General features: G+C 60.8%; 40 protein-coding genes and 1 pseudogene (1 of these 41 cut by a window edge). 21 read left to right on the top strand and 20 right to left on the bottom strand.

What is annotated here, in order from left to right; genetic code table 11:
• A protein-coding gene (locus NN484_RS09135) for a hypothetical protein (protein ID WP_127652259.1) crosses the window boundary here: on the top strand, positions 1–230 show its 3' portion. 28 nt of this gene lie to the left of the window's left edge; only the last 230 of its 258 coding nucleotides appear in the window; the start codon falls outside the window, past its left edge; the stop codon is at positions 228–230.
• A 174-nt stretch (positions 231–404) separates the two neighbouring features.
• On the opposite strand, the gene NN484_RS09140 is transcribed toward NN484_RS09135, so the two are convergent.
• The 10 genes from NN484_RS09140 to NN484_RS09185 form a co-directional block, all read right to left on the bottom strand.
• Positions 405–1,001 carry a glutathione S-transferase gene (locus NN484_RS09140; RefSeq protein WP_274658938.1) on the bottom strand — a complete coding sequence of 199 codons (597 nt, stop codon included), beginning with the start codon at positions 999–1,001 and terminating at the stop codon, positions 405–407.
• Positions 998–4,639, bottom strand: coding sequence for an AAA family ATPase (locus NN484_RS09145; RefSeq protein ID WP_274658939.1), 3,642 nt, complete (start codon positions 4,637–4,639; stop codon positions 998–1,000). Before NN484_RS09145 ends, NN484_RS09140 begins: the two co-directional genes overlap by 4 nt.
• A complete protein-coding gene (locus NN484_RS09150; protein ID WP_274658940.1) occupies positions 4,636–5,880 on the bottom strand; it encodes an exonuclease SbcCD subunit D C-terminal domain-containing protein in 1,245 nt (414 codons plus the stop codon). The genes NN484_RS09145 and NN484_RS09150 overlap by 4 nt, the downstream gene beginning before the upstream one ends.
• Before the next feature lie 191 nt (positions 5,881–6,071).
• Positions 6,072–7,709: a BatD family protein gene (locus tag NN484_RS09155; RefSeq protein WP_274658941.1), complete on the bottom strand. Its 1,638-nt coding sequence runs from the start codon at positions 7,707–7,709 to the stop codon at positions 6,072–6,074.
• Positions 7,706–9,442, bottom strand: a complete 1,737-nt coding sequence (locus NN484_RS09160; protein ID WP_274658942.1) for a tetratricopeptide repeat protein — start codon at positions 9,440–9,442, stop codon at positions 7,706–7,708. Before NN484_RS09160 ends, NN484_RS09155 begins: the two co-directional genes overlap by 4 nt.
• Positions 9,439–10,518 carry a vWA domain-containing protein gene (locus NN484_RS09165; protein ID WP_127652253.1) on the bottom strand — a complete coding sequence of 360 codons (1,080 nt, stop codon included), beginning with the start codon at positions 10,516–10,518 and terminating at the stop codon, positions 9,439–9,441. The genes NN484_RS09160 and NN484_RS09165 overlap by 4 nt, the downstream gene beginning before the upstream one ends.
• A complete protein-coding gene (locus tag NN484_RS09170) occupies positions 10,511–11,008 on the bottom strand; it encodes a DUF4381 domain-containing protein (protein ID WP_127652252.1) in 498 nt (165 codons plus the stop codon). Before NN484_RS09170 ends, NN484_RS09165 begins: the two co-directional genes overlap by 8 nt.
• Positions 11,005–11,949 (bottom strand): DUF58 domain-containing protein, encoded by a 945-nt coding sequence (locus NN484_RS09175; RefSeq protein ID WP_127652251.1) that lies wholly within the window; start codon positions 11,947–11,949, stop codon positions 11,005–11,007. The genes NN484_RS09170 and NN484_RS09175 overlap by 4 nt, the downstream gene beginning before the upstream one ends.
• Positions 11,950–11,954: 5 nt before the next feature.
• Entirely contained in the window at positions 11,955–12,914 is a 960-nt protein-coding gene (locus NN484_RS09180) for an AAA family ATPase (protein WP_003218556.1), read from the bottom strand.
• Positions 12,915–13,182: 268 nt separating this feature from the next.
• A complete protein-coding gene (locus NN484_RS09185; protein ID WP_007968580.1) occupies positions 13,183–13,536 on the bottom strand; it encodes a hypothetical protein in 354 nt (117 codons plus the stop codon).
• A gap of 506 nt (positions 13,537–14,042) precedes the next feature.
• Between NN484_RS09185 and NN484_RS09190 the strand changes: the two genes are divergently transcribed.
• The gene (locus tag NN484_RS09190) at positions 14,043–18,938 is read left to right on the top strand and encodes an NAD-glutamate dehydrogenase (RefSeq protein ID WP_127652250.1); all 4,896 of its coding nucleotides are present in this window, start codon (positions 14,043–14,045) and stop codon (positions 18,936–18,938) included.
• 217 nt (positions 18,939–19,155) lie between these two features.
• Here NN484_RS09190 and NN484_RS09195 read toward each other — a convergent pair whose 3' ends face one another.
• From NN484_RS09195 to pdxR, 3 genes are all read right to left on the bottom strand, one after another.
• Positions 19,156–19,557, bottom strand: coding sequence for a cupin domain-containing protein (locus tag NN484_RS09195; protein WP_127652249.1), 402 nt, complete (start codon positions 19,555–19,557; stop codon positions 19,156–19,158).
• A gap of 197 nt (positions 19,558–19,754) precedes the next feature.
• On the bottom strand, positions 19,755–20,048 hold the full coding sequence (locus NN484_RS09200; protein WP_127652248.1) for a putative quinol monooxygenase: 294 nt from the start codon (positions 20,046–20,048) through the stop codon (positions 19,755–19,757).
• 123 nt (positions 20,049–20,171) lie between these two features.
• Positions 20,172–21,605, bottom strand: coding sequence for a MocR-like pyridoxine biosynthesis transcription factor PdxR (pdxR, locus tag NN484_RS09205; protein WP_274658943.1), 1,434 nt, complete (start codon positions 21,603–21,605; stop codon positions 20,172–20,174).
• Between the two features lie 315 nt (positions 21,606–21,920).
• Here pdxR and NN484_RS09210 point away from each other — a divergent pair, with 315 nt between their 5' ends.
• On the top strand, positions 21,921–22,361 hold the full coding sequence (locus NN484_RS09210; protein ID WP_127652246.1) for a carboxymuconolactone decarboxylase family protein: 441 nt from the start codon (positions 21,921–21,923) through the stop codon (positions 22,359–22,361).
• A gap of 168 nt (positions 22,362–22,529) precedes the next feature.
• On the opposite strand, the gene NN484_RS09215 is transcribed toward NN484_RS09210, so the two are convergent.
• Positions 22,530–22,844 carry a hypothetical protein gene (locus NN484_RS09215; protein ID WP_215499775.1) on the bottom strand — a complete coding sequence of 105 codons (315 nt, stop codon included), beginning with the start codon at positions 22,842–22,844 and terminating at the stop codon, positions 22,530–22,532.
• Between the two features lie 207 nt (positions 22,845–23,051).
• Between NN484_RS09215 and NN484_RS09220 the strand changes: the two genes are divergently transcribed.
• From NN484_RS09220 to NN484_RS09230, 3 genes are read left to right on the top strand one after another with little or no spacing between them, the layout of a single operon-like run.
• Positions 23,052–23,729 (top strand): secretin and TonB N-terminal domain-containing protein, encoded by a 678-nt coding sequence (locus tag NN484_RS09220; protein WP_215500371.1) that lies wholly within the window; start codon positions 23,052–23,054, stop codon positions 23,727–23,729.
• Positions 23,726–24,277 (top strand): RNA polymerase sigma factor, encoded by a 552-nt coding sequence (locus tag NN484_RS09225; protein ID WP_215499777.1) that lies wholly within the window; start codon positions 23,726–23,728, stop codon positions 24,275–24,277. The genes NN484_RS09220 and NN484_RS09225 overlap by 4 nt, the downstream gene beginning before the upstream one ends.
• Before the next feature lie 44 nt (positions 24,278–24,321).
• Positions 24,322–25,260, top strand: a complete 939-nt coding sequence (locus tag NN484_RS09230) for a FecR family protein (RefSeq protein ID WP_274658944.1) — start codon at positions 24,322–24,324, stop codon at positions 25,258–25,260.
• 282 nt (positions 25,261–25,542) lie between these two features.
• On the opposite strand, the gene NN484_RS09235 is transcribed toward NN484_RS09230, so the two are convergent.
• Together NN484_RS09235 and gspH are read right to left on the bottom strand one after the other, a co-directional pair.
• Positions 25,543–26,151 (bottom strand): prepilin-type N-terminal cleavage/methylation domain-containing protein, encoded by a 609-nt coding sequence (locus NN484_RS09235; protein ID WP_274658945.1) that lies wholly within the window; start codon positions 26,149–26,151, stop codon positions 25,543–25,545.
• Complete coding sequence (gene gspH / locus NN484_RS09240) at positions 26,148–26,600, bottom strand: type II secretion system minor pseudopilin GspH (RefSeq protein ID WP_127652241.1); 453 nt, start codon at positions 26,598–26,600, stop codon at positions 26,148–26,150. Before gspH ends, NN484_RS09235 begins: the two co-directional genes overlap by 4 nt.
• Before the next feature lie 133 nt (positions 26,601–26,733).
• Between gspH and NN484_RS09245 the strand changes: the two genes are divergently transcribed.
• Entirely contained in the window at positions 26,734–27,165 is a 432-nt protein-coding gene (locus tag NN484_RS09245; protein ID WP_274658946.1) for a type II secretion system protein N, read from the top strand.
• A gap of 421 nt (positions 27,166–27,586) precedes the next feature.
• On the opposite strand, the gene NN484_RS09250 is transcribed toward NN484_RS09245, so the two are convergent.
• The gene (locus tag NN484_RS09250) at positions 27,587–28,315 is read right to left on the bottom strand and encodes a hypothetical protein (RefSeq protein ID WP_274658947.1); all 729 of its coding nucleotides are present in this window, start codon (positions 28,313–28,315) and stop codon (positions 27,587–27,589) included.
• A gap of 457 nt (positions 28,316–28,772) precedes the next feature.
• On the opposite strand from NN484_RS09250, the gene NN484_RS09255 reads away from it, so the two are divergent.
• Together NN484_RS09255 and NN484_RS09260 are read left to right on the top strand one after the other, a co-directional pair.
• Entirely contained in the window at positions 28,773–29,153 is a 381-nt protein-coding gene (locus tag NN484_RS09255; protein WP_274658948.1) for a hypothetical protein, read from the top strand.
• Positions 29,154–29,791: 638 nt separating this feature from the next.
• Positions 29,792–30,151: a DUF6124 family protein gene (locus tag NN484_RS09260; RefSeq protein ID WP_127652238.1), complete on the top strand. Its 360-nt coding sequence runs from the start codon at positions 29,792–29,794 to the stop codon at positions 30,149–30,151.
• A gap of 166 nt (positions 30,152–30,317) precedes the next feature.
• On the opposite strand, the gene NN484_RS09265 is transcribed toward NN484_RS09260, so the two are convergent.
• Positions 30,318–30,704 carry a hypothetical protein gene (locus NN484_RS09265; RefSeq protein ID WP_274658949.1) on the bottom strand — a complete coding sequence of 129 codons (387 nt, stop codon included), beginning with the start codon at positions 30,702–30,704 and terminating at the stop codon, positions 30,318–30,320.
• A 42-nt stretch (positions 30,705–30,746) separates the two neighbouring features.
• Positions 30,747–31,025, bottom strand: coding sequence for a hypothetical protein (locus NN484_RS09270; protein ID WP_215499793.1), 279 nt, complete (start codon positions 31,023–31,025; stop codon positions 30,747–30,749).
• Between the two features lie 506 nt (positions 31,026–31,531).
• On the opposite strand from NN484_RS09270, the gene NN484_RS09275 reads away from it, so the two are divergent.
• The 3 genes and pseudogenes from NN484_RS09275 to NN484_RS09285 form a co-directional block, all read left to right on the top strand.
• Positions 31,532–32,443, top strand: a complete 912-nt coding sequence (locus NN484_RS09275) for a DUF2971 domain-containing protein (protein ID WP_215499795.1) — start codon at positions 31,532–31,534, stop codon at positions 32,441–32,443.
• A 427-nt stretch (positions 32,444–32,870) separates the two neighbouring features.
• Complete coding sequence (locus NN484_RS09280; protein ID WP_274658950.1) at positions 32,871–33,959, top strand: hypothetical protein; 1,089 nt, start codon at positions 32,871–32,873, stop codon at positions 33,957–33,959.
• A gap of 246 nt (positions 33,960–34,205) precedes the next feature.
• Positions 34,206–34,391 (top strand): annotated as a pseudogene (locus NN484_RS09285) (DUF6124 family protein); the annotation flags it as partial.
• Between the two features lie 188 nt (positions 34,392–34,579).
• Here NN484_RS09285 and gspI read toward each other — a convergent pair.
• Positions 34,580–34,954: a type II secretion system minor pseudopilin GspI gene (gspI, locus tag NN484_RS09290; RefSeq protein ID WP_274658951.1), complete on the bottom strand. Its 375-nt coding sequence runs from the start codon at positions 34,952–34,954 to the stop codon at positions 34,580–34,582.
• Between the two features lie 148 nt (positions 34,955–35,102).
• On the opposite strand from gspI, the gene gspG reads away from it, so the two are divergent.
• The 9 genes from gspG to NN484_RS09335 all read left to right on the top strand — a co-directional run bounded on the left by gspG (position 35,103) and on the right by NN484_RS09335 (position 57,632).
• A complete protein-coding gene (gspG, locus tag NN484_RS09295) occupies positions 35,103–35,561 on the top strand; it encodes a type II secretion system major pseudopilin GspG (protein ID WP_274658952.1) in 459 nt (152 codons plus the stop codon).
• A gap of 8 nt (positions 35,562–35,569) precedes the next feature.
• Positions 35,570–36,523, top strand: coding sequence for a type II secretion system minor pseudopilin GspK (gspK, locus tag NN484_RS09300; protein ID WP_274658953.1), 954 nt, complete (start codon positions 35,570–35,572; stop codon positions 36,521–36,523).
• The gene (gene gspL / locus NN484_RS09305) at positions 36,520–37,698 is read left to right on the top strand and encodes a type II secretion system protein GspL (RefSeq protein ID WP_274658954.1); all 1,179 of its coding nucleotides are present in this window, start codon (positions 36,520–36,522) and stop codon (positions 37,696–37,698) included. Before gspK ends, gspL begins: the two co-directional genes overlap by 4 nt.
• Positions 37,691–38,239 carry a type II secretion system protein GspM gene (gene gspM / locus NN484_RS09310; protein ID WP_274658955.1) on the top strand — a complete coding sequence of 183 codons (549 nt, stop codon included), beginning with the start codon at positions 37,691–37,693 and terminating at the stop codon, positions 38,237–38,239. Before gspL ends, gspM begins: the two co-directional genes overlap by 8 nt.
• The gene (gspD, locus tag NN484_RS09315; RefSeq protein WP_274658956.1) at positions 38,236–40,617 is read left to right on the top strand and encodes a type II secretion system secretin GspD; all 2,382 of its coding nucleotides are present in this window, start codon (positions 38,236–38,238) and stop codon (positions 40,615–40,617) included. Before gspM ends, gspD begins: the two co-directional genes overlap by 4 nt.
• A gap of 148 nt (positions 40,618–40,765) precedes the next feature.
• Entirely contained in the window at positions 40,766–42,172 is a 1,407-nt protein-coding gene (gene gspE, locus NN484_RS09320) for a type II secretion system ATPase GspE (RefSeq protein ID WP_215499807.1), read from the top strand.
• Positions 42,172–43,383, top strand: coding sequence for a type II secretion system inner membrane protein GspF (gspF, locus tag NN484_RS09325; RefSeq protein ID WP_127652502.1), 1,212 nt, complete (start codon positions 42,172–42,174; stop codon positions 43,381–43,383). Before gspE ends, gspF begins: the two co-directional genes overlap by 1 nt.
• 488 nt (positions 43,384–43,871) lie before the next feature.
• On the top strand, positions 43,872–44,981 hold the full coding sequence (locus NN484_RS09330; RefSeq protein ID WP_274658957.1) for a substrate-binding domain-containing protein: 1,110 nt from the start codon (positions 43,872–43,874) through the stop codon (positions 44,979–44,981).
• Between the two features lie 216 nt (positions 44,982–45,197).
• Positions 45,198–57,632 (top strand): filamentous hemagglutinin family protein, encoded by a 12,435-nt coding sequence (locus NN484_RS09335; protein WP_274658958.1) that lies wholly within the window; start codon positions 45,198–45,200, stop codon positions 57,630–57,632.
• Positions 57,633–57,671 lie beyond the last annotated feature (39 nt).

A 57,671-nucleotide genomic window follows, 5' to 3' on the forward strand; every position in this document is an offset into this window, starting at 1 on the left:
CCGGTTTAGCGTTCTTCACCAACGGTGCTTCATTATTGGGTATCGGCCAAGGCTCGGTGGGTGCGTTGGCCCGAGCCATAGAGGCCAATCACACCATCGCGCACAACATCGAACGGGCAAATACCCTGGGGCTGATGGCCGGCAATCCGCCGGTCAAAGTATCGGCCGATTTTCTCGGCCCCTTCGAAGTGGATTGCATGGCACTCGGCATGTGCAACGCACTCGCCTAGGCAACGCGAACCATTGTGGCGAGGGAGCTTGCTCCCGCTGGGTTGCGAAGCAGCCCTGAATCCTGCAAACCCAGTCTGTCTGATGTACCGAGCCTGAGGGTTTGCGACTGCTGCGCAGCCGAGCGGGAGCAAGCTCCCTCGCCACAAGGGCGTTCTGCAGGCAGAAATTCGGGGTTACTTCTTCATGATCGAGGTGAACAGCTCGGATTCGAGCAAGCGCTGCAACCACGCCTGCAATCGAACGTAAGGCGTCTGCGCAAACCATTCGCGATCCACATGCGCGAACTGCCGCACGAACGGCAGTAACGCCACGTCAGCCAGGCTCAAGTGATCGGCCAACAAGTAATCGCGATCCGTCAGCAACTCCTCCAGTCTCTGCAAAAACAGCGCCCCTTCAGCGCGATAGTCCTCCATTGGCTGTTCGGGATAGCGCTCGGCGTACTTGTAGCGATTCAGGTGCACCTTGAACACTTGATCGTTGCCCTGAATCAACTTGTCCATCCATAACGCCCCGAATGAATCCCCGTCGAGCAACCAGTCATCCGGATCATGCTGCGCCAACGCCCAGCGCATGATCTCCAGGCTCTCGTCGATCACCCGGCCACCGGCATCCAGCACCGGCACCGTGCCCTTGGGCGAGATCGCCAGCATCTCGGCAGGTTTGGCCTTGAGGCTGACTTCGACGATCTCCACTGGTACGCCCGAATAATGCAGGGCCATCCGCGCGCGCATTGCGTACGGGCAGCGGCGGAACGAGTACAGCGTGTTCATTTCACCTCCAGGGTGCTCAGGCCATTACCTTGACGCTGCACCTGAATCTGTACCGGAATCCGTTCGTGCATTTCCTGTACGTGGGATATCACCGCAACCTTGCGCCCCTGTGCCTGCAAGCCGTCGAGAGCGTCCATGGCCAGTTGCAGGGATTCCGGGTCGAGGCTGCCGAAGCCTTCGTCGATGAACAGCGATTCGATCTTCAGCGTGCTCGACGCCATCGATGCCAGGCCCAGTGCCAGGGCCAGCGACACCAGGAACGTCTCGCCGCCGGACAGCGAATGCACCGAGCGCAGTTCGTCGCCCATCTCGGTGTCCATCACCAGCAGGCCGAGCATGCTGCCGCCGCGTTTCAGGCGATAGCGTTTGACCAGCTGGCGCAACTGCACGTTGGCGTGATGCACCAGCAGGTCGAGGTTGTAGGCCTGAGCGATCTTGCGGAACGTGTCGCCGGTGGCCGAACCGATCAACGCATTCAACCGCGCCCAGCGCTGATACTCGGCATAGGCGTCGGCGATCTGCTGCGCCAGCGCCTGATTGGCGTGCTGCCGACGCTGGTCTTCAGCCTGTTCGGCGCGCAATTCGGCGCATTGTTGCTCGCTGAGGTTGAACTGGTTTTGCAGGTCGGCGAGGGCACTGGCGAGTTGTTCGGCATCGAGGTTGCCGTTGTGCTGCGCCTGATGATCAGCCAGACGCTGGTCACGTTCCTGCAGCAGCACCTTGGCCTGTTCGACGGATTTTTCGTTGTGCTGCAAGCGCTGACGCAGTTCGCTGACCTGCGCGTCGTCGACGCGCAGCAGGTCTTCGAGACCGCCGTCATCCAGCTCGGGATGACGCGCGCGCCAGTCGGCGATTTTGCCCGTCAGCTCGCGGTCTTCGCTTTCCAGGGACTGCTGTCGCTCCTGTTGCGCTTTCAACTCCGTAACGATCTGCACCAGTTGCGTGCGCACGTTCTGCAGTTCTTGCGCGGTGCTTGTTTCGGCATTGCGCGCCTGCTCCACGGCCTGTTCCAGTTGCTGCTGCCAGTGCTCGGCGCTGCTGTGTTCGCCCAGCAGTTGCGCGAGTTTCGCCTGGCAGGCCTGTTGCTGCTCGGCCAGTGCGCTGAACTGCTGCTCGGCGCTTTGCAGCTGCTGCACGCGGCTGAGCTGGCGATCCTGTTCCTTCTCCAGCGTCTGCTGGCGTTGCTGCTGTTCGGCCAATTCTTCCTTGTGCTGATCGACTAGCGCCAGGCGCTCGGCAATCTGCCGGTCGAGCTGCATGAAGGTCGCCGCCGGCTCGACGCGCAAGGCTTCGAGGGTGTCGGCCGGCAGCAGGCTGGCGAACGCGCTGAGTTCTTCGTCGAGGCGCTGACGGTCGCTGCTCAATTCGCGTTGTTGATTGCTCAGGTGCTGCGCCGCTTGCTGATGCGCGGTCTCGGCATTGCGCAGTTGCTGGGTCAGGCGTGCGGCATCCTGTTGCAGGGTGAGCAGGGCGCTCTGGCGTTGTTCGTCCTGAGTGATGCTCTGGTTCAACTGATCGGTTTGTCGGGTCAGCCAGGCGTCGCGCTTGTCGGCGTCCTGATTGAACAAGGCCGTTGCCAGCGGATGCGCCTGCAGACTCGGCGCCAATGCCTGGAGCTGGGCGGTCAATTGTTCTTGCTGTTGCAGCAGCTCTTTCTGCCGAGCGATCACGCCACCGACATCGGCGCGCAGCTCGGTGAGTTTTTCCTTGAGCTGATCCACCGCTTGCTGCGCCGCGGCCTGCTCACTTTCATCGTGGCGACCCAGGCTTTGCAGCAACGCTTCAGGCTGGTGATACGGATGCTCATTGCTGCCGCAGACCGGGCACGGCTGATCATCCTGCAACTGCGCGCGCAGCTCTTCGACACTGGCGCTACGGGCCAGACGCTGGCGTTCAAGCAATTCACGGGTGACGTTGAGGGTTTGTTCGGCGACCGTCAGTTCGGCTTTGGTTTTCACCCCGTCCTGGGTCAGGCGCTCGCGTTCCTGTTGCGCGTCGAGCAGGCGCTGGTGCAGCTCGGCGCCGCGTTTTTCCAGCTCTTGCTGACTGGCCCAGAGCCGGGTCATGTCTTCAATGGCGCGCAGCTGTTTACGGTTGTCCTGCAACAGGTTGCCGAGGATACCGATCTGCTCGGCGACCGCATCCGGCTCGGCGCCGGCTTCTTTGAACAGCACTTCCAGTTGTTGTTTTTGCGTGGCCAGCGCCTCGGCGCTTTGCACCGCGTTCTGTTCGAGGCTGGCGAGTTCGGCCTGGCCCTTGTTCAGGCGATTGCCGATCAGCATCAGCTGTTGCAGGCGATCGCGGTAGGCATTCCACGCATCGCTCAGCGGCGCCAGATCGGCACTCTGTTCCAGCTCGGCCGCCATTTTCTGCAGACGTTCAGCGACCTCGGCCTGTTTCGCCTGCAACGCCTGAATGGCGCTCTGGCCTTGCGTGCAGGCCTGTTCGGCGGACTGGCGAGCCTCGGCGCTGAGGGCGGTGTCCTTGGCGAGGCGGGCGAGGGTGCTTTGCTCCTCGAATGCCTGACGCAGCAGCGGGGCGCTTTCGCTGTGTCGCTGCTGCGCTTCACTCAGGGCGACTTTCGCCGACTCGAGGGCCTGTTCCAGTTGCGTCTGGCGCTCGCCGAGTTCGCCGTATTGGCGGGTGTGCGCGGCAATCTGTGTAGCCAACGGGGTCAGTTGCGCATCGAGTTCGGACTTGCGTGCGAACTGGTGACGTTGCGGGGCGAGTTGTTCCAGGCGCGTCAGCTTCAGGCGTTCGCCGGCCAGACCTTCCCACTGCTGTTGCGCACTGTGCAGTTGCTCGGCAGCGGCTTGTTGCGCGTCCTGCAACTGGCGCAAATCCTTGAGCCAGCTGTGCTGTTGTTCCAGTTGCTTGAGCTGCGCCTGCTGCAATTTCAGCTGTTGCTGAGCGGTGTTGAAGCGTTCGTCCAGTTCGGCCCGCGCCTCGGGCGCCAGCGGGGTGACGCCGGTGGCCTGATCCTGCAGCAGCTTGTGCGCTTCGCGGGCCTCCTTGGTCTTGTCGAACGCGCGGCGGCCGAGACGGGTGTAGAGCGCCGTGTCGGTAAGTTTTTCCAGCAGTTCGCTACGGTCGTTGTCGTCGGCCTTGAGGAACGCGCTGAACTCGCTCTGGGCCAGCAGCACGGCGCGGGTGAACTGTTCGAAGTTCAGGCCCAGTGCGGTTTCGAGTTGGGTTTTGTATTCGCCTTTCTGACTGGCGAGCAGTTGATCCTGATCGATGTCGCGCAGGCTCTGGCGGCTGGCCTGCAACTTGCCGCCGGCCTTTTCCCGGGCGCGGTTGGCTTCCCAGCGTGCGCGATAACGACGGCCATCGACGCCGACAAAATCCACTTCGGCATAACCTTCGCCGGTACCGCGGCGCAGCAAGGTGCGCGGGTCGCCAGTGGCGATTTCGCCGTCAGCGTCCGGAACCTTGGCGTCGCGGCCGGTGTTGTTCAGGCGCGGCACGGCGCCGAACAGCGCCAGGCACAGGGCATCGAGCAGGGTACTTTTGCCGGCCCCGGTCGGCCCGGTGATCGCGAACAGGCCGGCGCTGGCCAGCGGTTCGGCGGTGAAATCGATCTCGAACGGGCCGGCCAGCGAGGCGAGGTTCTTCAAGCGAATGGCGAGAATCTTCATGGCTGCTCGCCCTCCATCTGTACGTCTTGCAGCAGTTCGGCGAAGTCCTTGAGGGTCTGTTCATCGACCTCGTTGCCGTAGTTGTCGAGCCAGGCACGGCTGAACAGTTCCTGCGGGGTGAGTTGATCGAGTTCGATCAACGCGCTGCTGTCGTCACTGCCATCGGCACCCCGGTTGCCGGCGTACTCGGCGGCGATCCGCACCAGGCGCACGGCTTTGCCTTGCAGGGCGTTTTCCACTTGATGGCGCAGGTCTGGCTGCGGCTCGTCGAGGGTCACGCGTACTTCCAGCCACGGCTGGCGCTGGGTTTCGGCGAGCAGATCGATGTTCGGCAGATCGGCCAGTTGCAGCAGGATCTCCGCCAGCGGTGCCGGGCCGATCCGTTGCAGGTTGACTGAGCGCGGGATCAGTTTCGGTTCGACGCTGACCAAGGTTTCGCCGTCGAGGGTGATGTCGAGAATCTGGTGTTGATAGCCGATCTCCGAGAACGACAGCGGGATCGGCGAGCCGCTGTAGCGAATGCGTTCTTCACCGTTGACCTTCTGCGGCTTGTGCAAATGGCCGAGGGCGACGTAACTGATGCTCGGCCCGAACAGACTGGCGGGCAGCGCTTCGGCATTGCCGATGATCAAGCTGCGCTCGGAGTCTTCCGAGACCGAGCCGCCGGCCATGTGCGCGTGGCTGATGGCAACCAGCGCCTGACCCGGCTGACGCTTGGCGTTGGCCGCTTCGATCAGCCATTCGTGAACCTGACCGATGCCACGCAAATAGCTGTCGCCCAGATGCGCACCGGTCACTTCCGCCGGGCGCAGGAACGGCAGCGCCAGACACCAGGCAGCGATTTCGCCTTGGGCATTGGGCAGTGGCAGCAGCAGACGCTCGGCGTCGAGCTGGCCGTCATCCAGCCACAACACCCGGCCCAGCGCATGGGTACGCAAACGGCGCATCAACGGCGCCGGCAGTTCGACGCGCGAGCCCGAGTCGTGGTTGCCGGCGATCATCACGATGGTCAGCAATGGTTGTTGTTCGTGGGCGCTGACGATGAAATCGTAGAGGCGTTCCTGGGCTTTGACCGGCGGATTGACCGTGTCAAAGATGTCACCGGCAATCAGCAGCACATCCGGCTGCGCCAGTTGCAGTTGGCGCAGCAGCCATTCGAGAAAGCACGCATGCTCGAAATCGCGCTCCTGGCCGTGCAGGTTTTGCCCAAGGTGCCAGTCGGAGGTGTGGAACAGACGCAAGGTGGACTCCGCTATAGAAACAGGTGATGGCCGCGGGAAAATGAGGGCGGCTAAAGAGGGGGGAGTTTACTGGCAAATGCGCGGGCTTGCCCAAAGGCTTGAAAGATCAAAAGATCGCAGCCTGCGGCAGCTCCTACAGGGTATACGGTTGTCCCGTGCAGGAGCGGCCGCAGGCTGCGATCTTTTGCTTTTTACTTCGGGTAAAGCGGCGGCAGCCCGCTGTCACCCACCGGATCCTGTACTCGTTCGGCCGTCGGAATCGTGCGGATCGCCCGCCACAAATCCTCACCCTGCCAATGCTGGCCGGTCTCGCTGTACAGCGCGCCGTTGAGGCCGTCGAGGGCGTCGGACAACGGCACAAACCGCGCCGCCATGTCCGCCAGGGTTTCCGGCTGTTGACGGGCCCAGGCGTCCAGCGCCTGCCGCGTCGCTTGCGGATCGTTGGCCTGACTTGCGCGTTTGATGTCGTCCAGCAATGTGCGCGGGCTCGGGCCGGTTTGTGCGGCACGCAGGATCGCCGGTTGCCAGCGTGCGCGCCACCACAGGCCGAAGCCGAGCAGGGTGGTGCAAGCGAGGGTCAGGGTGCTGAGTTTCCACCACCACAGGGTGTCGCTGTCGACGCTGGCCGATTGCAGGGTGCCGGCCGGGGTGTCGACCTGCAGGCTCGGGTTGCTCGCCACTTGCAGGGTGCGCGCCGGCAGGCTGGTGTGTTCCAGGTGATCTTCGAAGGTGTTCCACCAGACCACGTCGACCGTCGGCAACTCGATCGAACCGCTACGGCTGGGTACCAGCGCTTCGCGTTCTTCACGGCTGCCGATCAGGCCGCGCTCGCCGCTCTGGTTGCTCAACACCGGTTGATCCGGGTAGCGGCGCAGGCCGTTGGTTTCGGTGGCAGGCAGGGCGGGCAACTGTGAGCTGGCCAGGCCTTCGACTTTCAGGGTCAGGCTGCGGGTCAGCGAGTCACCGACCTGGGTGTGCTCCGGCTCCGGGTTCCAGCTTTCACTCAGGCTCAGGCTGCGTGCGGGCAGCCACGGCGCATCGGCGGGGTAGGTCAGCGGTTTCGGTTTGACCGTCAGCGGAATCTCGGCGGAACTGACGCGCAGCAGCTTGCCCGGTTTCGGGCCTTGTGCGGTCGCATCCTGAGTCGGTTGGGTGTCGACCAGCGTGGCGCTGAACGTCTGCGCGGCGATGCTCAGCAAACCGCTGTGCTGCGGGTAGATCGCATAGCGCATCTCGATCACGCCATGGCGCACGCCGTTGATGTCTTTCTCATAGGTGCGCGTGTCGCCCAGTTGCTCGATCCGCGCATCGGCGATTTGCAGCGGGGACAGGCTGCTGTCGTCGTACAGCGACACTGAGTGGTAAATGCGCAGCGTCAGGATCGCCTGCGCCTGCACATACACGCTGGACTGGTCGAGGCTGGCCTCGATGAACACCGGGGCCGGGTTGTTTTTCTCTTCGCGGGTGTCGCTCTCGACCACTTGCACGGTGATCGGCTGGCTGTGCACGTCACCCAGTTGCAGCGGCGGAATGACCACGCTGCCGTTTTCTTTCGGCAGCAGGGTGATGATCCAGCGCGTGGTGGCGCGGTTGTCGCCACTGAGGGTGTTCAACTGATTGACCTGGCGCGTGCCGCGCACCTCGAACAACGGCTCCAGCGGGGTCAGGTCGGGCTTGCCGAACTGCGTGACATCGCTGGTTTCGAGGGTGAGCTCGACCGTCTCGCCGGAGTTCAGGCGACTGCGATCCACGCTGGCCGTCAGCTCGGCCGCCTGGGCGGTGGCCGTGCAGATCAGCAGGGGCAGCAAGAGAGCGGTGAAGCGGGTCATCGAGTTTTTTCCTGATCCTGATGTTGTTGCTGTTCGTACCAGAATTTGCGTCGCAGCAGTTCGCCCGGGTCGTCGGGGATCTTGCCCAGCCATTGTTCCAGAGCCTGACGTTGCTCGCCTTCGAGGTTGTCCTCGTTCGGGCGCAGCGTCGGCACGCTGTTCGTTTCTTGCGCCTCATCGCTGCCTGGCACTTCATTAGGCCCCGGTTGCGGCGGGCTGGTCGGCGGCGGTTCGCTGGCCGACTCGCCGGGCTGAGCCTCGCTCGGGGTGTCGCCTTTGACTGCCGGTGGCGGTGCGGTCGCCGGTGGTGGTTCATCACCGGGCACGTTCGGTTGGGCCGATGGTGTCTGCGGTTCTGCCGGCGGTGGGGCGTTCTTCTGCTTGAGCAGGTTCTCCACCAGGGCCTTGTTGGTCAGTGCCGGGCGCAAGTCCGGTTGCAGTTCCAGCGCCTGTTCATAGGCATCGATGGCCGCTTCCAGCTCACCACTTTTCGCCAGGGCGTTGCCACGATTGTAGTGGGCGCGGGCATCGCTGCCTTCGGCGAAACGCTGAGCGGCGCCACTGTAATCGCCGGCCTCATACAACGCCACCCCTTGCCACTGATGATCTTCAAAGTGTTCGGCGGCTTCGCCCGGGCGCTTCTGTTTGAGCAGGTGCAGGCCCTGTTGGTCGGGGCGCAGCCACAGGTCTTCGAAGTCGAAAGCGTAGCTTGGCTGCGGCAGGTACAACAGCAGCGGCAGACAGAACAGCCAGCCACGCCGCCCGGCGCAGGCAGCCAGCAGCAACAGCGGCAACAACAGCCAGTAACCCTGATCGGCCCAGGTGTCGAGGCGCACGGTCTGGCCATCGTCACGCAGGCTGCGTGGGCCGTTGAGCAGGCCGAGGGCGCCGAGATCACCTTCGTCCAGGCGGGCAGGGTGGTATTCGCCGCCGACACTGGCGAGGAAGGCGCCGAGGCTCGGGCTGTCGAGTTGCGGCACGCGGATCGCGCCTTGTTCGTCCTTGAGGAAACTGCCGTCTTCCTGGGCAATCGGTGCACCTTCAGCGGTGCCGATGCCGAGCATCAGCAGTGGCGCCGATTGCTGGCTCAGGGCGCGGCGAATGCCTTGGCGTTCTTCTTCCGTCAGCGAGGAGCCGATCAGCAGAATCCGCCCCTGACCGAGCGCACCTTGCTTGAGCAACGCCAGCGCCTTGCTCACGCCGAGATCGGCGCGGTGGCCGCTTTCCGGCATCAGCGACGGTTTGAGCGCGTCGAGCAGATTGCGGCTGGTCGCCAGGTCATCCGACAGCGGCACCAGCGTGTGCGCGCTGCCGGCGTAGACGACGATCGCCGTCTGCGCATCGCTGCGTGCCTGCAACAGATCGAACAGCTTGCGCCGGGCCTGTTCCAGGCGGGTGGGCGGTGAATCGGTGGCGAGCATTTCCGGGGTCAGCTCCAGCACCACCACCAACGGATCGGCGGGTTTCTGGCTGGTCTGTTCGACCCGCTCCCAACTCGGCCCGAGCAGCGCGACGAGGGTCAGCAGCCATGCCACACCGAGGGCAACCCACGGCAGCTTGCTGTCGCGTCCGTTACCACCGCTGAGCAGCGTCGAGTGAAACGCCGGCGGCAGAATCATCTGCCAGCGCCCGGCGCGTTTCTGCCGATGCCAGAGTTGCCAGAGCAGCCAGCCCAGCAGTGGCAGCAACAACAGCCACCAGGGGCGGAACCAGTGCGGCCAGAGCGCGATCATCGGCGCCTCCGCAGACGCAGGCGTTTGAGGCGCTCGCGCCAGTCAGGCAGCGGACTTTGCAGATACAGCTCCTTGGTGAACAGGCGTTGCAGCGGGTTGTCCGGCCACAATTCGCGGGCGACCAGCAACAGGCTCAGCAGCAGAGCAAACGCCAGCGGCCACTGATACAAGGCTTGCGCCGGACGCGCCTGCGTGGGTTGCTGGGTCACCGGCTCCAGTTGATCGAGGGTGTCCTTGATCGCTTGCAGTTCCTTGCCATCGTGGGCGCGGAAGTATTGGCCGCCGGTGGCCTGCGCGATGGCCTTGAGTGCCGGTTCGTCGAGGTCCAGGCTCGGATTGACCCCGAGCAGGCCAGTGCTGCCACTGTCTTGCGGGTTGGCGCCGATGCCGATCGGGTAGATTTTCACCCCTTCGCTGGCGGCCAGTCTGGCGGCGGTCAGTGGATCGATTTCGCCGCCGTTGTTGGCGCCGTCGGTCACCAGAATCAGCACCCGGCTTTGCGCCGGGCGCATGCGCAGGCGTTTCAGCGCCAGGCCGATCGCGTCGCCAATGGCGGTGTTCTTGCCGGCGATGCCGATGCGCGCTTCATCGAGCCAGACGCGCACGGTGTGGCGGTCGAAGGTCAGCGGTGCCTGCAGGTACGCCTGACTGCCGAACAGGATCAGGCCAACCCGGTCGCCGTCGCGGCTTTCAAGGAAATCGCCGAGCAGGTGCTGCACCAGCGACAAGCGGCTGACGTCTTCGTCCTGCCACTGCATGTCGGGGAAATCCATCGAGCCGGACACGTCCACCGCCACCAGCAGATCGCGCCCGCTGGCGGCAATTGGCAACGGCTCACCCAGCCATTGCGGGCGAGCGGCGGCGCTCAGCAGCAACAGCCACAGCAGCATGAACGGCGCTTGCTGGCGCCATGCCGGCAGGTTGGCGCGGGCACGTCGCCGCGCCAGGCCTTCGAGGTCGGCCAGAAAACTCACGCGCAGCGCCGGCTCACCGCTGTCGGCCACCGGCAGCACCAGGCGCATCAGCCACGGCAGCGGCAACAGCAGAAAAATCCACGGCCAGGCGAACTCAAACATGTTTGCGAATCCAGGTTTCGACGGCTTGGGTCAGGCCGGCGATGGCTTTGTCGTCGAGTTTGCATTCGGGTTTGTAGGCGCCTTCGACCAACACCATCCAGCGCGTCAGGCCGGCGGCCGGGCAGCGGTTGTCGAGAAACGCCAGCCATTTGCGGCCATTGAGCGTATGGCTCTGGCTGTAGGGGTAGTGGTTTCGGCACAGACGCTTGAGCAGGCCGTTGAGCTGTTGCAGCCAGGCCCCGGCCGGTGCGCCGTCGTAGGGTTTGGGCATCTGCGCCAGTTCGGCCAGCGCAGCGATGCGCACCGGGTCCAGCGGTTGCTCGGCGCGCACGATCGGGCGCTTTCTGGTCGGTATGAACCGGCGCAAGCGCCACGCGGCGAACCCGAGCAGCGGCAGCAATAAAATCAGCAGCCACCACCCCGGCGCCGGCGGCCAGAAGTCGATCGGCGGTGGGGAAATCAGTGGCTGCAGTTGCTCGAGGCCGTTCATCGACCGCTCCCCGGACGCTGCGGATTGAGGAACTCACGCATCTGCTCGACCATTTCGCTTTGCGTGCTCAGCGGCATCAACAGCACCCGCAGCTTTTGCGCGAGCAGTTCCCAGCGGGCGATGCGTGCTTCGGCCTGCGCGCGATAGGTCTGGCGCAGCTCGAAATTCAGCGTGTCCAGCTCCAGCTGGGCGCCTCTTTCGGCGAATCGCAACAGGCCGGCGGCGGGCAGCGCGTGATCCAGCGGATCGGACAGCGGCAGCAGTAACAGGTCGCAATGGCGCGACAGCAGGCTCAGTTGCTGCTCGGCGCTGTCGGACAGCGCACGCTCATCGCAGATCACGATCACCAGGCTGCCCGGGCGCAACACTTCACGGGCCCGGCGCAGGGCCACACCGAGGGCGTCGCGGTCCGGTTCACGTTCACTGTGCAGCGACTGATTGACCTTCACCAGGCGGTTGAGCAACTGCAACAGGCTCTGCTTGCTGCGGCGCGGCTTGATTTCGTAATGCTCGTTGTCGCCGAACACCAACCCGCCGACCCGGTCGTTATGGCCCAGTGCCGCCCAGCCGATCAGCGCTGCCGCTTGTGCGGCGAGCACTGACTTGAACATCAGCCCGGAGCCGAAAAACAACTGCGTGCTTTGCTCGACCATGATGAAAATCGGCCGTTCGCGTTCTTCATGGAACAGCTTGGTGTGCGGCTCCTGGGTGCGCGCCGTGACGCGCCAGTCGATGGTGCGCACGTCGTCGCCGGCCTGATAGACCCGCACCTGATCGAAGTCGACCCCACGGCCACGGAATTTCGAGTGATGCAGGCCGATCAGCGGGCTGCGCTGGCTCGGCGTGGAAAACAGCTGCACTTCGCGCACACGGTGACGCATCTCGATCAGGTCGGTGAGGCTGATGCGGATGCCCGGTTCGGACGGCAGGGGGGCGTTCATGGGGGTCAAGCGACGGCTACGACGTCGAGAATCCGCTGCACCACCCGATCCTGATCGATGCCGGCGGCTTCGGCTTCAAACGACAGAATGATGCGGTGACGCAACACGTCGAACAGCACCGCCTGAATGTCTTCGGGGCTGACGAAGTCGCGACCGGCCAGCCAGGCGTGGGCACGGGCGCAGCGGTCGAGGGCGATGGAGCCGCGCGGGCTGGCGCCATAGGCGATCCACTCGGCCATTTCAGGGTCGAATTTGGCCGGGGTGCGCGTGGCCATGACCAGTTGCACCAGGTATTCCTCCACTGCGTCGGCCATGTACAGACCGAGGATTTCCTTGCGCGCGGCGAAGATCGCCTGCTGGCTGACCCGGCGTTCGGGTTTGGTTTCGCCATTCAGCGCTTCGCCACGGGCCTGCTGCAGGATCCGGCGTTCGACGGCAGCGTCCGGGAAGCCGATTTTGACGTGCATCAGGAACCGGTCGAGCTGCGCTTCCGGCAGCGGATAGGTGCCTTCCTGCTCGATCGGGTTTTGCGTGGCCATCACCAGGAACAGCGGCGACAGCTCGTACGTGCTGCGCCCGACGCTGACCTGACGTTCGGCCATGGCTTCGAGCAGCGCCGATTGCACCTTGGCCGGGGCACGGTTGATTTCGTCCGCCAGCACCAGGTTGTGGAAGATCGGCCCTTGCTGGAACACGAAACTGCCGGTTTCCGGGCGATAGATCTCGGTGCCGGTGATGTCGGCCGGCAGCAGGTCCGGGGTGAACTGGATGCGATGGAACTGGGCTTCGATGCCCTCGGCGAGTTCTTTGATCGCTTTGGTCTTGGCCAGACCCGGAGCACCCTCGACCAGCATATGGCCGTCGGCGAGCAGGGCGATGAGCAAGCGCTCGATGAGTTTTTCCTGGCCGAGAATCTGCGTTGAAAGAAAGGTTCGCAGCGCCAGCAGCGCTTCACGATGTTCCATCGGTGACTGTTCCTGGAAAGGGTGGCCGCAGGCGTTCGGATAACGCCGGGGCTGGGGGCGTTACTTTAATCCATCGAGGGGGGTGGCGACTAACGGCATTTTGCGCAAAGTGCGGGAAATGACCGGGGGATTTGGTGGATTTTTGTAGAAGGGAAGTGATTGGTTGCCTGTACCGGCCCTATCGCGAGCAGGCTCACTCCTACAATGGGCCGTCATGCACCGTACTGTAGGAGTGAGCCTGCTCGCGATGGGGCCAGTCCAGCCGACATCAAATCTGGCTGATATAGGTCCCGGTGCCATCCAGAATATTCTTCAGGGTTTCTTCAACCTCATCCAGATCAACCATATCCGGGTTGAAGGTGATCTCCAGCACATCATCCCCATTCAGCGCATCGGCATCCGCTGCTGCAATCTCGATCTTCAGCAGCGTCTTGCTCAGGGTGACTTTCACCCCGTCGAGGGTCGAAGGCTCGCCGTCCAGGGTGATCTCCAGTTCATCCTCGTCCGGATAACGGCTCATCAGAAACATATCGCCCTTGTCGCTGTGGCAGCAGAGCATGGCCATGTTGTCTTCTTCGTCATCGCACGGGTTGACGATCAGTAGGGCGGTGGTCATTTGCATGGGGGGAATTCCTGCCTCGGCGGGCGTGTTGGTCGCAATTGGGCGCGATTCTGCCAGCCCTCGGGAATTTCTGCATGTGAGAGTGTCAGAGGATGTGTCGTGAACGCGACGCAGGTCAATGGTCATTTCTGGCACGCCTGTACCGTAAAAACGGGCATTCAAGCCGCCGTTTTCCTCCATGAATGCTAGTGTTTATCGGTGCCAGATCCCTTGTTTACGTGCCAATGACCGAATATGTCGCAGCACCGCAAGCAGACACATTGTCGCACCCATTAAGCTGCGCAACGGATGAGCACCCGTAAAGACATTGTCGGCAGCCCCGACAGTCGTTTTTGCAGATGCCCATTCAATGGAAGGTGAATGTGACCTGAGTGTCTCGTCCAGCTTCACCCACCTGTCCCCCTGTTTCCTCTGCCCGAGAATCAGGAACAGGGCGACACAAGCCCCGAAAGGGGTGTTGCACGCGACGCTTTCCATCAATAACAAGCTTAAGCGGAGTACCACAGATGGCGTTCTTCACCGCAGCCAGCAAAGCCGACTTCCAGCACCAACTGCAAGCGGCACTGGCGCAGCACATCAGTGAACAGGCACTGCCACAAGTGGCGCTGTTCGCTGAACAATTCTTCGGCATCATTTCCCTGGACGAGCTGACCCAACGTCGCCTCTCCGACCTCGCTGGCTGTACTCTTTCCGCGTGGCGCCTGCTTGAGCGCTTCGATCACGCGCAACCGCAAGTGCGCGTCTACAACCCTGATTACGAGCGTCATGGCTGGCAGTCGACCCACACCGCGGTCGAAGTGCTGCACCACGACCTGCCGTTCCTGGTCGACTCGGTCCGCACCGAGCTGAACCGTCGCGGCTACAGTATCCACACCCTGCAAACCACTGTGCTCAGCGTGCGTCGTGGCAGCAAGGGCGAACTGCTGGAAATCCTGCCAAAGGGCAGCACCGGCGAAGGCGTGCTGCACGAGTCGCTGATGTACCTGGAAATCGACCGCTGCGCCAACGCCGCCGAACTGAATGTGCTGAGCAAAGAGCTGGAACAGGTGCTCGGTGAAGTGCGTGTCGCGGTCGCTGATTTCGAGCCGATGAAGGCCAAGGTGCAGGAGATCCTCACCAAGCTCGATAACAGCGCATTCGCCGTCGATGCCGACGAAAAGACCGAAATCAAGAGTTTCCTGGAATGGCTGGTGGGCAACCACTTCACCTTCCTCGGCTACGAAGAGTTCACCGTTGTCGATCAGGCCGATGGCGGCCATATCGAGTACGACCAGAATTCCTTCCTCGGTCTGACCAAACTGCTGCGCACCGGTCTGACCAACGAAGACCGTCACATCGAAGACTACGCGGTGAACTACCTGCGCGAACCGACCCTGCTGTCGTTCGCCAAGGCTGCGCACCCGAGCCGCGTGCACCGTCCTGCCTACCCGGACTACGTGTCGATCCGTGAAATCGACGCCGACGGCAAAGTCATCAAGGAACACCGCTTCATGGGCCTGTACACCTCCTCGGTGTATGGCGAGAGCGTGCGGGTCATCCCGTTCATCCGTCGCAAGGTCGAAGAAATCGAACGCCGCTCTGGCTTCCAGTCCAAGGCTCACCTGGGCAAGGAACTGGCGCAGGTGCTCGAAGTGCTGCCGCGTGACGACCTGTTCCAGACCCCGGTCGACGAACTGTTCAGCACCGTGATGTCGATCGTGCAGATCCAGGAACGCAACAAGATCCGCGTGTTCCTGCGCAAAGACCCGTACGGTCGCTTCTGCTACTGCCTGGCCTACGTGCCGCGCGACATCTATTCCACCGAAGTGCGCCAGAAGATCCAGCAAGTCCTGATGGAGCGCCTGAAGGCCACCGACTGCGAGTTCTGGACGTTCTTCTCCGAGTCCGTGCTGGCCCGCGTGCAACTGATCCTGCGCGTCGATCCGAAGAACCGCCTCGACATCGACCCGCTGCTGCTGGAAAAAGAAGTCGTACAGGCTTGCCGCAGCTGGCAGGACGACTATGCCGCACTGACCGTCGAAAGCTTCGGCGAAGCCCACGGCACCAACGTGCTGGCGGACTTCCCGAAAGGCTTCCCGGCTGGTTACCGCGAGCGTTTCGCGGCGCATTCGGCCGTGGTCGACATGCAGCACCTGCTGAGCCTGAACGAAAAAAATCCGCTGGTGATGAGTTTCTATCAGCCGCTGGGCCAGGCCTCCGGCCAGCGCGAGCTGCATTGCAAGCTGTACCACGCCGACACCCCGCTGGCACTGTCCGACGTGCTGCCGATTCTGGAAAACCTCGGCCTGCGCGTGCTGGGTGAATTCCCGTACCGTCTGCGTCACACCAGCGGCCGCGAGTTCTGGATTCACGACTTCGCGTTCACCGCTGCCGAAGGCCTGGAGCTGGACATCCAGCAGCTCAACGACACCCTGCAGGACGCGTTCGTCCACATCGTGCGTGGCGATGCCGAGAACGATGCGTTCAACCGTCTGGTGCTGACCGCCGGTCTGCCATGGCGCGACGTGGCGTTGCTGCGTGCTTACGCCCGTTACCTGAAGCAGATCCGTCTGGGCTTCGACCTGGGCTACATCGCCAGCACCCTGAACAACCACACCGACATCGCTCGCGAGCTGACCCGGTTGTTCAAGACCCGTTTCTACCTGGCGCGCAAGCTGGGCAGCGATGATCTGGAAGACAAGCAACAGCGTCTGGAACAAGCGATTCTGACCGCACTGGACGACGTTCAGGTGCTCAACGAAGACCGTATCCTGCGTCGTTACCTGGACCTGATCAAAGCCACCCTGCGCACCAACTTCTACCAGACGGATGCCAACGGCCAGACCAAGTCGTACTTCAGCTTCAAGTTCAATCCGCACGCGATTCCTGAACTGCCGAAGCCAGTACCGAAGTTCGAAATCTTCGTTTACTCGCCACGCGTCGAAGGCGTGCATCTGCGCTTCGGCAACGTCGCTCGTGGTGGTCTGCGCTGGTCCGACCGTGAAGAAGACTTCCGTACCGAAGTCCTCGGCCTGGTAAAAGCCCAGCAAGTGAAGAACTCGGTCATCGTGCCGGTGGGTGCGAAGGGCGGCTTCCTGCCGCGTCGCCTGCCACTGGGCGGCAGCCGTGACGAGATCGCGGCCGAGGGCATCGCCTGCTACCGCATCTTCATTTCGGGTCTGCTGGACATCACCGACAACCTGAAAGACGGCGCGCTGGTACCGCCGGCCAACGTCGTGCGGCATGACGACGATGACCCGTACCTGGTGGTGGCCGCGGACAAGGGCACTGCAACCTTCTCCGACATCGCCAACGGTATCGCCATCGACTACGGCTTCTGGCTGGGTGACGCATTCGCCTCCGGTGGTTCGGCCGGTTACGACCACAAGAAAATGGGCATCACCGCCAAGGGCGCGTGGGTTGGCGTACAGCGCCACTTCCGCGAGCGCGGCATCAATGTCCAGGAAGACAGCATCACCGTGGTCGGCGTGGGTGACATGGCCGGTGACGTGTTCGGTAACGGCCTGTTGATGTCCGACAAGCTGCAACTGGTCGCGGCCTTCAACCACATGCACATCTTCATCGATCCGAACCCGAACCCAGCCACCAGCTTCGTCGAGCGTCAGCGCATGTTCGATCTGCCGCGTTCGGCCTGGACCGACTACGACACCAGCATCATGTCCGAAGGCGGCGGTATCTTCTCGCGCAGCGCGAAGAGCATCGCCATTTCGCCGCAGATGAAAGAACGCTTCGACATCAAGGCCGACAAGCTGACTCCGACCGAACTGCTGAACGCCTTGCTCAAGGCGCCGGTGGATCTGCTGTGGAACGGCGGTATCGGTACTTATGTGAAAGCCAGCACCGAAAGCCATGCCGACGTGGGCGACAAGGCCAACGATGCACTGCGCGTGAACGGCAACGAGCTGCGCTGCAAAGTGGTGGGCGAGGGCGGTAACCTCGGCATGACCCAACTGGGTCGTGTGGAATTCGGTCTCAATGGCGGCGGTTCCAACACCGACTTCATCGACAACGCCGGTGGCGTGGACTGCTCCGACCACGAAGTGAACATCAAGATCCTGCTGAACGAAGTGGTTCAGGCTGGCGACATGACCGACAAGCAACGCAACCAGTTGCTGGCGAGCATGACCGACGAAGTCGGTGGTCTGGTGCTGGGCAACAACTACAAGCAGACTCAGGCCCTGTCCCTGGCGGCGCGTCGTGCCTACGAGCGCATTGCCGAGTACAAGCGTTTGATGAGCGATCTGGAAGGCCGTGGCAAGCTGGACCGTGCCATCGAGTTCCTGCCGACCGAAGAGCAGATCAACGAGCGCGTTGCGGCAGGCCATGGCCTGACCCGTCCCGAGCTGTCGGTACTGATCTCGTACAGCAAGATCGACCTCAAGGAACAGCTGCTGAACTCGCTGGTGCCGGACGACGATTACCTGACCCGCGACATGGAAACGGCGTTCCCGCCGACCCTGGTCAGCAAGTTCTCCGAAGCCATGCGTCGTCACCGTCTGAAGCGCGAGATCGTCAGCACCCAGATCGCCAACGACCTGGTCAACCACATGGGCATCACCTTCGTTCAGCGACTCAAAGAGTCGACCGGCATGAGCCCGGCGAACGTGGCCGGCGCCTACGTGATCGTGCGTGACATCTTCCACCTCCCGCACTGGTTCCGTCAGATTGAAGCGCTGGACTACCAGGTCTCCGCTGACGTGCAACTGGAGCTGATGGACGAGCTGATGCGTCTGGGCCGCCGTGCTACCCGCTGGTTCCTGCGTGCCCGCCGCAACGAGCAGAACGCTGCCCGTGACGTGGCGCACTTCGGTCCGCACCTGAAGGAGTTGGGCCTGAAGCTGGACGAACTGCTGAGCGGCGAAATCCGTGAAAACTGGCAGGCGCGTTATCAGGCTTACGTCGCGGCCGGTGTTCCGGAGTTGCTGGCGCGTATGGTGGCGGGTACCTCGCACCTGTACACCCTGCTGCCGATCATCGAAGCGTCCGACGTCACTGGCCAGGACCCGGCCGAAGTGGCCAAGGCTTACTTCGCCGTGGGCAGTGCGCTGGACATCACCTGGTACCTGCAACAGATCAGCGCGCTGCCGGTTGAAAACAACTGGCAGGCCCTGGCCCGTGAAGCGTTCCGTGATGACATCGACTGGCAGCAACGTGCGATCACCATCTCGGTCCTGCAACAGGGCGACGGCACCCTGGACGTGGAAGCACGTCTGGCGCTGTGGATGGCGCAGAACGAAGGCATGATCTCGCGCTGGCGCGCCATGCTGGTGGAAATCCGTGCGGCGAGCGGCACTGACTACGCCATGTATGCAGTGGCCAACCGCGAACTGCTTGACCTCGCGTTGAGCGGTCAATCGGTAGTGCCTGCGGCTGCTGCGAATGCCGAGCTTGAGCCGGCCTGAGTAGTGGTTGAATGAAAAAGCCCCGGTGTCGTGAGATACCGGGGTTTTTTTATGTCTGAGGTTTTTGTGGTGTTTGTTCCGCCCCCTTCGCGAGCAAGCCCGCTCCTGCAATTGGAGTGCGTTCCCCCTGTAGGAGTGAGCCTGCTCGCGATGAGGGCCTTACTGTCAATACAACTTATGTGCTCCGTCTTTTTATTTATGGCTGTTCAAACAACCATCAGTTTTTCAGAGGGATCAGCACTTGCTCGTCTGGCGCCAGCACCATGAACACCAGTAACTTCGCCGGTTGGGTTGTGCTGGCGTTTTTCGACACCAGATGCTCGGAGCCGGCCGGTTCGTACCAGAACTGGCCTTTCTTGTAGGTGATCGGCTGTTCGCCCTTGACCTGGGAAATCACTTCGCCTTCCAGCACGTAGGCCATGGCGGTGCCGTCGTGTTTGTGGGCGATGGAGGACTGTCCGGGCTGGTAGTCGACCTCGATCATCATGGCCTTTTTGTCGGGGGCGTTTTTCAGCATCTGGTCTTGCAGCACCGTGACTTTCTCGGACGGGTCATGGGCCAGGGCAGCGGCAGACACAGACAAAGCGAGAACAGCGGCGACGAGGGGCAGGGCTTTCATGGCGGATCACCTGTTGGAGGAGGGGGTGGTGACCACAGTAGTCTGCGGGGTGGAGCGAGCAAACGGCCAATATTCGGGAAGATCGGGTGACCAATTGGCCTTGACCAAAAGCAAAAGATCGCAGCCTTCGGCAGCTCCTACAGTGGAATGCGTTTCCTGTAGGAGCTGCCGAAGGCTGCGATCTTTTGATCTTGCTTCTAAACGATTGGGAAGCTGTTGAAATCCACACTATTGGCCAGTCGGCTATCGATCAGGTCAATAAACCCCTGCGCCTCGGGCCGGTTGAAGTGCGCCTGCATTGCCGCTTCCGACTGCCAGTGGGCACTGACCGTCCAGCGATGGTTGTCCTCGGGGCAGCGGTCGACCATATAGGAGTCGCAGCCCGGTGTTTCGCGCAGGGTGTCGACGATCTTCTGCAACTGCCGGCCGAGTTCTTCCGAACGGCCGGCGGCGGCTCGCACCTCTACGGTGTTGATCACTTCGTTGGACATTGCTCACACTCCTGAATCAGGCCGGACGAATCCTGCTCATTGAGGGATAACGCCAGTGCAGAATAGGCCTGCGCCCGGTGAACACCAATAACCAATCGGCGGTTAATCGCCCAGACCAATCATTCACGCAACTTGTTGCAGTATGTCGCGCAGGCGATCCAGGGCGATGTCGATGTCCAGCGTCTCGATGGCACCAAAGCCGAAGTACAGGCCGCTCTTCACCGGTTGCTGGTCATAGAAAATGTCGATGGAGTACAGGCCGACCTCGACCTTTTTCGCCAGTTCGATCACCAGCGGCAGATCGATCGGCACCTTGCAGAGCACCGCCATATGGAAGCCCGCGCTGGCCGGCACCGCGTCGAGCCAGGGCGACAGATCGGTGGCCATGCGCGCCAGAATCCGTTCGCGGCGCTGGGCGTAAATCGCGTGGCAACGGCGGATATGCTTGAGCAGACAACCCTCGGCAATGAACTTGGCCAGCGCCCATTGCGGCAGGGTCGAGGCATGCTGGTCGGTGAGTTTTTTGGCACGAATCACCGCTTCGAGGATCGCCGGCGGCAGGATCGCGTAGCCCAGGCGCAGCTCTGGCAGCAGGGTTTTGGAGAACGTGCCGATGTAGGCGACGATGCCGCGCTGATCGAGGTTGTGCAGTGAGTCGGTGGGGCGACCTTCGTAGCGGAATTCGCTGTCATAGTCGTCCTCGATGATGATCGCCCCCAGCTCATAGGCCCGGGCCAGCAAGGCTTCGCGGCGCGCCTGGCTCATCGACATGCCCAGCGGGAACTGGTGCGACGGGGTGACGTAAATCAGCCGCGTGCCCTCGGGAATCTGCTCGACCACAATGCCTTCGGCGTCCACCGGCACACCGACCACTTGCGCACCGTGGGAGCCGAACAGCAGACGCGCTGGCGGGTAGCCCGGGTCTTCCATTGCCACCCGGCTGCCGGGGCTGATCAGCACGCGGGAGATCAGGTCCAGCGCCTGTTGTGCACCGTTGCACACCACGATGTCTTCGTCCTGGCAGTTGATCCCGCGCGAGAACGCGATGTGCCCGGCAATCGCGTGGCGCAGCGCCGGCAGGCCTTCGGGTACGCTGTAGAAACCCTTGGACGCAGCCATCTGGCGCATGGCGTGCGCGACGCAGCGGCGCCAGTCGTCATGGGGAAACTGGCCCTTGCTGGTGGCGCCGCCGATGAAGTCGTAGCGCAGCGAGCCTTGCAGCGTCGGGTGCTGCAGGAACATCGGCAGGGTGCGCCAGCGCTCGATGACCTCGGCGCTGGCCAGTTCAGTGTGGCTTTGCTTGCGCTGAATCTGCGCCGGGCGCGCATTGACGTAAGTGCCTTTGCCGATCACCCCGGTGAGGAAATTTTCATACGTCAGCTGCGCGTAGGTGTCGGAAATGGTCTTGCGCGAGATCCCCAGTTGCTCGGCCAGCAGACGACTGGGCGGCAACTGCGTGCCCGCCGCCAGCCGCCCGGATTCGATGGCACCGCGCAGCTGTTGGTACAACTGACCGGCCAGGTCCTTGCGGCCATTGATCACGACATGCAGTTCCATACCGACGCGGCTCCGGGGGGCGATTGAAGTGTCGGCCAGATTAACGCTGTTTGCTGAGGTGGCAGTAGTTGTGCAGCACAAATACCCGGAATTGGTCCCCATCTCTGTAGGAGCTGCCGAAGGCTGCGATCTTTTGATCTTGCTTTTGTTTATAAAAAACCAAAGTCAAAAGATCGCAGCCTTCGGCAGCTCCTACAGGGGGTTTGTGTTTGACGGGGATGCAATGGTGTATCGATATTCCATGGAATTGGGGCTGTAACGCCGACAGGTCTGCGCTTACCGTAAAGCCACTATCCCGCATTCCGAGACCTGCCCATGTCCCCGCGTCTGGACTACTACAGCGCATCGCCCAAGGCGATGAAAGCCATGATCGCCATGGAAGCGCTGACCAGCAACCTGAGCATCGAAGCGCCGCTGTTGCAGCTGATCAAGATCCGCGCCTCACAGCTCAACGGCTGCGCGTTCTGCACTGACATGCATTCGGTGGACGCGCGGCGGGCCGGGGAGAGTGATCGGCGTTTGTATGCGATAGCGGTGTGGCGCGACAGCGGCTTTTTCAATCCCCGCGAGCGGGCCGCGCTGGACTGGGCCGAGGCGGTGACATTGTTGGCCGACAGCCATGTGCCGGACGATGTCTATCAACAGGCCCGGGCGCAATTCAGCGAGGTCGAACTGGTCGACCTGACCATGGCCGTAAGCACCATCAACTGTTGGAATCGCTTGGCGGTGAGCTTCCGCCAGACCCCAAGCGACTGATTGCGCCCGGGTTGAGAACATCTATTGTGGCGAGGAGGCTTGCCCCCGTCGGGTTGCGCGACTGAACAACACAAAACCTGTAGGAGCTGCGGCGCGCTGCGATCTTTTGATCTTGCTTTAAAAATCAAAGTCAAAAGATCGCAGCGTGCCGCAGCTCCTACAGGGTCCTCAGTTGGCAGGGCGCTGCGGTTTCACCGACGTGCCGAAGGTATTACCCATCCGTGTACTGGTCCCCGCCGGCGTCGCAAGCCCAACCTGATTCGGTGGCCGCTTGTTCACCGGCACGTTCAGCGCTTGCTGATTCTTCTGTGCAGCTGCCGCGCCTTCGGGGTTGTTGCCCATCTGCTGGCTCAGGCAGTCGTAATTCGGCGCCTTGTAGCCGCCGACTGTCACTTCCACGCAGCCCAATGGTTGCTCGGCATAAGCGCTCGACAGCGCCGCCAGCAACAGCCCGCCAAGGGTGAATCGCCACCGTGTTTTCATGCTCGCCTCCTGGCCGGCCCGGAAGGGCCGCGCTATGGCTTGAGTCTAGTGCAAGCCCCGCGCAAATCCCGTGATGGTTTTTTTGCACCGCCCGTCACACCAGATTCATAAACAGCCATCAGGATGACGATTTCCAAGGATTCGTCAGCCGTGCAGCGAGGCAGTTCCAGGGACAGTTTTCAGCGTTCAACGAGGCTTGTGCGCCGGATGTGTCTGGGGTTGCTGTTTGGCTGGCCGCTGGGCTGGTTTAGCGGCGCGGCGACAGCCGAATCGGTGCCGACGGACCTGCGCATGACGCTGCACATTCCGGCGCAGGAGCTGGCCCGGGCGCTGGATCAGTACAGCCACGCCACAGGGGTGGCGGTGCTGGTCGACAGCCAGTTGAGTCGCGGTCGGCGCTCATTGGCGGTCGACGGTGAATACACCGCTGCCGATGCGCTGCGCCGGTTGCTCGGCGGCAGCGGGCTGATGGCGCGTTACGCCCGCGACGATGCGTTCACCTTGCAGGTGGCGCAGGTCGAGGACGTGCCATCGCCCCTGGAAAAAACCACGCCGGCCAGCGCCGCCGTGAGTCGCAGCTACGCCACCGCCGTGCAAGCGGCGATCGAGCGCAACCTGTGCCGTTCGCCACTGACCCGTCCGGGCAGTTATCGCGCGGTGTTGCAGGTCTGGGTCGGGCGTGACGGCGTGGTGCAGCACAACCGGTTGGTCACCACCACCGGCGATGTACGGCGCGATACCGCGCTGGTGGAGAGCTTTCGCAATCTCAGGATCGACCGGCCGACGCCCAGCGCGTTACGTCAGCCGGTCACGTTGCTGTTGTTACCGGAGTCGTCAGGGAAACGCATGGAATGCACCAAATGGGAAGGAGTTTCCGGGGGATGAAAGACACCGGACAAGGTTCGATGGTCCAGCTGTTCCTGACGTCCTACGAGGACTTTCGGGTGCGCTTGCGACGCCGTCTCGGCTCGGAAGACCTGGCGAACGACGTGCTGCACGAAACCTACCTGCGGGTCGACCGCATGGAAACGCCGCCCAACCTGCTGCGGCCCAATGCCTACCTGTATCGCATGGCGCTGAACATTGCCGCCGACCGGCGTCAGGCCGATGCGCGCCTGCTTACCGGCAGCGAAGTCGAAGAGCTGCTGCAAATCGGCGACGAAGCCCTGGACCCGGCGCGAGTCGTGGGCGGGCAAAAGGAAATCCAGTCGCTGCTCAGCGCATTGTACGAGCTGCCGGCACGCCGCCGACGGATCTTCATCGCGGCGCGCCTGGAGGAGGCGCCGCACCTGGAAATCTCCCAGCGCTTCGGCATCTCCACACGCATGGTCGAGAAGGAAATCAAAGCCGCGTTGGGCCACTGTGCAGCGAAACTGGAAAGAAAAGTGTTTCAGCGGTTCGGTCGCGGGGCCGGAAAACCGTCTAGAGAGTGAAGCTGGGTAAAAAGTCCCGATTAATCCGTTGAGAATCTGCGCGTTTGAACATCTTTCGTCTGACACCTGCCGAGCCTTCAGCCGCCGAACGTCTGCACGGCGAGGCCCGCGACTGGTTGATCTTGCTGACCTCGGGCCGCGCCACCGTCGCCGACGCCCGCGCACTGCGCCAATGGTGCGCACAGAGCCCGGAGCACGCCCGCGCGTTCGAAGACGCCAAGCGCTTGTGGCATCAACTGCAACCGGCGGCGGAGCAATTGCAGGCACCCCGGCGCTTCGGTCGCCGCGCCTTTCTCGGCGGCGCGATTGCCGCATCGGCGGCGTTCCTGCTGGTGCGCGGGACGATTCCCGGTGGCTTCGAAGGGCTCGGCGCCGATTACATTACCGAGGTCGGCCAGCAGCGGCGATTCGAGCCAGCCGATGGCGTAAGCCTGGAGCTCAACACGCAAACCCGCATCAACCAGCGCGCCGGCGATGACGGTGTGCAGGGCTTTGAGCTGGTCAGCGGCGAAGTCGAAGTGCAGACCGCGCGGTTGCCACTGGCGATGCAGGCCGGGGGCGGGTGGTTGCGGGCGAGTCAGGCGCGGTTCAATTTGCGCAATACCGATCAGCAGGTGTGCGTGACCTGCCTTGATGGTTCGGTGGACGTCAACGTTGATGGCCGCAGTCTGCGTTTACAACCGGGGGAGCAACTGACCTACGACGCGCAGCAGGTTGGCGCGGTGCAAAGCGTCGACACCGCAGCGGTGATGAACTGGCGCCAGCAGGTGCTGGTGTTCAATGGTGCGACCCTGAGTCAGATGATCGATGAGATCAACCGCTATCGCCCAGGCATGTTGCTACTGCTCAACCGCGAAGTCGGCCAGCGCCGCGTCCAGGCACGCTTCAGCCTCGATCAACTCGCCGGCGTTGCACTGCTGATTCGCGATGCTTACGGCGTCAAATGCACCGAATTGCCGGGTGGCGTGGTCGTCCTCAGCTAACCCCAACACCACCAACCCCTGTGGGAGCTGGCGTGCCAGCGATGACGACCCGACAGCTGACCAATCTCTCCCACACTGCATACGATCCAATTGTAGGAGTGAGCCTGCTCGCGATGACGGCTTCACAGTCAACCAATCCCCAACTGACTGCCACCAATCCCAATGTAGGAGCTGCCGAAGGCTCGGGCCGCGATCGGACGATCTTTTGATCTTAAAAACAAAGTCAAAAGATCGCAGCCTTCGGCAGCTCCTACAGGGATATCCAATGTGCAGGGATATATGTCAGTCCAACGGCCCCATCACCTGCCGATACCGCTCCACCCCCTGCGCCGTCTCCCGGCTCAACCGAACCTCCAACCCCAACGGATCCTCCCGCCGATTACCACTCAACTGCCGCCACCCCTTATCCACCTCCCAAACCCGCACCTGCACATCACTTACATCCTTCAACACCGCCACCCCAGCCCCCGGCGCCGGCAACGGATACCGACTGCTCGCCGCCGCCACCGCGCGATACAACGTGTCTCCCTTGACCCACCAACGCACCCGCTGCAACGCCCCAGGCTGATCCGCCGCACTGCGAATGATATCCAGCCGAAACCCCTTGCTGTCACTGCTCCGCACGGTCAACGCAGGCGGCGCACTCGGCGGTTCATCATCCACGCCAACCTTCTTCGGCTCAGTCAATTCAATCCCCGCGCGCATATCCACATCACGCTGCAACTGATTCAGCGCCCGCAACAAACTGTCGCTCTGTTCACTGCTCGCCTGCAAATGACTGTCCGCCCGCGTCACACTGTCCAACCCGCGCCAGGCAATCAAACTGACCACCGCCATCAGCAGAATCGCGACCATCACCTCGATCAGGGTAAAGCCCCGTTGATCGTTCATTGCACACTGATCCTTCCACTGGCATCGCGCAGCACACTAAGGCGATTGAGCCCGTCAGACAGGGTCAATTGCAGCGGCGGGTTGATCCACTCGGCGTTGAGCACGACTTTCTGCTTCGGCTCCACCCGCACCTCCAGCTTCGGACTCTGCCAGGTGCGCGGCCGCAACTGCGGATCATCCTTGAAATGCTCGAAACCCCGACCGCTGTCACTGCGCCGACTGAACCGAAACCCCTTGCCATCGCTCAGCCACACAATCGGCCGACCATCGGCGCGGGCCTCCGCCTGCGCTACCTGCAGCAACTGCGCCACCCGCTCGGCGTCCTTGCGCAGCAATTGCAGCGGATCCGGCTTGATACTCAGGCTGATCGCCGCACTGGCGATCCCGATGATCACCAACACCACCATCAACTCGATCAGCGTAAAGCCCTGTTGCTTGACCCCGTTCATCGGTTGCGCGCTCCTTTGCGTCCTGCCCTGTCCCAAAAAAACATCCTGCACGGCCAACATGTAAGACGTGTGAAATAAAACCGTGAGAATTGCCGCGTAGCCTGTCAGCAGGGACTAAAAGGAGATTCAGCCCATGATGCTCACCGCACGCATATCCCCCCCGCAAACGGTCCAGGCCCTCGCGCTGCTCGCCGCCCTGGTGGGCGTGGCGACTTGGTCGTCGCTGCTCCTGACCTCCGCCGAATCCCACACCCCACCAGCGCCCCCACAAATGCTCGCGGCGCGCAGTGATAGTCCGGCGTTGCAGTGGTTTTCCAATCAAACGGCGCCAGTGGACATCAAGGTGAGCGGGGTGATGGCGGGGAGTCGCGGGGCGGTGGCGATTTTGAGTTTGAACGACGGGCCGCCGAGGAGTTTTTTGCAGGGGGAAAGGGTGGGGCCTGGGGTGAAGTTGGTGGCGGTGGAGGGGGATGGGGTGGTGATTGAGCAGGGGGAGGAGAGGGTGCGGTTGGGGGTGGAGAGGTTGGGGGAGGGGGTGGTGTTGCCGAGCTTTATAAGGCCCTGATCTGTAAGGATGAAGTCGTTATTTTTGCCTTTCAGTTGAATGCCGGTTCAGAGGCCTCCAAAAGCAGGGAGCCGAGACGCAAGCGAGTGCTTATTGTCGTTCCTGACCTGATGCGGGTAGTCGAGAGTGTCCGCTATCGGCCAAAAGCGGACAGTCAGTTAACGCATTTTTTATGCACTTTGCGAAATTCAAAATACGATATGGGAGTCGCAAGGGAAAAAGAACAAAAAGTGGAAAAACGGGACTGATTTATTTCTCTTAAAATAAACCAATCCCCTTTTCTTAACTTTAGTTTGGGCGAAGGGTTTAGCTGCCTCACGCTCCACACCATGACTTAGTCGATCCAGAATGCTAGTCTGACCCAGATTCATAACGAGCCAGAACCCCTTAGTGCCGGAGTGCAGTGTACTAAACAAAACTATTACCCCTTGGAGAAAGTCACATCGGCGCCATCATTTTCGACAGAAATTTTTGCAGAAATTTTACACTCGCTTTCATGGTTTTTTGCTTCCCACGAAGGTTTCAGTGAGGAGGTAGTGGTTAGCTTTATATTGGAAAAGCGCAAATCTTTTGAGGGGAGTGACTCACAGGACGTTACCCCGTATGCTTCCAACGCTAACAATGAAAGCGTCAGATCAAAAGGTGACACCACCTCAAGCCCGCTACCTGGCAAATTTTCAAATTCACAGGAATAATAAAATCCGTACGTATCGACCTCCGAGGTCATTACACCTGCCAGCCTATCCCCACTCTTAACTGGGATTGGCTTCGTGTTGCAAATCACCCTTACTTCTCTCGGCTTATCCCGAACCCCATTTACATACCAGCTGGATACCGACCAACCGCCATTTCTCCAGGCAAGCACGGGCTGTAATATAGCTTTATCAGTTGTTTTTTTAAGGCTAGTCTGCAATCCATTAAACAAAAATATAGCTTTCTGAGCGCCTTGTTGAGTAGGTGCGGGCGGGACAACTATTTCCGAACTAAAGTGCTTAATTCTTTCACCTGCCTCTGTCCTATACGAATCTAAGTCCCAGATAACTGATCCTCCATATCCATCCAGTTTGTAGGCTTCTTGTGTTCCTGCCAAGAGCAACTGTTGAGAAAACTCAAAAAGAGATTGCCCTGGAAATTCTTTAACGTCTTTCATACACACCTCTAGACTTGATAGCCCTCATAGATCCAGCAGAGAGAAAGCTAGGGCCCGACATTTTCTCCGAGCACAAGGCTTGCCTCTGGAAGAATGGTAGACGGAGAAATGAAAATGCATATTTTTGACGGTCACTCGTCGGATTGCCTATTGGGCAAAATACTCTCAATTGGTACGTTACAGCCAAACGCTATATAAACGAAACTCAATATAGCCATACAGCAGAGTTCATATTGCCTTCATCACGTTGCGGTGCGCGCTCACTCTAAAAAACTGTTATCGATGAGCCGATGCGATGCCAAACAGCGACCTCCTAATGGCATTAAATCTAACAAAATCAGTCTATTATTAATAAAGCAGATGCGACACCTGTCATGTTTTTTCCAAATGTATGAGCCGCGCCACGTATTTGGTCTACTTTTAGTCTGTGCTTTCACTCACGCTCGGAGGAACAATCATGGCAAAGGCAAAAGGGAAGGCTGTAGTTAGAGAAACAGTCATTGGAATCACAATAAATGTTCTAACTTCCGAAGGTCACTGCAAAACACTAACCATCGACCCAAGTAGAACAGAAGCTTTATTCTGGTCAGATCGAGCAGTGAATGAAATTCTTGCGCCATTCTATGAGCGAATTGAGAAATATACGACGCGGGAGGAGCTAATAAACCGTTTTGGGGTAGGAATCAAGAAAACTCTCACTTCCCTTGGGGGTAACGATGAGCAAGTCCGTATCACCCCAGAGCTAATAAAAGAGATGTGGCAATTAACCCACGAAAACGGTGATGGCGTCTCGTATATTGAGAAAACAAGGCAGTGCATCCCTCGCCCATGTCGCTAGCTTTTCAATCGGTTGTTCGAGGGGCGACACCTCATGTGGGGATCGCCCTTACCCTAAAAATTCAGCGTACGTGCCGAAATCGAATTGTGCAGTTTTGATGTTTAAAGAGGGTCGAGCCCCCGAAGCATTTAGGTTACACCCCTGACTTTCCTAGACGTATTTGACTGACTGCTGTTGGCCGACAGCAGCCATCGGGTGTGAAATGTAGCTCAACACACGCAAGTCAGCTGGCCCAATAAGGGAATGGACCTATTTAGGGTAGATTTCCGCAGTAAGGTCTCGGTAAACATCAGCGTTTAAAAAGACATCTCCAAACACTCTCCCAGGCTACACATCCTTGCGCCTTTGCCTACAGCTACGCCAGAATCCGCCGGCTTGTGCGCTTTTGGGTCGGATTCTATTGTGGTCCGGTCGCTGACGAATCAGCGATCGGGTTTGGTAGCCCGGCTTAGACTTGGCGCATAGCGTCACCCGATACAGGCCCTTTTGGGGCTGTGTATTTATGGTGGCCATGCGCAGGGCGTCTTCGGGCGCGCCGGTTTTCCAAGTCACCGGTCTACCAACCTTCGTATGGCCACCACCCCTTCGTTTGGTAGCGAAAGATGATGGCTCCTTTTCTATGATTTGGAGATTCACTCATGATCAAACCAACACCCAACCCACCCGAAACCGAATCGGTTTCTCCCTACGAATCCATCGACTCAAAAAAACTCCACGAAGCCGCCGACCGCGCCCTGGACCATTACCTCTGTCCGCCCGGTTCCACGCCGCCGCCACGTAAAAAACGCGGAATGTATGCCGTGACTGCGGACAACAAAAACGAAGAACTGTTGGCCGATGCCAGCGAGACACTCGCTTCAGCCAAAACCATTGCCCAGAACGTCGCCAGTCTTTTGCCGGCGTCGCAGCGCCGGGCGTTGTTGGGGATTGCGCAGTTGATCATGCTCGGAGAGTTGGCGGTGAATCGTGCGCTGGATAATCTGGAGTTGCAGGGGTGATGCGCAGCAAGGTTGACAGTTGTGGCCATGGCACATGCGCTGTTTCTGTTGCCTGATATTCCGCTATCGCCAGCAGGCTTGCTCCCACAGGGTTTTGGGTTGGTCACGGACATCGTGTTGGTCGCTGAAACCTGTGGGAACAGGTCGGTTTAGTTTTACGTGGTTATTAAGGCGCCTCAGGACATTCACTTGTCCATCGCGTCACCTTCATCTCATTGAACTGTTCGCCAATGGTATCGACGCGCAGGCAAGCTGCTTTCTTCGAGTAGTACAAGATGCAACGCGAGCTATCAAACGAGCAGGTATCCAGTTCGAAGAACTTGCGTGCAGCCAGCTCCTTCTCCACACCACTGTATTCATAGCCGTCGTTGGTATGCATCCGCGTCGGCTTCCAGCCTTGTTTGACTAGCTTGGACCTGGCCGCAGCCAGACGCTCACCGACGACGATGCCTGCTGGCCCGTGTTTGTCGTTTGGCGCCTGTGAGTCATCGGCAAACGCGGCGCTGATACCCGTGCAATAAAGTGCGGCAAGTACGAGGGTAGAAGCCTTCATTTGACGGTTCCTCCAGCCGATTTGTAGCTCGATAAAAACTAGTCATGACAATCGAGTATCCGAGCGGATCCGCCCGTTTGCCGTTAATTCGCGAAGCTTTTCCTGCCATGCTGCGCGATCGGTCTTGGGGGTTATCGGATCGACAACGAGATACTGCCTGTCACACGCTTCGATTTGGCCGAGCCAATAGGTTTGGCCTGCGTGCCCCGTGTCGAGGCGTTTCAAGAAGTAGCCGAGTTGTTGCCATCTCGAGACTAGGCGAAAAATGGTGCTGCGCCGCTTCGATGTAAGCTCATGCCAGTCTTGATCGAGTTTGGGCATCAATCCGGTGCACCATAAGTGCCATGGTACTTTTTCCAGTTGCGCAATCACCACCGCAAATACATTCTCTGAAGGATATCAAGCGCCTCGAACAGCTCGGGTAGTTGATCATAGCGAAGCAGGCGTGTTGCAGCCTGACGCACGGTCACATAGGTCGAGCGCAGCGCAGGTGTATGCCATCGCTCTGGCAACTCTTAGCTCGCGCTATGCGGTGTTTGCGACATTACTCTTCGTACAGTGCCTAGAGGTTGGGGACTCCGAAAGGGCGTCAGCTCATCTGACAACCTCGGCCATTTTCTTTTCGTCTATTGAGCAGCAGCGGTCAGTCGATCATGCCTTCACTTCAACGTGACACAGCGCTTGATTCACGGCGAGCTTCACGACCATGACTTTTTTGATCATGACAAACGAGCGGCTATCGAGTATGGTTTTGTAGTGGCTAGGAGCCATTATTTAGGCGGTTACTTAAGTGTAATCAATAAATCTTCTGGAGTTTGAGGTCGGAAATGGGGCGCGTTAAAACAAGGACGAGTGATCTTAGATCAACATTACCAGAGTTCTTCTATAAATATTCACCGATTGAATCGATATCCCCTATTTTGGAAAGCTCAAGTATAAAGGTTGCCGATCCGACGGGGTTCAACGACCCATTTGACTGCAATTTTCCGTTGCTTGATCTTAATAAGATTAATGTTTTGAAAATGCTCAAGCTGGAGTTCGGCAAAAGCTTGGGTCTTTCAAATAACTCACAATTCAATCAAGAGATGAATCGGCTTCGTCCCCGATTGAACGAAATGACAGAAGAAGTTATTCGGCTGACTAGTGAGATGGCGCGTGAGTGGGATGTTTTGCTCTCGAGATTCAGGGTGTTATCGCTCACTACTAAGCCAGATAATATTTTGATGTGGTCTCACTACGCAAATTACCATAAAGGTGCAGTACTAAAATTTAAGTCGAAAGCGCCCGCATTTAAAAGTGCACTAAAAGTTAAGTATGGCGGTGGTGAGAAGTTGATGTCTATGTTCTTGACGGCTGCAACCACCGATCTCGCTCGATCTATTAGTCAAGGCAGGCCTGAGTCTGAGGTCGATAAGTTAGCCGCGCAGATGTCGACCAAGAACTTAGAGCTACTGTTTAGGTATTTGCTCATCAAACGAGACGAATGGGCGTACGAGCAGGAGTATCGCGTGATCCTGAGTGTAGATAGTCCTGAAGTAACCCAAAAGCCTGAATGTAATCTAGACACTGTGTCTTTTGCGGCAGAGGATTTGAGCGAAATTATCTTTGGTGTCAATACTCCTGCCAAAGAGATGCAAAACGTCGAGAACTTGGTCCAACTTCGCTTCCCAGATGTGAGAATAACAAGGGCGCAGAAACGTGGCCTCGATTTATTTTTTACCGATGGGGCTCAAGCTTAAGTGGGTTCATCCCACCATCTCACGGTACTTTGGCTTGAGATAATGGGGTAGGGTGTATAGGCCATATACTGGGAAAAATAAATTTTCCTTAGATTGGTCGTGAAATCAGGAAGGTGGAATGCCTGACGGCAGAGCAGCGGTGGTAGATCATCGATTACTGCTAGTGCCGGTTGGGAGTTGATACAGATCTGGATATTCGTGCTGAAGTCGAGATGTTCCGGAAAAAGATTTTTCAGCTCAGGGGGGATCTGTTTTATGACAATAAATTCGCTACTGTTTTTTGCGGTCAACAGTATGTCCTTGAAATCGGATTGCGAAATAACTGTTGTTTCGCCCGGTAAGAGGGTAACTCCTAAAATGATGATTTTTTATGATGCTGTACTGATGCAGCTATGGCAAAAATTTTGACTCAACTAAGGAAATAAAAATGACTCAAGAAGCAAAGGATGCACTACATCTCATTTATATGATTCTGGCGATTTCTCCTATCGTCTGCATTATTTTTTTATGTGCTTGCGCAAGTGGAATTTCAGCTGACAAGCGTGCCACCTTTTATAACTTTTCTTACCACCTCGATCCGCGCCGAGGACTCGCATCTCAATGGCCATTACGCTTTTGGTTAACCACGATCTTCGTGTATTTCCTAGCAGCAGGTTACGTATGTTGGGCTCCCTATACGCTATCCTTTACACCGGCAGGATTCGATACATTTATCGATATCAGCAAGTTTCCCCTCGCGTTGCTGTCGTTGACGATTCCCGTCGGCGTTTTTATCAGCAGATTGCACAGTACTCAGCAAGCAGCGGCGCAGATAGAGGCAACAGACATGAAAAATCGGCTGGACGCGTTCCACGCACAGCGAAAGGGTATAGTTGAATACATAGCGTCGCTTGGGACGATTAAATTAGCACATAAGGTGTCGCTGCAGATACAAATAAACCAAGCGTTCCATTCAGTAGTTTTTTGCAATTCGACCCACGAAACAGGTGCCCTTGAGGCAGATGAGCAGGTGTTGAAGTATGTCGTGAGGCAGGTGAATTTAATAATTGATAAATTATCTCTATTGATGCCGGATTTCAACGCATTGAAAGGTCGTGTCTCTAAGTCTCCTGAATCAAATCAAAGTGGGATCTACTTTGAGGTATCTAAATTGCTAAATGAACTTTGTGTAAAATTGAATATTTTGGATTATGTAGTAGCTCCGCAGATTAAAAAGACTCCATTTACGGCGATACTGCCAGGAGGCGAGCAAGAACGACATGTCCGACTTGCAGGTAACTATTACGAGTTGATCGCCATTCTGAACTACTGTATTACGATAAGCTATTTTGCAATGGTTTCTGAAAGTCGAAGCAATGCTGCTATAAATACTCGACTGCGGATAGAAGGTCTAAAGAAAGAGCTAAATACTTTGGGGCATGATACAACGCTTAAACTTGATCAGTTTAAGGCTCTTTCAGCCGCCGAGGTGATTTATCCCTCGCCGCTGACCTTATCGGTAAGTGAGTCTGCGTAGGTTTTTTGTTCTTCAGAGCCAAGTGTGCTGCAGACATACAACGATGTCCGAGAAAATTTCTATGCATTCCATTTGGCTACCGAAAACGGTTGCTTCCGGTAGATATCATTCGCTGGAAACGATTGCACGGCTACTGGAGCGAAAGTGACTGACAGCGGGCTTGTAGTGAAGGCGATATCTCTGAATGCCAGTCGTTAAAAGCGTTCGGCAGCAGGAGTCATATGGGTTAATAGGGTCACGCACTACACCTCCACCGAATCCCTACTGGCCAATGCCTGCGAATCCATGGCTTCGGCCAGTGTGATGCTCAGTGATTTCGCCGGGCTGCTTGATACGCCTTATCGCCATACGGTGTTGGGCATTGCGCAGGTGGTGATGCTGGGGGAGTTGGCGGTTAATCAAGCGCTGGATAATCTGGAGTTGCCGGGTTAGCGCCGGCATTGGTTTTTGGGGGCGCTTTGCGCCCCATCGGGGATGAATCCCCTCGCCACAGGTTTAGGGACGTCAGAGCGTAAGTAGATTTCCCTGTAGGAGCTGCCGAAGGCTCGGGCCGCGATCGGAGGATCTTTTGATTTTGACTTTTAGAAGCAAGATCAAAAGATCGCAGCCTTCGGCAGCTCCTACAGGGGGTGGTTTAGTAGCGTTTCCAGGCGGGCCAGGGGCGGGGCGTCTTGGTTGCGGTCGAAGACTTGGATGCCGACTTTTAGTAATCGGCCGTTTTCGGCTGTTGCGATGGCTTGTTCGCAGCGCAGTAGCAGCCTGCCCTGATCACAGTCTTGTGCCTTCATCCCCATCGGCAATCGACCTTCCAGTTGCAGTTCAGCCATCCGACTCTGCGCCGCAATCATCGCCACCGACCGATCCCGCAAAATCCCGCTGCTCTGCGTCATCAACCCCGCCACACGCACAGCCGCCGACATCGCCACGGCAATGATCGCCAGCGCCACCAGCACTTCAATCAGGGTGAATCCGCTTTCTCGGGAATGCGTCGGCATAACAGGCCCAAAGCCAAAACACAGCCCTCGACGCTAACCCGCGTCCTTGACGGCTTGACGACGAAAACTCCCGAGGATTTTCAACATCCCTGACATATCTTCTTGCAACACTGCGCGTCGAATCGAATCAAGCCAAGGGAATGTCGAGATGGAGATCGCGCAGTTCAAACAGCCCAAACGACCGAGCCGGATGCCCCGTGGGCAGCAGGGTTTTACCCTGATCGAGATCATGGTGGTGGTGGTGATTCTCGGGATTCTTGCCGCGATGGTGGTGCCCAAGGTGCTCGACCGGCCGGATCAGGCGCGGGCCACGGCGGCGAAGCAGGACATTGGCGGTTTGATGCAGGCGCTGAAGCTGTATCGCCTCGATCACGGCACTTATCCGAGCATGACCCAGGGTCTGAAAGTGTTGGTGGAGCGCCCGGCGGATGCGAAGAACAGCAACTGGCGTTCGTACCTGGAACGCCTGCCGAATGATCCGTGGGGGCGGCCTTATCAGTACCTCAACCCTGGCGCCAACGGCGAGATCGATATCTTTTCCCTCGGTGCCGACGGTCAGCCTGACGGCGACGGCGTGAATGCCGACATCGGTTCCTGGCAGTTGTAAGGCCGGTGATGAACAACCAATCGAACCAGCAGGGCATGGCGATTATCAGTGCGCTGTTGATCGCCGCTGTGGTCGCGGTGATTGCGGCGGGGATGTTGACCCGGCAGAGCGTTTCGACCCGGGCGCTGGAGGCGGATCAGCAGCGGGTTCAGGGGCGCTGGTTGTTACAGGGTGGGCTGGAGATCAGCCGGCAATTGCTCTGGGATGCGCGGCAGCGTGATCCGTTGACCCGGCTCGATCAGCCGTGGGCGCAGCGCTTGAATGCGCAAGGTTTCGAGGGCCGGCTGGAAGACGAGCAGGGCAAGTTCAACCTGCGCAATCTGGTGGCCAACGAGCGCATCGACGAGGCGCAGGTGCAGGCGTTTCAGCGGCTGTGCGAGTTGATCGGCATCAGCGGTGGTTTGAGTCAGCGCATCAGTCAGCGGGTGATCGGCTCTTATCCGTACTTGTTGAACCCGCAGATTGCCGAAAACACCGCCAGCAAAAACAGCTTCGACAGCGGCCGCGCCACTTCGCCGAATGCGTCGCGCAAACCACAGACTCCAAAGTTGCCGATGCTGCGCAGTGTCGATGATCTGCGCAGCGTTGAAGGCGTCAACGATGCGGTCATTGGCAAACTGGCGCCGTACCTGACGGTGATTCCGGCCACCACTTGGCTCAACGGCAACACCGCCACGGCGCCAGTGTTGGCCGCGTATGTGCCGGGGCTATCGCTGGAGCGGGCGCAGGCCTTGATCAATGAGCGCGATGCCGGGCGCTGGTTCATCAATCGCGGCGATTTCGTTAACCGTTTGCGCATGCCGAACCTGGAGCTGACCAGCGTCAAGGTCGGCATCACCAGTGACTGGTTTCGCCTGCGCGGGGAGGCGCGGCGCGAGCAGCGTCGGGTCAGCCTCGACGCGTTGTTGCACCGCAGCGAGGATCGCTTGCCGCAAGTGATCTGGTCGCGGGTGGGCGTATGAGTCAGTTGCGCATAGGACTGCCGCCGCTGGAGCAACTGGACGCGGACAGTGTTTTGCATTGTGTGTGGATGGATCGTCAGGGCCAGGTCAGCCGTGAACAGCCGCTCAGCCTGAAGCAGTTAGCGCAACAGCCGAAGCAGCCGCCGTTGAGCGGTTTTCTGCATCCGTCGGACAGTCTGCTGGCGAGCATTGAGCTGCCACCGTTACCGGCGAACAAGACCGCAGCGGCGGTGCAATGCGCGGCGCAGGCCTTGATGCTCGGCGACAGCAACGACATGCACATCGCCCACAGTCCACGGGATGCGGCGGGGCGGGTGCAGATCGCCTGGGCGCCGCGGCAACCGTTGCTGCAACTGGGGCAGATGCTCAAGCAGGCCGGGCTGAACCTGCGCGGTCTGTACCCGGCGGCGTACAGCTTGCCGGTGCTGCCGGGCACGGTGGCGTGTCGGCAGGACGGTCATTTGTTGCTGCGCGAAAGCGTGCAGGCGGCGCAGGTGCAGCCGCTGTTCGACGAGGACATCGGCGATGGCCTGCTGACGTGCGGCACGCCGTTGCACTGGATCGGCGCGGCACCGCCACCGGGCACCGAACTGCCGATGGCCGAGGCGCAGCGCTGGACCGGGCCGTTGCCAAGTTGGGGCCTGCAGGGCGCGGTGCAACAGCAGGGCACTGAGCATCGCGGCTGGGGCCGGGCGCTGGGGCTTTGCGCATTGGCGGTGGCGGTGTGGGTGATCGGCTTGAACCTGTATGCCGCCCGCGAGGCCAGTCAGGGCCAGCAACTCAAGGCGCAGATGAGTCAGCGGGTGAAGCAGGCCTTTCCCGAGTTGCCGGTGATCCTCAATCCGTTGCAACAGGCCCGTCAGCAACTGGCGGCGCGACAGAAGGGCGCGGCGCAGGACCCGACGCAGGCGTTCAGTCGCCTGGTGTTGCAGGCCGGCAGCGGCATGCCGTTCATGGCCGGCACTGTCGAGCGCCTGACGTTTGTCGACGGCACGTTGCAATTGACGCTGCTGGCCGACGCCCGGCGCAGCGGCAATGACCAGGACTGGCAAGGCACGCTGGCCCAGGCCGGGATCAGTGCGACGGCCAATGATGACGGTTGGCTGCTGCAGCCGAGCGATGAAATCACCCCCGCCAGCGACAGCGCTGACGACAGCGGAGCAGAAGATGAATAAGGCGACGCTGCTGGTGTATCGCGCGCGTTGGCAGCGTTTCAGCGCGCAGCTTCAAGTGCGCTGGCAAGCGTTGGCGCTGCGCGAAAAACGCATGCTCGGCGGCATGGCAGTGGTGTTGCTGTCGCTGTTGGTCTGGCTCGCACTGATTCAGCCGCCGCTGAAAAAAATCACCTATTGGCAAGCCGAAACCCCGAAGTTGCGCGCGCAGACCGAAGCCCTCGAAGTGCTGTTGCGCGAGGTCAGCGTGCGCCCGGACGGGCAAAGCGTCGAGCAGTCGCTGCAGCAGACCCTGCAGGCCAGCGGCCTCGCCGGGCACTATCAATTGCAAGCCGGAGAGGGCGGCGCGTGGCAGTTGAGTTTCGACGCGGCGCCGGCCGACGCGGTGCTCGACTGGCTGTTGAGCACGCCGGCACAACTTTCTCTGCAAGTGGTCGAGGCCCGTTTGCAACGCGCAGACACCGCTTCGACCGAGGTCACTGCCGGCACATTGTCAGGCACCGTTCGCATGGATCAGGCGCTGGGCGCTAAGGAAGCTTCATGAAGGGGTCAGGATCCAAACCGGCGCGCATGGCGTTGCCGATGCTGCTGATGGCATTGAGCGCGTGCAGCCACACCACGCCGCCGCCAAATCAGCCGCCGCTGCTGGTCGACAGTGAACTCGGTCGGCCACTGGCCAACACCCAGCGCAGCGGCGACGCGCTGCTGGATCGTCAACGCGCACAGGCCCAGGCGGCGCCTCCACCCCGGCAGTTGCACAACATCACCGAGCGCGCGCGCAGTGGCGGCGCCCCGCGTGGCACCCCATTGCCGAGCAATCCGCTGGGCGATCAACCGGTGACGCTGAACTTCGTGGATGCCGATATTCAAGCGGTGGTGCGTGCGTTGTCGCGTTCGACGGGCCAGCAATTTCTGGTCGACCCTCGGGTCAAGGGCAGCCTGACGCTGGTCTCGGAAGGTCAGGTGCCGGCGCGCCAAGCCTATGACATGTTGCTGGCGGCGTTGCGCATGCAGGGCTTCAGCGTGGTGGATGTTGGCGGTGTCGCTCAGGTGGTGCCGGAGGCCGATGCGAAACTGCTCGGCGGGCCGATCTACAGCCCGGACAAACCCGCCGGCAACGGCATGCTCACCCGCACGTTCCGCCTGCAATACGAGAACGCGGTGAACCTGATTCCGGTGCTGCGGCCGATCGTGTCGCCGAACAACCCGATCAATGCTTACCCGGGCAACAACACCGTCGTCGTTACCGATTACGCCGAGAACCTGACCCGCGTCGCCCAGTTGATCCAGACCATCGACACCCCGAGCGCGATCGACACCGACGTGGTGCAGATCCAGAACGGCATCGCCGCCGACATCGCGCCGATGGTCGCGGATCTGCTCGACGCGCCGGGCAACGACCCGACGCAGAAAATCGCGGTGATCGGCGACCCGCGCTCCAACACCATTATCATCCGCGCCGGCAGCCCCGAGCGCACGGAACTGGCGCGCAACCTGATCTACAAACTCGACAACGCGCAGAGCAATCCGAGCAACCTGCACGTGGTGTACCTGCGCAACGCCCAGGCCGCGAAACTGGCGCAGGCGTTGCGCGGTTTGCTCACCGGCGAAAGCGACAGCGGCACCAGCGACAGTGCGCGCTCGGTGCTCAGCGCCATGGGCAGCAGTAGCAACAACAATGGCGGTTCGAGTGCGCAGAGCGGCACGCCCACCAGTGGCAACACCTCGACCACGTCGAGCACCGGCAGTACCGGCGGCAGTTACGCGCAGGGTAGCAGTTCGACCAGCAGCGCCGGTAATCAGGCCAGTGAACAGAACGTTGCGTTCAGCGCTGGCGGGGTGACGATTCAGGCCGATGCGACCACCAACACCTTGCTGATCTCCGCGCCGGACCCGCTGTATCGCAACCTGCGCGAGGTGATCGATCTGCTCGACCAGCGCCGTGCGCAAGTGGTGATCGAAAGCCTGATCGTCGAAGTCGGCGAAGACGATGCCAGTGAATTCGGCGTGCAATGGCAGACCGGCAATCTGGGCGGCAACGGCGTGATCGGCGGCGCCAATCTGGGCGGCTCGGGGCTCAACACCAATGGCAAGACCAGCATCGACGTGCTGCCCAAAGGCCTGAACCTCGGCTACGTCAACGGCACCGTCGACATCCCCGGTATCGGCAAGATTCTCGACCTCAAAGTGTTGGCCCGGGCGCTGAAGAGCAAGGGCGGCACCAACGTGTTGTCGACGCCGAATCTGCTGACCCTGGACAACGAAGCGGCGAGCATTTTTGTCGGCCAGACCATTCCGTTTGTCAGCGGCAGCTACGTCACCGGCGGCGGTGGCACCAGCAACAACCCGTTCCAGACCGTGACCCGCGAAGAGGTGGGCTTGAAGCTCAATGTGCGGCCGCAGATTTCCGAGGGCGGTACGGTCAAGCTCGACATCTATCAGGAGGTCAGCAGCATCGACGAACGCGCTTCGGCCAGCGCGACGTCGGCGGGCATCGTCACCAACAAGCGCGCGATCGACACCAGCATCCTGCTTGATGACGGCCAGATCATGGTTCTCGGCGGCTTGCTGCAGGACGGTTACAGCCAGAGCAATGAAGCGGTGCCATGGCTGGGGACGCTGCCGGGGATCGGCGCGCTGTTTCGTAACGAACGCCGGGCGATCACCAAGACCAACCTGATGGTGTTCCTGCGCCCGTACATCATCCGCGACAGCGACGCGGGGCGCAGCATCACCCTCAACCGCTACGACTTCATGCGCCGCGCCCAGGGCGGCCTGCAACCGGAACGCAGCTGGGCGATGCCGGACATGCAGGCGCCGCAGTTGCCGACGGCGGCGCAGGGGGTTCCGGCGGTGGTGCCGAGCTCGGGACCGAGAGCGACCATCAAAGCGGTGCCGATTGAAGGGAGCACACGCTTTTGAACAGCATGATGACTGTGGCAAGGGACAACACCGGACCTGTAGGAGCTGCCGCAGGCTGCGATCTTTTGATCTTTAAAAGCAAAAGATCGCAGCCTTCGGCAGCTCCTACAGGGGATCGCATTACCGCAGGGATTGGGGAGGGCATGAGATGAGTGCGCTGCCCTACGCCTGGGCGAAGGCCCAGCGCATTCTGTTGTGCGACGGGGTGCTGACGGTTTGCCCGTCGACGCCCGGTTGGTCGATCAACGAAGTGCGCCGGCAGTTCGGCGCGACATCGGTGCAGCGCGTACGCGATGACGAACTCGACGGCTTGCTCGCCACGGCCTACGCCGACACCGGCAGCGCCGCCGCCGTGGTCGGTGCGGCAGAAAACGAAGTCGACCTCGATCGCCTGATGCAGGACATGCCGGAAATCACCGACCTGCTCGACACCCAGGACGGCGCGCCGGTGATCCGCATGATCAACGCCTTGCTCACCCAAGCCGCGCGCGACGAGGCCAGCGACATTCACATCGAACCGTTCGAAACCCATTCGGTGGTGCGCTACCGGGTCGACGGTACCCTGCGTGACGTGGTTTCGCCGCGCAAGGCGCTGCACGGCGCGCTGGTGTCGCGGATCAAGATCATGGCCCAGCTCGATATCGCCGAAAAACGCTTGCCGCAGGACGGTCGTATTGCGCTGCGTGTGGCCGGGCGGCCGATCGACATTCGTGTCTCGACCGTGCCCACCGGCCACGGCGAGCGGGTGGTGATGCGTCTGCTCGACAAACAGGCCGGGCGCCTGCACCTGGAAACGTTGGGCATGGACGCGCAAGTGCTGGCCAAACTCGATCACCTGATTCGCCAGCCCCATGGCATTGTGCTGGTCACCGGGCCGACCGGCAGCGGCAAGACCACCAGCCTGTACGCCGCGCTGGCGCGACTCGATGCCAGCACCAGCAACATCCTCACCGTGGAAGACCCGGTGGAGTACGACCTGCCGGGTATCAGCCAGATTCAGGTCAACGCCAAGATCGACATGACCTTTGCCCTGGCGCTGCGGGCGATCCTGCGTCAGGACCCGGACATCATCATGATCGGCGAGATCCGTGATCTGGAAACCGCACAAATCGCTGTGCAGGCGTCGCTCACCGGGCACCTGGTGCTGGCGACGCTGCACACCAACGACGCGGTGTCGGCGGTCAACCGCTTGATCGACATGGGCGTCGAACCGTTTCTGCTGGCCTCGTCGATGCTCGGAGTGTTGGCTCAGCGACTGGTGCGGCGCCTTTGCAAAGAGTGCAAACAGGAGGATCCGGCGGCGCCGGGGACGTGGCGACCGGTCGGCTGCGCGGCGTGCAATCACACTGGCTACAGCGGTCGCACCGGTATCCACGAATTGTTCTGCATCGACGACGACATCCGCACCTTGATTCACCAAGGGGCAGGGGAGCAGGCCTTGCGTGCCGCCGCGTCAAAGGCCGGGATGTTCAGCCTGCGTGAGGACGGAGAGCGCTGGATCCGCAGCGGCACCACCGCTCCGGAAGAAATTCTGCGCGTGACCCGGGACGCCTGATGAATCGCTACCGTTTTGAAGCCGCCGACGCCACTGGCAAGATCGAGTCCGGGCATCTGGAAGCGGAGAGTCAGACCGCCGCGTTCAGTGTGTTGCGCAGCCGTGGCCTGACCGCGTTGTCGGTGCTCAAGGAAAGCAACGTCGCCCAGCACGGCGGCGGTGGCTTGTTCAGTGCGCGCCTGTCGGACAACGATCTGGCCTGGGCCACGCGGCAACTGGCGAGCCTGCTCGGCGCCAGCCTGCCACTGGAAGCGGCGCTGAGCGCCACGGTGGAACAGGCCGAGAAAAAACACATCGCCCACACCCTCAGCGCGGTGCGCGCGGATGTGCGCAGTGGTATGCGTCTGGCCGAATCACTGGCGGCGCGGCCACGGGATTTTCCGGAGATTTACCGCGCGTTGATTGCTGCCGGAGAGGAGTCCGGTGATCTGGCGCAGGTCATGGAACGGCTGGCCGATTACATCGAAGAGCGCAACAACCTGCGCGGCAAGATCCTCACGGCGTTTATCTATCCCGGTGTGGTCGGGCTGGTGTCGATCGGCATTGTGATTTTTCTGCTCAGCTACGTGGTGCCGCAGGTAGTCAGCGCGTTTTCCCAGGCACGGCAGGACTTGCCGGGGCTGACGCTGGCGATGCTCACCGCCAGTGATTTCATTCGCGCGTGGGGCTGGTTGTGTGCGGCGATCATCGCCGGGGCGTTCTGGAGTTGGCGCCTGTATCTGCGCAATCCGGCGGCGCGTTTGAGCTGGCATCACCGGGTGCTGAAGCTGCCGCTGATCGGGCGTTTCATTTTGGGCCTGAACACCGCGCGGTTCGCCTCGACCCTGGCGATTCTCGGCGGCGCCGGGGTGCCGTTGTTGCGCGCGCTGGAGGCGGCGCGGCAGACCTTGTCCAATGACCGCCTGAGCCTGAGTGTCAGCGACGCCACGGCCAAGGTCCGCGAAGGCGTGAACCTGGCGGCGGCGCTGCGGGTGGAGAACGTGTTCCCGCCGGTGCTGATTCACCTGATCGCCAGTGGCGAGAAAACCGGTGCGCTGCCGCCGATGCTCGAACGCGCGGCACAGACCCTGTCGCGGGATATCGAACGGCGGGCGATGGGCATGACCGCGTTGCTGGAACCGCTGATGATTGTGGTGATGGGCGCGGTGGTGCTGGTGATTGTGATGGCGGTGTTGTTGCCGATCATTGAGATCAACCAGCTAGTCCAATAACCCCCTGTAGGAGCTGCCGAAGGCTGCGATCTTTTGCTCTTGCTTATGCTTTTCAAAATCAAGAACAAAAGATCGCAGCCTTCGGCAGCTCCTACAGGGGACGGTATACGCTCGCTCGTGAAGGGGCCCGTCAGGCCAATAAATCATTCAGGGTTTTTGCAAAAGATTCTCCACCACCCGAGCCATGTTCCAGCCATCCTCGGGTTCTCCTTTCTGTCATCTGCAACCACCGTGCAACGCCTGCAGCCCGATTGCGCCAAACCCCCGATTCAGACACCTCGCAATCCCCCGCAAACACCCGAGAAAATCCCCTGAAAATCACCGCGCAGCTCCCGAGGTTTTTTCCTTTATCTGTCACTGGAAGCTGCGAATTTCTCAGTGCGACTTAACCACGGCCAACGCCAGCGAGGGCCAGGTGAGTCTTCCCAGTGTCATGCAAGCACCCTGAAAAACCTGTGTTCACAACCCAGTTGAAAAGGAGATTCTTCATGTTCAAGCGCACTCTGATCGCCGCCTCACTGACCGTCGCCGCTCTGACATCCGCCCAGGCCATGGCCGCCAACGTAACCGGCGGTGGCGCCTCGCTGCCTGCCGCGCTGTACAAAGGTTCTGCCAACAGCATTCTGCCTGCCAACTTCAGCTACGCGGTGACCGGTAGCGGTATCGGCAAAAGTGCTTTCCTGACCAACACTGCTTCGCAATTCGGCACCACCGGCACTGTGCACTTCGCTGCCAGTGATTCGATTCTCAGCGCTTCGGAAATCAGCACCTACAACACCACCTACGGCGCATCGTTTGGTCCGCTGATCCAGCTGCCATCGGTGGCAACTTCTGTGGCGATCCCTTACAAGAAAGCCGGCAACACCACCCTCAACCTGACCAGCGCTCAGTTGTGTGATGCCTTGTCGGGCACCAAGACCACTTGGGGTGCGCTGTTGAACACCTCCGACACCACACCGATCCGCGTTGTGTATCGCACCGCTTCCAGCGGCACCACTGAAATCCTCAGCCGCCACCTGAACTCGATCTGCCCGGCCAAGTTCGCGGTCAACACCACCTTCACCAACGCTCGCCTGCCAGCAGGTTCGGCACTTCCGTCCAACTGGGTTGGCGTCACCAACACCGCTGACGTTGCTCCGGCCGTTAACGCAGTCGATGGCTCCATTGGTTATGTCGGTCCGGACGGCGTCAACGCTTCGAGCAACGCGGTTGTTGCCCGCATCAACGGTGTTCAGCCAACCAGCGCCAACGTCAATACCGCACTGGCATCGGCACCGCTGCCAACCAACGCTGCCAACCCGGCTCAGTGGTCTCCGATTGTCGCTAACCCTTCCAGTGGTTATGCAATGGCCGCTTACACCAACTTCATCTTTGGCCAGTGCTACAAGAACGCCGCCGTGGCCGCCGATGTGAAGGCGTTCCTGACCCAGCACTACAGCACTCCGGGCAACGCAGTGGCTACCGCCGCTCACGGTTTCATCCCGGTTCCAGGCAACTGGAAAACCGCTGTGACCGCCAACTTCATCACCAACTCCACCGGCAACAACCTGGACATCAACAACGCCAGCGTCTGCAACACTGTGGGCCGTCCTCTGTAAGGATTCACACATCGTCAGCGGTTCGAATGGCAGCCCTTCGGGGTTGCCATTTTTTTTGCTGCTGACGGGACTGCCATTTTTTCTCGCAGTTACACCCCGATCATGAAGTTTGTGTGACATCCGTTCGGTCGTGCCCCTCACCAACTGCCTATGTCGTAACAGCAGGTTGTTGCGCGCCTGCAGATTCGTGTGGCAATCAAAAAGGATCTCGTAGTGATGCTCGCTCGCCCATCCCGTCGCGGTACCCGTTCCCAGAGGCTCAAGCGTGAAGTTGCCGATCCGGCGCTGTGGCTGCTCAAGCCATTGGCACAGGCGGTGGCGCTGTGTCTGGTGGCCGGCAGCGCCGAAGCGGCGACAGCGTTCAGTTCCGGCTGGTTCGCTGCCAAGGGTGGCGCACAACAGGCCGCGGCCGCTCGGCCGAGTGTTGGCGGGTTGCCGGGGATGACGCCACCGCTGGCCCAGCAGCAACGAGCCAACCAGCAATTGCAGCGTTCATTGCAGACCCTCAACAACACCGTGGCGGCAATCGCTGCCCAGCAGGCGGCGCAGGCTGCCGGACGCGCGGCGGCGTCGGGTTCGGTTCAGTTCGTGCCGGACGGTCTGGGCGAGGGCGGTTTGAAGGTCGATAACAGCCTTGCGCAGGGCTGGCAGAACGCCAAAGGCCCGCAGCAAACCCAGGCTGATGGCAAAACCAATGTGCGTATCGAGCAGACGTCGGACAAGGCGATCCTTAACTGGGAAACCTTCAACGTCGGACGCAATACGACGGTCGAATTTGCCCAACAGGCGAACTGGGCGGTACTCAACCGGGTCAATGACCCGAGCGCCCGACCGAGCCAGATCCAGGGGCAGATCAAGGGCGCTGGCACGGTGATGCTGATCAACCGCAACGGTATCGTCTTCAGCGGCAGCAGCCAGGTCAACGTGCGCAACCTGGTGGCTGCCGCGGCCAACATGACCGACATCCAGTTTCGCGACCGTGGCCTGTACTTCGACAGCACCGGCAGCCAGCCAACCTTCACCGATGCTGCCGGCAAGGTGCTGGTGGAGCGCGGCGCCTCGATTCAAACCCACAAACTGTCGACGTCCACCGATACCGGCGGCTATGCATTGTTGCTGGGTCAGGAGGTGCAGAACGACGGCAGTATCAGCACCGCCAAGGGCCAGACGGTACTGGCAGCCGGTGATCGCTTCTACATCCGCAAAGGCTCGGGTACCGAGGGCAATACGCTGTCTACCACCTTCGGCAACGAAGTCATCCCGGGCTTCAAGGCCGGCGCCACGGCCGGCAAGGCCAGCAACAACGGGCTGATTCAGGCCGCCACCGGCGACATTACCTTGACCGGGCATGAGGTCGTGCAGAACGGCGTGTTGCTCACCAGCACCTCGGTGGCGACTCGGGGCACGATTCACCTCTCGAACCCACTGACCGATACCTCCGGCAGTGTGACGCTGGGGCAGGGCAGTACCACGGCGATCATGCTTGACAGCAGTGATCTGACGGCGCTGGACAGTCAGCATCAAGCGGCCTTGACCCGCGTCAATGCGAACAACCGGATCCGTGGCGATCAGTCGCGTATCGAGATCCAGAGCGGTGGCAGCGTCGAGTTCCAGAAAGGTTCGATTACCCTGGCAACCGGCGGTCAGGTGGCCGTCGACGCTCGACTGCGAAGCCTTGTGCGTGAAGGTGCGCTGATCGATGTGTCGGGTGCCCTTGGCGTCAAAGTGGCGATGGAAAACAACAGCATCAAGATCAACGTTCAAGGCAATGAGCAGCGCGATGCGTCGGTCAACCGTGAGAGCGGGGCGCTGAACAGTAACGACATCTGGGTCGATGTGCGTGAACTGGTCTATGTCCCGGCCGGAACCAACGGCTATGCCACCGATCGCTGGTACACCGCCGGCGGATTGCTCGAAGTCGGCGGTTATCTCGGTACGCAAGGGCACACCATCGGGGAGTGGATGGCGCAGGGCGGTACAACGAGTTTTGCAGGCAACGACGTGGTCACCGAGCAAGGCTCGTTGATCAATCTGTCGGGCGGCACACTGGACGTGCAAAGTGGCGATATTCGCCAGAGCTGGCTGCGTGGCGCAGACGGGCGCTTGTATGAAGTGTCGCGTGCTCCCGGGGACATACTCTACAAGGGGTTCTACAAAGGTTATGAGGATCACAGTGAGCGCTGGGGCCAGATCAGCTATTTCTTTAACCCGCTGATTGCACCTTCGCAACGCTTCGAGCCCGGCTATACCGTTGGCCGCGACGCCGGGCAGTTGATCGTCGGTACACGCAATGCCTTGCTCAATGGGCAGTTGCTGGGTGAGGTGTTCGAAGGTGAGCGGCAAACCCAGGCGCCGCGTTCCGCACTCGACGGCTATGCCCAGTCTCAGACGGCTTTGGCGCGCCGGGGGCAATTGATTGCAGGCAGCTATGACCCCGCCTACTCGGCTACCGCGGGTGGCCTGGTGTATGAGTTCAACCCGTTGTTCGATCAAGTACGGGTGGGGGGGAGGAACCCCTTCGGCGCTGAAAACGTCGGCCTGACTGACGAAGTGGCCGCCGAACGTCAGGGCCGGTTGTTCCTCGACAGCGATCTGATTAACGGATTCCGTCTCGGTGCGTTGAAGGTCGCCGCCAGGGAACAGGTGCAGATCGACTCCGCCGTGGCCGTTGATGCCGGCGGTGACATCACCTTGTTCGGCCCTCAGGTGCAGGTCAATGCAGACCTGGTTGCACGCGGCGGCAGCTTGAACCTGGGCAACGTGTTGACCGGCAGTTCTGTGATTCCTGGATCGGCCGGCCAGGCGAAAGGAGTCGGGATCGCCGAGGGGGTGCAACTTGACGCCCGTGGCCTGTACAGCGATCTGCGCATCACTGCGAACGACGTCAATCGGCTGGCCTGGCTCAACGGCGGGCGAGTGTCGATCCGCAGCAGCGGTGACATCGACATCGCTGCTGGCAGCCTTCTCGATGTGTCGTCTGGCGCCGCCGTCCTTGCCAACGGCAAGACCCGTGGCGCGAAGGGTGGGGACGTGACTCTGGAGTCCAGCGCGAGCAGTGCGCCTGCCCAGTCGCATATGATTCTGGACGGCGAGCTGCGTGGCTACGGCGTGACGGGCGGCGGCAGTCTGGCGATCCAGGCCAACAAAGTCGTGATCGGTCAGCCTCTCGGTCCCCTCGACGGGCTGACGCTGCAGCTGGCGCCCTCGCTGTTCAACCGCGGTTTTTCAGCTTACAACGTGATCGGCTTGAACGGCCTGCAAGTGGCGAACGATACGCGGGTCGATGTGTCGATGCCGGTTTATCGCTTCAGTAATTCGGCGCTCACAGGGTCCGGCAGTAACGATCCGAGCGCGGCACTGGAGCTGTGGACGCCAACACTGTTTCAGGAAAACCCGGTCAAGGGCGTGCTGACGCAGCGAGCGGGCGCCAGCCTTTCCTTGCAGGCCGGTGCCAGCGAAATAAACCTGATTGAACCGAGCGCTGGCGCGTTGACCCTGGGGCAGGGCTCGCGCATCAGCGTCGACCCGGGTCAACGCATCAGCGTGCGTGGCGCCGGGCAAATCGATCTCAATGGGGAGCTCGACGCCTGGGGCGGTATGATCGATGTTCGCCAGCAACAGTTCGGCATGATCGATGTAGCGAGCAATCCCCAGAGTGCCGATCCACGGCTGCATAACCGCTCGATAGTGGTCGGTGAGCATGCGGTGCTTGATGTTGCCGGCCGCGCGGCAACGGCCGTCGATTATCTGGGGCGCACGTACGGCCTGGTCGGCAAGGGCGGCAGCATCGTCATCGGTGGCGAGATCGACGCGAAGAAGGCGACCGCGACCTCCGCGGATGCTTTCGTGATCGTGCAGCGCGGGGCGCGCCTGGAGGCGTCGGGTACCGAAGCGGTGCTGGATATCGCCGGGGCGGGCCCGACCCGGGTGGCTACGGACGGTGGGCGAATCGCGCTGAGCTCCTACAGCGGCCTGTCGCTCAATGGCACTTTGCGAGCGGCGGCCGGCGGGGCGAGTGCGGCGGGGGGAGGATTGGACATTGCCCTTGAGAGTCCCCTCTACCGAGACACCCAGGGTGCGAATGATGTGCGCGTGCAACGAGAGATCATCCTGCGCCAACAGGCCGGTGAAACTGACCCCGACATACGCTACGGTCAGGCCCGCTTGAGCGCCGACAAACTGATGTCGGGAGGTTTCGACAACCTCAGCCTGTTGAGTAATGGCTCCATCCTGTTCGATGGCGATGTCGACCTGCATATGGGCCAAAGCCTGAGTCTGTTCACCAGCTCACTGTCCCTGGCCGAGGCATCGAAGGATTCTGCGCAGGTCAATCTGGCTGCTCCTTATCTGCGTCTGTCCGGGACAGGCAAGTATTTCTCCAACGTCGGCTATATGCGCCCGCGCGTCTTGAATACGCCCACCACTTCAGTTTCGGCAGCGCAGTTCAATGCCAGAGCGAACCTGTTGGATGTGGGCAACAGCCTGTCGTTCGGTGCGCAGGGTTCAATCGCGCAACTCAGTGGCCCGGCGACAACCGTCAGTCACCGTGGATTCGACCAGGTATCGCTCGACAGCCTTGGCGACTTGCGCTTCCTCGCGCCCACAGGGGATTTGACCAAGTCCGAACTGTGGACTCCCGGTGACCTGAACCTCAGCGCCGCACAGATTTATCCCGCCAGCCATGTCGAAGCCGAAGTTCGTGTCGGCTATCAGACCGCAGCCTATGGCGGAGCATCACGTACCTTGCGAATCAGCGGCCACGGTGCGGCCCCGGCGGCATTGCCCTATTCGGTCTTCGGTCGTCTGTCGCTGGCGGCGCGGCGGATCGAGCAGGCCGGGGTCATCAGGGCTCCGTTGGGGCAGATCACCCTGGGCGATTCTTTGCTGATCAAGACCCGTGACATTCAACTGCTGCCCGGCAGTGTGACGTCGGTGAGTGGCGCCGGGCTGGTAATGCCTTACGGTGGTACCACGGACGGTATCGACTATCGCTACAACGGTAAGTCCGTGGTGCTGGAAGGGCTGGCCTCGGAAAACACCGGTGTGACCCTCACCTCCCAATATGTCGACGTGCAGAACGGTGCGTTGATCGATCTCTCCGGAGGTGGGGACTTGCGCGGCGCCGGTTTCGTTTCCGGGCGCGGTGGATCGACCGATGCGCGTTTCAACCCGCTGGTTCGCAATGCCGCTGACGGTACGTTCAGTCTGCCCGGGCTTGGCACCAATCCCGTGTATGCGATCGTTCCAGGCAATCAAGGCACGTACGCCCCGATGCTCGCGGAGGCCGGCGCAGTCGACCCGCGTATCGGCCAGCAGGTGACCATCGGCGCTGGCGTGCCCGGGCTTGCAGCCGGAACTTATACGCTGTTGCCATCGACATTCAGCCTGTTGCCGGGCGCCTTTCGCGTTGAGGTAGACGGTCAGGCCACGCCGGGTTCATCGGTGAGTGCGCTGAAAATGAACAATGGTTCCTGGAGCAGCTCTGCTTACTTGTCGATCGCCAATACCGGGCTGCGTAACAGTCTCGCCAGCCAGATCATCCTGACGTCGGCCGATGTGCTGCGTCGTTACTCGCAATACAACGAAACCGATTTCACCCAATTCATTCGCAGTGACGCCGCGCGACGAGGCATACCGCGTGCTCTGGCACCGATGGATGCCAAAGCGCTGACTTTCGATCTGAGTAGCGGTGGCCAACACGATCACGCGCTGGACTTCAACGGTAAAACGTTGTTCGGGGCGGCGCAGGGCGGGGTTGCCGGTACAGCCAGTGTGCGCGGTAACAGTTTCGAGATCCTGGGAGCCGGGCGTTCGCGAACGGTGGGCTACGAGGGCATCGCTATTTATGCCGATACCCTCAATAACCTCGACGCCGGTCGTCTGGTCATCGGTGCAACGCCGTCTGTGTACTACGGGACGACGGGCAACATCATCGATTTCAAAGGCAGCGCCACCGATATTTCGTTGCGCGAAGGTGCATTGCTCTCGGCACCCGAGGTGCTGCTTCGTACGACCAATACCCTGGGCGGTATCACTGTTGAAGCCGGCGCAGGCATCAACACGTTGAACAGAGGCGCGGTGCCGTTCGATTCCGCCAACGGCTTCGTTTATCAGCCGGGTCAAGCGAGCCTGCTGGTGGTGTCCAATGGCTGGACGAACGTACTGGCGCCCGCGGCGAGCAACGGCGTGACAGGCGCAGGCAATGTCCGCATCGGTGTTTGCCTCACGGGCGATTGCCGCAGCCCGGCATTGCTCTACTCCAACGGCAGTATTACGGCCGCCACCGACAAGCGGTTTGAACTGGACGAGGGGGTGCGCTTCGGTACGCGTCACCTGGCGCTCGCGGTCGGTGCCATCAACGCGGGCAGCGCTGAAGTCCTGGCGGCCAGCGACCGGGTTCCGGCAGGCCTGACACTGAGCCAGAAAGTCCTTGACCGGCTACTGCGCGGTGACACTCAGTTTGGCGCGCCGGCCTTGGAAACCCTGAGCCTGACGACGCGTGACTCGTTCAATTTCTTTGGCAACGTCACGCTTGATACCCATGACCCGCAGACTGGCGTCAGCCGCTTGCAGAACCTGATGCTCACCACACCGGCGATTTACGGTCTGGGCGAGGCTGGCGACGTGGCGACGATCCGCACCGCCAACCTGATCTGGAATGGTGCAACCCAGGCGCCCGGGGCGGTGATCAGTGGCGGTGCCGGCACGGGGCGCGGCACATTGGACATCGAGGCGCAACGCATCGAGTTTGGCTATGGCGCGTACTCGCAACCCAATGGCCTGGATCAAAACAATCGTCTTGCGCTGGGGTTCGCCAATGTCAACCTCAATGCCAGCGAACGCATTACCGCCAACCACAAAGGCAGCCTGTCGGTCTACCAGACCCAAGGCGCTTTCGATCCGGTCAAGGGTTACGCCTACAGCGGCGGCAATCTGAACTTGCGGACCCCGTTACTGACCGGGGAGGCCGCCTCGGTCAACCTGCTCAGGGCCGGTGGCAGTCTGACGCTGAGCGGTGTGGCGAGCGCGGCGGTGGCTGATGCGTTGGGCGCAGAGCTGACGCTGGACGCGGGCAATGTGCTGCTGGATGGTCGCATCGCACTGGCGAGCGGCAAACTGGTGGTCAAGTCTGAAAGCGATCTGACGCTGACCAGCGCCGCACAACTTGACCTGGCCGGGCGTACGTTGCCGTTCAATGACGTCAGCAAATACAGCTGGGGTGGCGATGTGGCGCTTTACAGCAGCCAAGGCAATATTCGCCAGGCAAGTGGTTCGCGTATCGATCTGTCGGCGCGTCATAACCAGGCTGGCAATCTCAGTGCCGTGGCACTGGCGGCAAACGCGGGCATAGTGGATTTACAAGGTGAAATCCTCGGGGCCAGCAGCGGTTACTACGATGCGGGCGGCACTCTGGTGCCCTACAAGGCGGGTGGCGTGGACATTCGTGCGCAGCATCTGGGTGGCGATTTGAGCACCGCCTTTGCCGCACTGAATCAGCGTCTGAATGCCGGGCAGGTGCTTGGCAGCCGTAGCTTCCAGCTCAAACAGGGCGATCTGTCGATCGGTGACGGGCTCAGGGCCGGCGAAGTCAGCGTCTCCGTGGATAACGGCAGCCTGACGGTGAATGGGTTGATCGATGCCAGCGGGGAGCGGGTCGGCAGTATTCGCCTGTCCGGCAAAAACGGTCTGACGGTTGCCGGTCATGCAATGCTCGATGCTCACGGGCGTGTGCTACGGGTCGACAGCTACGGCAAAATCATCGATGCGCCGAACCGGGCAATGGTCGAGCTCAATGCCGGTGACGGTCTGCTCACGCTTGCCTCCGGCGCAAGCATAGACCTGCGTTATGGCACTGACGCGCCGCGTGGCGCACTGGCCGGGCAAAACGATGGTCTACCACGCGGTACGCTGGACCTCAATGCCCCACGCGCAGGCGTCGGTGACATGCTCGTTGATGCCCGTGGCGTGCTGAATATTCAGGGCGCCCGCGCCATCAACCTCAACGCGGCGCGACGCTACACCGATGCCGTTGACGGTGTCGATCCGGCTGCGAGCGGTCGACCGTACCAAGTCATCGATCAGGCTTATCTGGACGGTATCCACAGCGACAGCACAGCGTTCATCAATGCTGCGCTGAGCAACAGCGACCTCTTGCAACGCAAACTGGCCGGATTGAACAACGCGACCTATGCCGAAGCGTTCCACCTGCGGCCGGGCGTCGAAATCGCCAGTAAAAGCGCCGACGGCGACCTCGTCGTGCAGGGGGATCTGGATCTGTCCGGCTACCGCTACGCCAGCCTGAATCCACACACGCCCAAGACGTCCGTGTATGGCTCCGGGGAATCGGGCAGTCTGGTTATCCGTGCCGGTGGCAACCTCGACATTTACGGCAGCATCAACGACGGTTTCGCGCCGCCGCCGGAAACCGTGGACGATGCCGGGTGGAAACTGGTACCGGGCATTCAGCCGTTCGGGGGCGACCTGATTGTGCCGGGTGCGGGTGTCACCCTGGCAGATGGCACGAAGTTTCCAGTGGGTACGACGCTCAATTACGACTTGCCGATTCAAGGCGCGAATCTGGTCAGTGGCACGCTGTTGCCCACTCAGGGCATTCTGGCAGGGCCCTACACTCTGGAAGCCGGAACGGCGTTGGCGGGCGCGATACACGATGCTGCGGGCAATTTGCTTTTCGCCGCCGGCACGCTGCTCGGCGACAGCGTGACCCTGCCTGCGGGCAGCCGTCTGGGCGCAGGTATCCGGTTGAACGCCGCGACCGAAATGCAAGCCATGCTCTGGCCCAAGGGCGTGCCGTTGCCAGGGACCTTCACGGACAATGGCGCCGTCGGTGTGAAACTGAACGGTTCACTGGCGTTGCAGCGCGGCTCACTGATTCCTTCCATGACCGATGTGGTGCTGGCCGACGGCACGGCGTTCATCGATCTGCGCCCATTGAGCGGGACGCAACAGGGGCGCAACTGGGCGGTGGCGAGCATGCTGCCGTCGGGCAGTGCCTCCTGGTCGATGCGGGTGGTGGCGGGGGCGGACCTGGAGGCTGCCGACAATCGACTGGTGAAACCGGTAACCACGCAGGGCAACCTGCAGCTGGCGGACACCCACTACGGGATGAAGGTCACCGAGAAAAAACTCGACACCACCTGGGCTGTTGACAACGGACTGGGATACACGCCCGGTGAAGTCGTGAAAGACGATGAAATGTTCTGGTGCGATGCGATTCCCGGCGTCTGCGTGGCGCCATCGAAGTTCCTGTGGGCCGACGGCAACCCGATGGGCGGGGAGGTCGGGACACCGGTCAGTGACGCAGATCTGTTCTGGTGTGATTTTGATCCCGCGTACTGCACCCCGAACAAAGGTGGCATTACGATCTCCCCTCACACACAGATGTTCAGTGTCCTGCGTACCGGTACCGGTGATCTGGACCTGATGGCCGGTGGCAATCTGAGTATGAGCTCACCCTTCGGCGTGTATACCTCAGGCACTCAATCGAGCGATGTTGCTCCGCAGTTCAACCAGCCGCGCGGTCGCCTGTCGGATGATGGCTCGGTGTTGGGCAGCGCCGGCAGTGATAACGAAAAGTGGGTAAACGGCGGCACTGACAGCCTGTATCAAGCCTGGTACCCACAACTGGGTGGCAACTTGACGATCGGCGCGGGCGGTTCGGTGTCGGGGGATGTCGTCGGGCGACGATCGATCACCAACCAGATGGAGATTCGCGAGCAGGTTCCGAGCGTAGCCGTGGGCAACTGGCTGTGGCGCCAGGGTACTGGCAACAATGAAATACCGACCGCCTGGTGGATCAATTTCGGTAGCTATGCGACTCAACCCTTGCCGGACGATAGCGCCAGTACCGCGCCGTATCTGGTGGGCTTCACCGGTTTCGGCACGCTGGGCGGTGGCAACATCAACCTGCGTGCCGGGAAGGACGGCGGCATGCGCAATCCGGTCGGTGATGGCCTGACCCATTTCTACCCGCGAGGTCAGGGCCTGATCGTCGCGGTCGGCAGCACCGGGCGGGTGGGCAGCGACGGCAGCCTGCAATTGACCGGTGGTGGTGACATCGATATCCGCGTCGGTGGTTCGCTCAATCCTTCGTTACAGGCACGGGCAGGTGTGACCGGAACCGATGCGCCGCATCATGACTTGCAAGGTGCTCTCATCAACCTGCGAGGGGCGGCGCACATTACGGCCGGCGCCCTCGGCGGGGTCAATCTGCACTATGGCGCCGGGCCGGTGGATCAAGATCCGCGCGAAACCCGCGCCCTGGACCCTTTCAACGCGACCATCAGCAGTGCTACGGGAGGTCTGGTGTTGATTCCGGGGGATTCAGGCATGCGCCTCGATACCCGCGGCGATCTGGTGCTGGGCGGAGCAACGGATCCGGGTCGGGTGCGTCTGCAAAACTCCACAGCCTTTACGGACGCTGGCGGTGTGCTGCATGCGGGCGGTGGGTTGAGCGGATTTTCGTTGTGGACCGATCGCACGGCGATCGATCTGTTCTCGGCGGGGGGCAATCTCACGCCGAGCACGCAATTGGCCGAGCCCGATGCGGTGACGTTCTCGCTGAACACCGCACCCACCGATGGGCGTTTCGTGTATCCCTCGATTCTGCGCGCCGTGGCCGCGCAAGGCTCGATCTACGCGGGACCTTCGGCCGCCTACAATTCGGGCAGCCGGACGGGGATTGGCTATTCGTTGCTGCTCGCCCCGGCGGCGTCCGGTCAACTGGAGCTGCTGGCGGGGGATTCGATATACGCCGGCGGTTACGCGATCAATCAATCAGGGGCCAGTTCTTCGGCCGTTACCACGCCGTTTGCCCCATCGTTCAACGGCTTCGACAACAGCCTTGCCAGCAAACCGGTTATGACCAACAACAGCGGTGACGGCGTCGAGGCTTCGCGCAACGCCCGTTATCCGTTGTTCGCGTTTGGGGCAAACAGCTATTCGGGTTCCGGCAGCGTGCAGGAGCCCGCACGGATCTATGCGTTGACCGGCGACTTGGTGGGGGTACGCAGCGGCGAATCGCTGGAGTTCAGACGATTCGGAATAACGCAGCGAACCTGGTCCGAAGCGGCCGGGCCGGTCTGGATGCTCGCCGGGCGCGATATCGTCGCCTCGGGTACCAATCTCGGCCAGGCTACATGGGTAGACGCTGATGGCATGGGCCGCAACAACGAAGAGATCAGGTCGACCGGCAACCTGTTCATTCACAACGACCCGCGGGATGTCTCGCGAGTATCGGCCGGACGCGACATTCTCTACAGCACCTTCGATATCGCCGGCCCCGGCCTGCTGGACATCAGTGCCGGACGCAACATCCTGATGGAGGATCGGGCCGCTATTACCAGCCTGGGGCCGATCGCGGCGGGAGACCGCCGACCGGGTGCGAGCATCGTGTTGCAGGCCGGTGCAGGCGCGCAAGGGCCGGATTACTCGCGGTTCATCGCGCGTTACCTCAACTCGCAGAACCTGGCCGATCCGAACACGTCCCTTAACGGTCAATCGGGCAAGGTGGTCAAGACTTATCTCGACGAATTACAGAGCTGGCTAACGCTGGGTTACGGCTTCAGCGGTAACGTCGAGCAGGCGAAAACGTTCTTCGCCACACTGCCGAGTGCCGAGCAAGCGATCTTCGCCCGCCAGGTGTACTTCGCCGAATTGCGCGCCGCAGGTCTGGAATACACCGACGTCGACGGTCCGCGCCAAGGCAGTTACCTGCGCGGTCGCGACGCCATTGCCGCGCTGTTTCCGGCCACCGATGTGGCGGGCAATCCGATCCGCTACGACGGCGACATCACGCTGTACGGTGGCGCCGGGGTCAAGACCCTGTTCGGCGGCGATATCCAGATGCTCACCCCAGGCGGCGGTCAGGTGTTCGGCATCGAAGGTGCGGCGCCACCGTCGACGGCGGGGATCACCACCCAGGGCTCGGGCAATATTCAGCTCTACTCGCAGGGCAGCATCCTGTTGGGGCAGAGCCGGATCATGACCACCTTCGGCGGCTCGATTCTCGGCTGGTCGGCCGAAGGTGACATCAACGCCGGTCGCGGCTCGAAAACCACCGTGGTCTACACCCCGCCCAAACGCGTCTACGACACCTGGGGCAACGTCACGCTGTCGCCATCGGTGCCGAGCACCGGGGCCGGTATCGCCACGCTCAATCCGATTGCCGAAGTGGCACCGGGCGACATCGACCTGATCGCGCCGCTGGGTACCATCGATGCGGGCGAGGCGGGGATTCGCGTCTCCGGCAACGTCAACATTGCCGCGCTGACCGTGGTCAACGCCGCCAACATCGCGGTGCAGGGCAAGGCCAGTGGCGTACCCGTGGTGGCGGCGGTGAACACCGGGGCGATCACCTCGGCCAGTTCCGCTGCGTCTTCAGCGACCCAGGCCGCTGAAGACGTCGCCCGCCAACAGCAAGCGGCGGCGCGGCAGAATCAGGCGTCGGTGTTTACCGTGCAGGTGCTGAGTTTCGGCAACGAACAACTGACACCGTCCCGCGACGGCGCCAGCCGTGCACCGGCCACCGGATACAACCCGAACAGCCCGGTGCAGGTGCTGGGGGCCGGGGCGCTGGATGAGCAGGCCAAACAGCAGCTGACCGAGGAGGAGCGTGGGCAACTGACGTTGTAAAAGACTCTCGTGTAGTACTTTGGGCGGCCGGTGGGTCGC

The organism is Pseudomonas serboccidentalis, assembly GCF_028830055.1.
Lineage (GTDB): Bacteria > Pseudomonadota > Gammaproteobacteria > Pseudomonadales > Pseudomonadaceae > Aquipseudomonas > Aquipseudomonas serboccidentalis.

Coding starts and splice junctions, on each gene's coding strand:
- pdxR (WP_274658943.1), bottom strand. CDS start 21,605: ATGGAACTGCATGTCGTGATCAATGGCCGCAAGGACCTGGCCGGTCAG.
- NN484_RS09165 (WP_127652253.1), bottom strand. CDS start 10,518: ATGTTTGAGTTCGCCTGGCCGTGGATTTTTCTGCTGTTGCCGCTGCCG.
- NN484_RS09220 (WP_215500371.1), top strand. CDS start 23,052: ATGTGTCTGGGGTTGCTGTTTGGCTGGCCGCTGGGCTGGTTTAGCGGC.
- NN484_RS09140 (WP_274658938.1), bottom strand. CDS start 1,001: ATGAACACGCTGTACTCGTTCCGCCGCTGCCCGTACGCAATGCGCGCG.
- NN484_RS09260 (WP_127652238.1), top strand. CDS start 29,792: ATGATCAAACCAACACCCAACCCACCCGAAACCGAATCGGTTTCTCCC.
- NN484_RS09215 (WP_215499775.1), bottom strand. CDS start 22,844: ATGAAAACACGGTGGCGATTCACCCTTGGCGGGCTGTTGCTGGCGGCG.
- NN484_RS09145 (WP_274658939.1), bottom strand. CDS start 4,639: ATGAAGATTCTCGCCATTCGCTTGAAGAACCTCGCCTCGCTGGCCGGC.
- NN484_RS09335 (WP_274658958.1), top strand. CDS start 45,198: ATGCTCGCTCGCCCATCCCGTCGCGGTACCCGTTCCCAGAGGCTCAAG.
- NN484_RS09235 (WP_274658945.1), bottom strand. CDS start 26,151: ATGAACGATCAACGGGGCTTTACCCTGATCGAGGTGATGGTCGCGATT.
- NN484_RS09280 (WP_274658950.1), top strand. CDS start 32,871: ATGACTCAAGAAGCAAAGGATGCACTACATCTCATTTATATGATTCTG.
- NN484_RS09185 (WP_007968580.1), bottom strand. CDS start 13,536: ATGCAAATGACCACCGCCCTACTGATCGTCAACCCGTGCGATGACGAA.
- NN484_RS09210 (WP_127652246.1), top strand. CDS start 21,921: ATGTCCCCGCGTCTGGACTACTACAGCGCATCGCCCAAGGCGATGAAA.
- NN484_RS09330 (WP_274658957.1), top strand. CDS start 43,872: ATGTTCAAGCGCACTCTGATCGCCGCCTCACTGACCGTCGCCGCTCTG.
- NN484_RS09170 (WP_127652252.1), bottom strand. CDS start 11,008: ATGAACGGCCTCGAGCAACTGCAGCCACTGATTTCCCCACCGCCGATC.
- gspE (WP_215499807.1), top strand. CDS start 40,766: ATGAGTGCGCTGCCCTACGCCTGGGCGAAGGCCCAGCGCATTCTGTTG.
- gspK (WP_274658953.1), top strand. CDS start 35,570: ATGAACAACCAATCGAACCAGCAGGGCATGGCGATTATCAGTGCGCTG.
- NN484_RS09200 (WP_127652248.1), bottom strand. CDS start 20,048: ATGTCCAACGAAGTGATCAACACCGTAGAGGTGCGAGCCGCCGCCGGC.
- NN484_RS09155 (WP_274658941.1), bottom strand. CDS start 7,709: ATGACCCGCTTCACCGCTCTCTTGCTGCCCCTGCTGATCTGCACGGCC.
- NN484_RS09245 (WP_274658946.1), top strand. CDS start 26,734: ATGATGCTCACCGCACGCATATCCCCCCCGCAAACGGTCCAGGCCCTC.
- gspG (WP_274658952.1), top strand. CDS start 35,103: ATGGAGATCGCGCAGTTCAAACAGCCCAAACGACCGAGCCGGATGCCC.
- gspL (WP_274658954.1), top strand. CDS start 36,520: ATGAGTCAGTTGCGCATAGGACTGCCGCCGCTGGAGCAACTGGACGCG.
- NN484_RS09180 (WP_003218556.1), bottom strand. CDS start 12,914: ATGGAACATCGTGAAGCGCTGCTGGCGCTGCGAACCTTTCTTTCAACG.
- NN484_RS09255 (WP_274658948.1), top strand. CDS start 28,773: ATGGCAAAGGCAAAAGGGAAGGCTGTAGTTAGAGAAACAGTCATTGGA.
- gspI (WP_274658951.1), bottom strand. CDS start 34,954: ATGCCGACGCATTCCCGAGAAAGCGGATTCACCCTGATTGAAGTGCTG.
- NN484_RS09275 (WP_215499795.1), top strand. CDS start 31,532: ATGGGGCGCGTTAAAACAAGGACGAGTGATCTTAGATCAACATTACCA.
- NN484_RS09265 (WP_274658949.1), bottom strand. CDS start 30,704: ATGAAGGCTTCTACCCTCGTACTTGCCGCACTTTATTGCACGGGTATC.
- gspH (WP_127652241.1), bottom strand. CDS start 26,600: ATGAACGGGGTCAAGCAACAGGGCTTTACGCTGATCGAGTTGATGGTG.
- gspD (WP_274658956.1), top strand. CDS start 38,236: ATGAAGGGGTCAGGATCCAAACCGGCGCGCATGGCGTTGCCGATGCTG.
- NN484_RS09190 (WP_127652250.1), top strand. CDS start 14,043: ATGGCGTTCTTCACCGCAGCCAGCAAAGCCGACTTCCAGCACCAACTG.
- NN484_RS09225 (WP_215499777.1), top strand. CDS start 23,726: ATGAAAGACACCGGACAAGGTTCGATGGTCCAGCTGTTCCTGACGTCC.
- NN484_RS09160 (WP_274658942.1), bottom strand. CDS start 9,442: ATGATCGCGCTCTGGCCGCACTGGTTCCGCCCCTGGTGGCTGTTGTTG.
- NN484_RS09250 (WP_274658947.1), bottom strand. CDS start 28,315: ATGAAAGACGTTAAAGAATTTCCAGGGCAATCTCTTTTTGAGTTTTCT.
- NN484_RS09195 (WP_127652249.1), bottom strand. CDS start 19,557: ATGAAAGCCCTGCCCCTCGTCGCCGCTGTTCTCGCTTTGTCTGTGTCT.
- gspM (WP_274658955.1), top strand. CDS start 37,691: ATGAATAAGGCGACGCTGCTGGTGTATCGCGCGCGTTGGCAGCGTTTC.
- NN484_RS09270 (WP_215499793.1), bottom strand. CDS start 31,025: ATGCCCAAACTCGATCAAGACTGGCATGAGCTTACATCGAAGCGGCGC.
- gspF (WP_127652502.1), top strand. CDS start 42,172: ATGAATCGCTACCGTTTTGAAGCCGCCGACGCCACTGGCAAGATCGAG.
- NN484_RS09175 (WP_127652251.1), bottom strand. CDS start 11,949: ATGAACGCCCCCCTGCCGTCCGAACCGGGCATCCGCATCAGCCTCACC.